The sequence below is a fragment of the Leeia aquatica genome (assembly GCF_012641365.1).
Classification (GTDB): Bacteria; Pseudomonadota; Gammaproteobacteria; order Burkholderiales; family Leeiaceae; genus Leeia; species Leeia aquatica.
The window spans coordinates 111299-167635 of record NZ_JABAIM010000003.1 but is presented as its reverse complement, the minus strand read 5'-3'; the positions used below and the strand labels follow the sequence as shown (position 1 = coordinate 167635).

Sequence of the window (56337 nt, the reverse complement as noted above, 5' to 3'; positions counted from 1 at the left end):
CGGCAATGCGCTCCTGCTGTTGCTGGCGCTGCACGATTTGCTGCTGCAAGCGGATTTGCTCGCCCAGCTGTTGCTGGTTCGACAGCGCATCATCCACTTCCTGGAAAGCGGTATACCACCGCTTGCGTAGCAGAATGATGGCTTCTTCGTACTCGGCTTCGCTGGCTTGCTGTTGCAACTGCAGGGTGGGCCATTGCAGGAAGGGCAGCACCAGCCCGGCCCCCAGTGTTGCCAGCGGGTTACGCAGTACATGGCGCAGCTCCGGACTGCTGCCATTGAGGTCGCCGGTCAGCGTCAGCACCGGGTAAAACGCACGCTTGCGTTCATCGACATTCGCTAGCAGCGCCCGTACCCGTTGTTCGGCGGCCAGCAGATCCGGCCTGCGGTTCAGCAGACTGCTGGGCAAACCAGCCTGCACCGTTGGCAGGGCGGATTGCAGGGGGAGCGGTGCGATGTCCGGATGAAAGGAACCCGGGGGCTGATTGGCCAGCAGTGCCAATGCATTATAGTGGCTGGCCAGATCCTGCTCTTGGCCCAGGCGTTCCTGTTGGTATTTCAGCAGCAGCTGCTCGGCTTGCAGACGATCTTGCGGAGCGATGGCGCCCCAGCGCTGTTGTTGCTCCAGCAGCTGGACTACCCGTTGCTGGTATTGGCGGCTTTGCTCCAGATACGCCAGCTTGGTGCGAGCCGCCGCGATGTCCCAATAGCGCTCCGCCACCTGTCGGTCCAGTGTCAGTTGCAGTGCCCGATGATCTGCTTCGGTGGCCTGCCACTCTAGTGAGCCTGCGCGTTGGGCGGCATCCAGCTTGCCCCAGAGGTCCACCACATACGACACCCCGATCGAGGATTGGTACTGGCGCTGCCATTGCTTGTCCTCTTCACCCAGGGTGCGGCTGGCATTACGGTTGAGGCTGGCCGTGAAGCTGGGGTAAGCGTCACGAGCGCTGACGCCTGCTTCGAGCATGGCCTTGCGGATGCGCTGAGCGGAAGCCGCCAGGTCCGGGTTGTCGCGGCGTACCGTTTGCAGCAGCTGCAGCAGGGTGGGGTCGCCAAAGCCCTGCCACCAGTCGGTGCTTGTCAACGGGGGCTGGCTGGAAGTCTCGGTTTGCCATTGCTTGGGGAGCGTCGCGTCGGGCCGCTGCCATGGCGTGGGCGCGCAGGCGGTCAGCAAGTAGCTCAAGGTCAGTAACAGGGCAGGGCGGAACATGGTCATTCTCGAGCCAGCGCGTCTATCGGGTTAAGGCGGGCGGCACGGCGGGCCGGCAGGTAGCCAAAAATCAGGCCGATCAGGCTGGCACAGACCACCGCCAGCAGCACGGCACGCCCCGGCAGGCCGATCTGCCAGCTGGGCAGCAGCAGCCCCGCGACCGTTGCCAGCCCCCAGGACAGCACCACGCCGATGGCACCACCGACCAGGCAGACCAGCACCGATTCGGTGATGAACTGCTGCATCACATCCTGCTGCCGCGCGCCAACGGCCATGCGGATACCGATCTCACGGGTACGCTCGGTCACCGATACCAGCATGATGTTCATCACACCGATGCCGCCCACCAGCAGGGAAATGACCGCAACCAGCGTCAGCAGCAGGCTGAGGGTATTGCTGACGGTGGTGACCTGTCGGATCGCGACGTCGATATTCTCCGTGAAGAAATCCTTGCTGCCGTGGCGCTGGGTCAGCAAACGGGTCAGCGCCTGCTCGGCCAGTACCGGGGGTTGACCGTCCCGCACCCGGATGGTCAGATAGTCAAAGTGAGAGCGTCCCAGCAGGTGGCTTCCTGCCGTGGTGTAAGGGATCAACACACGCAAGCTTTGGCCATCGCTGAACATGGACTTTCGGCTGGCCATCACCCCCACCACCCGGACCGGCACGTGCCCAAGCAGGATGACCTCTCCGATCGGGTCCCGGTTAGGGAAAAGTTTCTTGCGGGTGCGCTCATCAATGACAGCAACCTGGGCCTGACGAGCCACATCATCCGCATTAAAAGCCAAGCCGCTAGCGATGGTCTTTCCTTTGACCCGGAAGTACTGCGCGCTGACCCCACTGACTTCGATGCTGGCATCCAGATTCCCTACCCTCCCGCGTACTCCAGTGCCGGTAATAGGCGTCACACTGTCCACGTAAGGTTCATTGGCGAGGGCGGTCAGATCGCCCGCCTGCAGGCTGCGGATGCTGTTAGCCTTGTCGTCTCCCCAGTCACTGCCACGGCCGACGTCGATGGTGTTGGTGCCGTAGGAGCGCAGGTCAGTCAGGATGTAATTCTGGGCGGCATCGCCGATGGTGATGATGGACACCACTGAGGTGATGCCGATGATGATGCCCAGCATGGTCAGCAAGGTACGCAGGCGGTTGGCCAGCATGGCGTGCAGCGCCATCTTGAAGGCTTCGGCCAATTGTCCCAGCATGGCCAGCGGGTTACGCTGCTTGGGCTGATGCGGGATGGTTGCTGGTGGGGTGGCATCCTGATGCTGGTCACGCAGAATACGGCCATCATGAATTTCAATGATGCGGCGCGCACGGGCTGCCACCTGCGGGTCATGGGTGACCAGGATCACGGTATGGCCTGCGGCATTCAGCTCCTGCAGGATGCGCATCACCTCCTCGCCGCTGCGGCTGTCCAGCGCGCCGGTCGGCTCATCGGCGAGGATGATGTCGCCGCCATTCATCAGCGCACGGGCAATGGAGACACGCTGCTGCTGACCGCCAGACAACTGGCTGGGCCGGTTGTGCAGCTTGTCGCCCAAGCCCAGCCGCTGCAGCAGTTGGGTGGCGCGCTCGCGGCGGGCCTCCAGTGGCAGGCCCGCGTAGACGGCAGGCATCGCCACATTGTCGAGCGCGCTCAAGTGGGGTAACAGGTGGTAGCGCTGGAAAATGAAGCCGAAGTGTTCCCGCCGCAAGCGGGCCAGAGCATCCGGTTCGAAGCGGGCGGTATCCTCGCCATTGATCTGATAGTTGCCGCTGCTGGCCTGATCCAGACAGCCGAGGATGTTCATCAGCGTGGATTTGCCGGAGCCTGAGCTGCCGATGATGGCGACCATTTCGCCAGCATGGATGTCCAGTGAGACGCGGTCCAGTACGGTGACATCCTGTTCGCCAGCAGGGAACCGGCGGCTGACCTCGCGCAGCGAGAGCAGTGGCTGACTCATGGTGCCGCGCTCGCGGCCCCTTCACCGCCGCCTGTAATCACCAGTTCGCCCGCTTTCAGGCCAGATAATACTTGCGCCCGGGTATTGGTCTGCATGCCGAGGCGGACCCAGCGGGTTTGCACCTGATGCTGGGCACTCAGCACTTTGACGGCATGCAGCCCCTTGGCATTACGGGCCCCCAGTGCGGACAGCGGGATGTTCAGCACTTGCTTGGCAGATGCGAGCAGCAGGTTGACTTCGGCCGTCATGTCTACTTTGAGCTTGCCTTCCGGATTGGGCACTTCAAACAGGGCGCGATAAAACACCGCGTTATTGATCCGCTCCGGCATCGGCAGTACGGTACGCAGCTTGCCCCAGTAGCGTTGCTGCGGCGCACCCAGCACCGTGAAGTAGACCGGCATGCCGGGCGTCAGCCGCATCACGTCGGCCTCGGAAACCTGCGCCTTCACCGTCATCTCACGCAAGTCTGCCAGTCGCAGGATCACCGGTGCTTGCTGGCTGGCAATCACGGTCTGGCCCTGCTGGGTGACGATTTCCACCACCTCGCCGCTGATGGGGGCGGTGATGCGGGTATAGCCCAGTGTCGTGCGGTTTCGGTCGATATTGATCTGGGCGTTACGAATCTGCGCTTTCAGCGCCTCGGTATCGGCCTCACCCTGGCGGACCTGGGCTTCGGCGGCTTCCAGCTCCTTGCGTGCCGTCGCTTCGGTTTGCCACAGGCCCTGTTGCCGTAGCAACTCTTTGCGGGCCAGCTGCAGCCCGATTTGCCGGCTGTTCAGCTGGGCTTGCAGCACATCACGCTGTGCCAGTGCCGATTTGAGGTCACTCTCGACCAGCTGGGGATCAATCTCCGCCAGCACTTGCCCCTGCTGTACTTTGCTGCCGGCATCGACCCACAGTTTGCGCAACTGACCGGAAGCCTGTGCACCTACATCCACCTGGTAACGCGCCTGCAACGTGCCCGTGGCCAGTACCGCCTGCTCCAGATCGCCGCGTACCACTGATGCCGTCAGGTATTCCTGTGGTGGCTCATAGGTCCATTGCCGATAGCCGTATACGCCCCCGAGCAAGATGATCGTGACGATCAGCTTGCGTTGCCAATGCCGGGTAAACAGGTTGCGGAGTCTGGACATGGGTGAATCAAAACCGGGTTAGCACCAGCCTAGGCTGGATCAAGTGTGTGCAGTATGCCAAAAGTGCCCTTAGGCTGCCCTAAAAAAATACGCCTGCCATGCTGTAGATCGGCTCATGAGCGTGACAGCGTGTCTGAGATAAGCTTTTATTGGGCGGGTGGATGTACACAGAGGGGCTGGTGTTTCCACCAGCCCCTCTGTGTGGACTGCCCACTTACGGTGAGCAGTCGGGTCGATCCGGTAACAGGATCGGCAGATTACATCATGCCGTCCATGCCACCCATACCGCCCATGCCACCCGGCATGCCGCCAGCCGGCTTGTCTTCCGGCAGTTCGGCCACCATGGCGTCGGTGGTCAGCATCAGGCCAGCCACAGAGGCAGCGAACTGCAGTGCGGAGCGGGTGACCTTGGTCGGATCCAGCACGCCCATTTCCACCATGTCGCCGTATTCGCTGGAACCGGCGTTGTAACCGAAGTTACCCTTGCCTTCCAGCACCTTGGCGATCACCACGCTCGGCTCGTCGCCGGCGTTGGAAACGATCTGGCGCAGCGGGGCTTCGATCGCCTTCAGCACGATCTTCACGCCGGCTTCCTGGTCACCGTTAATGGTTTCCACCTTGCCCAGGTTGGCGCGGGCACGCAGCAGGGCCACACCACCGCCCGGCACGATGCCTTCTTCAACTGCAGCGCGGGTGGCGTGCAGCGCGTCTTCCACGCGAGCCTTCTTTTCCTTCATTTCAACTTCGGTGGCTGCGCCAACCTTGATCACAGCCACGCCGCCGGCCAGCTTGGCCTTGCGTTCCTGCAGCTTTTCGCGGTCGTAGTCGCTGGTGGCTTCTTCGATCTGGCGATCGATTTGACCCACGCGAGCCTGGATAGCGTCGGCCTGGCCAATGCCGTCGATCACGGTGGTCAGTTCCTTGCCCACTTCCACGCGCTTGGCTTGACCCAGTTCAGCCAGGGTTGCCTTTTCCAGCGACAGGCCCACTTCTTCAGCGATCACGGTGCCGCCGGTCAGGATGGCGATGTCTTCCAGCATGGCCTTGCGGCGGTCGCCGAAGCCCGGAGCCTTGACAGCCACCACCTTCAGGATGCCGCGCATGGTGTTCACCACCAGCGTGGCCAAGGCTTCGCCTTCCACGTCTTCAGCGATGATCAGCAGCGGACGGCCGGACTTGGCCACTTGCTCCAGCAGCGGCAGCAGGTCACGGATGTTGCTGATCTTCTTGTCGAACAGCAGGATGAACGGGTTGTCCAGCGCTGCGATCTGCTTTTCCGGGTTGTTGATGAAGTACGGGGACAGGTAGCCGCGGTCGAACTGCATGCCTTCCACCACGTCCAGCTCGTTGTCCAGGCTCTTGCCGTCTTCAACGGTAATCACGCCTTCCTTGCCCACTTTGTCCATTGCGTCGGCGATGATCTTGCCGATCGACTCGTCGCTGTTGGCGGAAATGGAACCCACCTGGGCGATTTCCTTGGAGGTGGTGGTCGGCTTGCTGATGCCCTTCAGTTGTTCAACCAGGGCAGCCACAGCCTTGTCGATACCGCGCTTCAGGTCCATCGGGTTCATGCCGGCGGCCACGTACTTCATGCCTTCCTGCACGATGGCTTGTGCCAGCACCGTCGCGGTGGTGGTACCGTCACCGGCCACGTCGGAGGTCTTGGAAGCCACTTCCTTGACCATCTGGGCGCCCATGTTTTCGAACTTGTCCTTCAGTTCGATTTCCTTGGCCACCGACACACCGTCCTTGGTGATGGTCGGGGCGCCGAAGGAGCGGTCCAGCACCACATTGCGGCCCTTCGGGCCCAGGGTCACCTTGACGGCGTCGGCCAGAACGTTGACACCCACCACCATCTTGGCACGGGCTTCGTCGTGGAACTTAACTTGTTTTGCAGCCATGTTCGTTTCTCTCCGGATTGGAATGAGTTATGAGACGTTGCGGTTGCGGGAGGCTTAGCCTTCCACCACGCCCATCACGTCTTCTTCGCGCATCACCAGCAGTTCTTCGCCGTCCACTTTCACGGACTGGCCGCTGTACTTGCCGAAGATCACCTTGTCGCCTACCTTCAGGCTCATCGGACGCACGGAACCGTTGTCCTGGATCTTGCCTGCGCCAACGGCTTCCACCAGACCCATGTCTGGCTTTTCGGCAGCATTGCCCGGCAGAACGATGCCGGAAGCGGTTTTTTCTTCGGCTTCCAGACGCTTGACGATCACACGGTCGTGCAACGGACGAATTTTCATAATCCAACTCTCCTGATTCACAAAAAACGAGACGGTCTACCGCTCGTTACAGAAAGATGCGGGTTCTGAGTGCCTGATACGCAAACACGTTTTGGCACTCCCCCGTGGCGAGTGCTAATGGTATGGGCGGCTTTTACCCTTTTCAAGAGGGTGGCTGTGAGATTTTTATCACAGGCGAGCCGCCACCCCATGCCCCGACATTGGCTGAATCCACACTGAATGCCGCAGGGCATCCCGACAGGGGGGGCAGAGGGGCATGCTACAATCCAGCCCCATGATGAACAGGTGTGCAGGGCAGGGTGTAATGAACAATCAGGCATGGCTGCAGCGCAGCCTGCAGGCGGTGTGGCACCCCTGCACCCAGATGAAGCGGCATGAAACCTTCCCGCTGGTGCCGGTGGCGCGGGCGCAGGGTGCGTGGTTGTATGACTTTGACGGCAAGCGCTATCTGGATGGCGTATCCAGCTGGTGGGTCAACCTGTTCGGGCATGGTCATCCGGTGATCAATGCCGCGCTGAAAGACCAGCTGGACCAGCTGGAGCATGTGATGTTGGCCGGGTTTACCCATGCCCCGGTGATCGAGCTCTCCGAGCGCCTGTCTGCCTTGACCGGTGGCGTGCTGGGCCACGCCTTCTATGGCTCGGATGGTGCCTCGGCGACCGAGATGGCGTTGAAGATGAGCTTTCATTACTGGCGCAATGTCGGTCAGCCGGAGAAAACCCGCTTCCTGCATCTGGCGGACAGCTACCATGGTGAAACGCTGGGTGCGCTGGCGGTCACCGACGTGGCGCTGTTTCGCGATACCTATGCCCCGTTGCTGCGTGCCGGTGTCGCCATGCCGTCACCGGACCGGCGGCTGGCAGCACCGGGAGAGGCCCCTGAGGCGGTTGCCGCGCGGGCCATCCGGGTGATGGCGGACTATCTGGCAGCGCACCACGGCCAGGTGGCGGCTGTGATCATTGAGCCGTTGGTGCAGGGGGCGGCCGGCATGGCGATGTACGGGCCGTGGTACTTGCAGCAGTTGCGCCGCTTGTGCGATCAGTATCAGGTCCATCTGATTGCCGATGAAATCGCGGTAGGCTGTGGCCGCACTGGTACCTTCTTTGCGTGTGAGCAGGCGGGTATCTGGCCGGACCTGCTGTTACTGTCCAAAGGCATTACCGGGGGCTATTTGCCGCTGTCGGTGGTGCTGAGTCGGGACGCCCTCTATCAGGCGTTTTACCATGACGATGTCAGTCGGGGCTTCCTGCATTCGCACTCCTACACCGGCAATCCGCTGGCGTGCCGGGCCGCACTGGCGACGCTGTCCCTGTTTGAGCAGCAGGATGTGTTTGCGCAAAATCGCCTGCTGGCGGCCCGCATTAATCATTTGGCGGAGCCGATTCGTGCCTTGCCCTTTGTGCGGCAATTCCGTCAGGCGGGGGAGACGGGGGGCGGCATGATCTGGGCCTTTGAGGTGGAGGACGCGCCGGCCGGTTTTGCCCAGCAGCTGTTTGCGGCGGCACTCAAGCGTGAACTTTTGCTGCGCCCAATGGGACCAACGGTTTACTGGATGCCCCCCTATGTGCTGACGGATGAGGAGGCCGAGCACCTGGTGGTGGCGACCCATGATGCACTGCTGGAGGTGATGGGGGCCCCATGCGGCGTGCGCATGAAAACGGTATAATCGTCCAGCGTGCGGACTGTCCGCGCTAACCGGCCAACTGGAGGATCAATGAGCCGAGACCACAAGAATACCCCGCGTGCTCGTCCGTCCGGCAGCAATCGCCAAGGGGGCAGCAGCCTGTTTTCCGGGATTGTCATTGGCTTGTTCCTGGGGATTGGCATTTCCCTGGCCGGGGTTTATCTGGTCAACCGCAAGTTGCTGGGCAGTCAAGGTTCCAGCCTGCAGGTAGGGGCGTCTGCCGTACCGGATGGCTTGCCCAAGCCGGAAGCCAATGGTGTGGCTGTGGCCGACCCGAATGCGCCCAAGCCGGCCAGCAAGCCGGACTTTGAATTCTTTGAAATTTTACCTGGGACCGAACAAGGTGCCTCCACGCCTGCTGGCAAGCCGGCGGACACTAAACCGGCAGACAACAAGCCCGCTGACAGCAAACCGGTAGATGCGAAACCCGCGGATGCCAAGCCTGCTGAGGCTGGCGATGCCAAACCGGCTGAAGAGAAACCGGCTGACGCCAAGCCCGCGCGCGCCTTGTTGCAAGCGGGCTCGTTCCAGGATGAGTCTGACGCGGAGAACCTGCGCGCCCGCCTGGCGCTGCTGGGGCTGGATGCCTCGGTCCGCAGCAAGGATATTCCCGGCAAGGGGGTATGGCATCGCGTGATGGTGGGGCCGCTGAACAAGCAGGAAGACATCGACCGGGTCAAGGCTACCTTGCAGCAAAACGGGATTACCCCAACGGTCTTGCCGTTGAAGTAAGGGTACCTGGCCGGTGGGACAAGGTCCGGATCGGCTGAGCGGGACGTGAACTGAAACCAAGAGGATGAGTGTGATGAAAGCAGGATGGAAATGGTTGCTGGCTACCGTGGCACTGGCAGGAAGTCTGGTGGCCCAGGCGGCGCAGCCGTGGATCAATATGCCGAACCCGATGCCGGTGCAGGCTCCCAAGGGCAAGGTGGAAGTGATTGAATTCTTCTGGCTGGGTTGCCCGCACTGCTACCATTTAGAGCCGAAACTCAATGCCTGGCTGAAGACGCTGCCGGCCGATGTACAGTTCCGCCGGGTACATGCGGCCTGGAATGCGGGCATGCAGAAGCACGCCCAGCTGTATGCGACCATCGAAACCCTGAAGATGCCGCAACTGATCGGTCCTGCGTTTGACGCCATTCATAAGCAAGAGCTTGAGCTGCGCGATGCGGATGTGGTAAAGGACTGGGCCGGTAAGCAAAAGGTAAATGGCAAGCCGCTCAATGCCGCCACCTTCATGGGGGTGTACAACTCCTTTGGCGTTCAGACCTACGCCAACCGTGCACCCAAAGTCACCCAGGATTATGGTATCTCGGGCGTGCCGACCTTTGTGGTACAAGGCAAGTTCATGACTTCGGTCAGCGATGCCGGTGGTGAAGACCAGCTGTTTGCTGTGCTGAACCAGCTGATTGCGCAGTCGCGCAAGGCACCCTGATGCTGAATGGGGGCCGGCATTGCCGGTTCCCTTCGTTTTGCCTGCGTAAAGGTGAATGAGCAGAGCCTTTCTGCTGGGGGTCGGCTTTATCCCGTCACTTGGGGCACGTGTGCCTACGCGATGCCGCGAGTGATTCCCTATCCCTCCATGCCCCCTGATGCGGCAAGCTCCACCATGACACGGTTACGCCCCAATTCCTTGGCGTGATACATGGCCTTGTCGGCGCGGGAAAGCAGGCTGTCCAGACTGTCCCCTTCCTGTATCCGGGCAACGCCGAAACTGGCGGTGAGGCGCAAGGCTTTGCCATCCGGTAACGGGCAGGGGTGTTGGTGCAGGTGTTGCCGTAGCCGCTCGGCCAGTTGCTGAGCCTGCTCGACATCGGTGTGCTCCAGCAGCAGGACAAACTCCTCACCGCCCAGCCGGGCCAGCAAGTCGGGCATGCGCAAACCCTCCCGCAGCAGACTGGCTGCATGCTGCAGGGCCAGATCGCCCGCGGCATGGCCATGGCGGTCGTTGATCCGCTTGAAATGATCCAGATCGAGCATGAGCACGCACAGTGGATGGCGCTGACGCTGGGCTTGCTGCAGGCGCAGGGCACCTTGCTCAAAAAAGTGGCGACGGGTCAGCAGGCCGGTCAGGGCATCCGTAGTGGCTTGCTGACGAAGCTCCTCTTCCAGCCTGCGCTGCTCGCTGACATCCAGATACACATGCACATGGCGGTCGCCAATGGCGCGATAGTGAAACTGGATGTCCCGGTACTCGCCATTCTTGCAGCGTACCCGCCATTCCTGCGGCGCCATGTCGATATTGTACAGGCGCGCTTCCGCGATGGCGGTTTCCCAGGCGGCACGAGCGGTATTGCGGTACGCCACGTCCGGATAGCAATGTAGCCACCACTCATCCAGCGTGGGCAAGTCGGCATCGGTATAGCCGAACAACTCCACAAACTTGCGGTTGAGCAGCAGGGTCTGAAAATTTTCCCGATCCACTTCCAGTCCCACCGGGAGCCAGTTGAGGATTTCCAGCCAATGCGCATCGGCCAGATCGGATGGCGGGGATTGCAAATCGCTGATGTCACTGAGCAAGGCGAGGCCGCAGCCACCGGCTTGCGGGCTGAGGCTGAGCTGCAGCCAGCGCTGGCGGGCGGTGAAAAAGCGCAAAGCATCCAGTGCGACACCCTGGCTCAGGGCCTGCGACAGGATCACCAGATGGCGGGGGCTCAATTGCTGGGAGAGGGGTTCTGTCGTAGCAAATTCGGGCAGCAGTTGTTGCGCCGCCGTATTCAGCTGAGTGCATCGCAATTCACCCAGCGTATTGACACACAGCCAGAGCGCCGGGGTCGGTAAAGGGGCTACTGCGCGCCACAGCGGTGATGGCATCGACAGTTCCCCTCCTTGAATAGCGGCAGCGGGTCAGCGATTGGCCCAGACCCATTTCTGCCAGGTTTCAAACAGGCCTGGATCCAGTGCAGCAACCGCAGAACGGGTCCAGACCACATCTTGCCAGAACTGTGGTGATTGCAGGGTGGACATGCAGCCGCCTGCTTCTTGCAGGATCAATGCGCCTGCCGCGTAGTCCCACAGCTTCTGACCGCCATGTAAATATAGATCAAAGCGGCCTGCTGCGACATAACACCAGTCCAGGGTAGAAGCCCCCAGATTGCGCTGGCTGCCATAGGGGGCCACGCTCATCAGGCGGGCTGGCAGCTTGCCGGAGAGCCACTTGATCTCTACACCTGCGATGGCATCACACATGCGCGGTACATGGCGTTTCAGGGGCAGCGGCTGGCCGTTGAGCCAGGCCCCTTTGCCGGCCACCGCGCTGAATAGTTCATTGCTGACCGGATTGTAAATCACCCCCAGCACGCTGCGACCATGCTGCATCAAGGCGACCGAGGTGGCGAAGTAGGGCAGGCCGTGGATGAAGTTGGTGGTGCCGTCGATCGGGTCCAGACACCACAGGCCAGAGTCGCCGGCCTGCCACAAGCGTTGCTGCTCTTCCTTGCTCATCTCCTCGCCCATCACCGGGAAAGGGATGATGCGGGTCAGCCCTTCAACCAGCGCAGACTGGGTCGCCAGATCAGCTTCTGTGAGCAAGCTGCCATCGACCTTGCGGGCATATTGTCCGCTGAGGAAGCGCGGCATGATCTCTCGGTGCGCAACGGTGCGAACCAGGTCACACACCGCAGGAAGATAGCGTTCCGGGTCAAGCATGGCAGGCTTTCTGTGCGGTAACGGCCCTGGAGCGGAAGGACGGCGGCGGAAGGGTGGACAACAGCATGGTTCAGGCCAGACTCAGTATTGGCTTATACTGCCAGTCTTCCTGTCTTTACGCAATTTCAGCGATGCCTCGATTCTATTGCCCTCAACCGCTGCAGCCGGGTCAGCTGCTGCGTTTGCCGGAGACGGTGCACCGGCATGTTCAGGTGCTGCGCCTGCAGCCCCAGGACAGTTTGACCTTGTTCAACGGTGAGGGTGGCGAGTACCACGCCACCTTGACGCAGATGACGAACAAGTGGAGCGAGGTGCTGCTGGGTGCGCATGACCCGGTGGAACGGGAGTCACCGCTGCAGCTGAAACTGGTGCAAGGGGTATCCAGTGGCGACCGCATGGATTACACCCTGCAGAAAGCCGTTGAGCTGGGAGTGACTGAGATTCAGCCGGTGCTGACCCGTCGCGGCATCGTCAAACTGCCGCCCGAGCGCTGGGCGAAAAAGCAGGCGCATTGGCAGGGGGTGGTGGAGGCGGCCTGCGAACAATGCGGGCGCAATCAAGTGCCGGTGGTGCATGAGGCGCAAGCCTTGTCCGCCTGGTTGGCTCAGCAGCATCAGGCGGGGCAGCGTGGGCTGGTGCTGCTGCCGGGTTCGACGCAGCGCCTGCGAGAGCAGACCGCGCCAACCAGCCAGTGGTTGCTGGCCGGGCCGGAAGGGGGGCTGAGTGAGGAAGAGGTGGCCCTCGCGTTACAATACGGCTGGCAAGCGCTGACCCTGGGGCCTCGGGTATTGCGTACGGAAACCGCAGCGCTGGCGGCGCTGGCGGCTATTTCTGCCCTGTGGGGCGATTTCTGAACAAGGAGTGGGAAGAGTCCATGAGCCGCATGCTGCCACATACCCCGATGGTGACCTGGTTTCGTGAAGCAGCACCCTATATCCGTGCTTTCCGAGGCCGAACCTTTGTGGTGGCCATCGGCGGTGATGTGGTGGCAGGCGGGCAGCTGGCTTCACTGACCCATGATTTCAATCTGCTGGTTAGCCTGGGGGTGCGGCTGGTGCTGGTGCATGGTGTCCGCCCCCAGGTCAATCAGCGGGTGCAGGCCAAGGGCCTGCCTTTGAACTACCATCGCGGGGTGCGCATAACCGATGCCGACGTGCTGGAGTGCGTCAAAGAGGCGGTGGGCGTGGTGCGTGCCGATATTGAGGCCACCCTGTCCATGGGACTCCCCTCCACTCCTATGTCGAATGCCGGTATCCGTGTGGCGGGTGGCAACTTCCTGATTGCGCAGCCGCTGGGGGTGCGCGATGGGGTGGACATGATGTACAGCGGCGAGGTGCGCCGAGTGCATGTTGAAACCATCCAGCAGCGGCTGGGGGAAGGCGAGATTGTGGTCATTTCACCACTGGGTTATTCGCCTACCGGAGAGGCGTTCAACCTGACGGTGGAGGATACGGCCACCGCTGTGGCGACTGAACTGAACGCGGACAAGCTGATTTTCTTCATGGACGATCCTGGGCTGACCGACGCCCATGGCAGCGTGCGCCTGGAAGTCACCACCCGTGAAGCCCGAGAGGTGCTGAAGAAGCGCTCGGAACAGTACGATGACATCGGCTGTTATCTGCCTGCAGCCATTCGCGCCTGCGAGCTGGGGATAGAACGGGTGCATCTGCTGTCCCGCTTTGAAGATGGTGCCTTGTTGCTGGAACTGTTTACCCATGAAGGGGTCGGAACCCTGATTACCCGGCAGCGGCTGGAACGGCTGCGCCATGCCACCATTGATGACGTCGGCAGCATCCTGCAACTGATCGAGCCGCTGGAGTCTGAAGGCGTGCTGGTCAAGCGCGGGCGCGAATTGCTGGAGATGGAGATCGAACGCTTCGCCATACTGGAGCACGATAACCGGACCGTCGGCTGTGTGGCTTTGTACCCTTATGCCGAGTCCGGTATGGGCGAACTGGCCTGTCTGGTGGTGGACCCGCAGTTTCGGGCGGCGGGCTATGGTGACTTGCTGTTGCAGGCGGTCGAACAGCGCGCGCTGGAGCTGGGGCTGCAGCAATTGTTTGTGTTGACCACCCGTACCGCACACTGGTTTTGCGAGCGGGGGTTTGCGGCGGCACCCGTATCGGATCTGCCGGCCAAGAAGCAGCAGCTGTACAACTTCCAGCGCCGCTCCAAGGTATTTATCAAGCCGCTCAAACCCAGTGACCGGCCATTGGTACAGATTGTCAAAAAAATGTAATAAACCAGCAGTAAAGTGAAAGGAAACATCATGAGCAGAATGGTACAGTGCATCAAACTGGGGCGTGAGGCCGAAGGGCTGGACTTCCCCCCGCTGCCGGGAGAGCTGGGCAAGCGGGTGTTCGAGAATGTGTCTAAGGAAGCCTGGCAAGCCTGGGTTCGCCACCAGACCATGCTGATCAATGAAAACCGTCTTAACCTGGCAGACAGCCGGGCCCGGCAGTACCTGACGGCGCAACTGGAAGCCTATTTCTTTGGCGGAGGTGCGGATGCTGTCGCAGGGTACGTGCCGCCCGCCCCGTAAGGGGTCTGTCCGGGTGACCCGACTCACCCCTGACTGACATCGGTATGACCCTCAAACTACGCCCGGATCACCTGCTCAACCGTGAGCTTTGTCTGATTGAATTCAACCGCCGAGTGCTGGCGCAAGCGGAAGATGACAGTAATCCGCTGCTGGAACGGTTGAAATTCCTGTGTATCGTCAGCAGTAATCTGGACGAATTGTTTGAGGTCCGCATCGCCTCGCTGCAAGAGCACCTGCGCAGCCGGGGTGATGCGACCGAGGTGGATGGCTACACGCCCGCCGCCTTGCTGCAAGAAATCAGCGAACGTCTGCACGGTCTGGTGTCGCACCAGTACCGGGTATTGCGCGAAACGGTGTTGCCTGCGCTGGCTGCGGAAGGGGTCTGCTTCCTGCGACGCCCCAGCTGGAACGAGGCACAGCAAGCCTGGGTACGAGACTATTTTTTCCGTGAAGTGATGCCGGTGCTGACCCCGATTGGGCTGGACCCGGCGCATCCCTTCCCGCGGGTGCTCAACAAGAGCCTGAACTTTGCCGTCGAGCTCGATGGCCGTGATGCGTTCGGGCGCAATTCCGGGGTCGCCATCGTGCAGGCCCCGCGCATCCTGCCGCGAGTGATCCCCTTGCCGCCAGAGATCTCTGGTGTCTCGCATGGCTTCGTGTTCCTGTCCTCCATTCTGCATGCGCATGTCGGTGAGCTGTTCTCCGGCATGGACGTGCTGGGCTGCTACCAGTTCCGGGTGACCCGCAACGCCGACCTCTCGGTGGACGAGGGCGACATGACCGATCTGCGCGAGGCGTTGCAGGATGAACTGAGCCACCGCCAGTTTGGCGAGGCGGTTCGTCTGGAAGTGGCGGATAATTGCCCACAGCACATGGTGGACTTCCTGCTGTCGCAATTCAAGCTGGAAGAAGGAGGCCTGTTCAAGGTGGACGGCCCTGTGAATCTGGTGCGATTGATGCAGGTGCCAGATCTGGTGAACCGGGCCGACTTGAAATACCCGCCCTTCCGCCCGGCCCTGCCTTCGGTGCTGCAAAAGCATCACGACATGTTTGAAGTCATGCAGCGTGGCGATGTGCTGCTGCACCATCCTTTCCAGTCCTTTGGCCCGGTGGTCGAGTTGTTGCGCCAGGCAGCGCACGATGAGCGGGTGGTGGCCATCAAGATGACGGTCTACCGCACCGGCAATGATTCTGTGCTGATGGATGCCTTGATTCAGGCCGCGCAGCGTGGCAAGGAAGTCACCGTGGTGCTGGAACTGATGGCCCGCTTTGATGAAGAGGCCAATATTGGCTGGGCCGACCGGCTGGAAGAAGTGGGCGCTCACGTGGTGTATGGGGTGGTCGGCTACAAGACCCACGCCAAAATGCTGATGGTGGTGCGGCGTGAGGCGAAAGGACTGCGCCGGTACGTGCATCTGGGGACGGGTAACTATCACCCGCGTACCACCAAGTTCTATACCGACTTTGGCCTGATGACCTGCAATGAGCAGATCGGTGAAGACGTTAGCGACATCTTCACCCAGCTCACCGGGCTGGGCAAGGCCGGGCAACTGCATGCCTTGTGGCAGGCTCCCTTCACCCTGCACAGTGAAATCCTGCGGGCCATTGAAGCCGAGGTTCGCCACGCCAAGGCGGGCCGCAAGGCACGGGTCATCGCCAAGATGAATGCGCTGGTCGAGCCGCAGGTGATCCGGGCGCTGTATGCGGCATCACAGGCGGGTGTGCAGGTGGATCTGATCATCCGCGGCGTATGCGCGTTACGCCCGGGCGTGCCGGGTTTGTCGGAGAACATCCGGGTGCGCTCGGTGGTGGGGCGCTTCCTGGAGCACACCCGGGTGTTTTACTTCCATGCCGACAAGGAAGAGAAGGTGTACCTGTCTTCTGCAGACTGGATGCACCGCAATCTGTTCCGGCGCATCGAGGTGGCGTTCCCGGTGCTGGAACCCAAGCTCAAGCGCCGGGTGATCCGCGAAGGCTTGCTGCCGTATCTGAGCGATAACCGGCAAGCTTGGGAAATGCTGCCAGACGGCAGTTATCGACAAAAAACGTCACGCCGGGGTGTGGCGCGTGTTGCCCAGCAGCACCTGTTGCTGGAGCTGGGTGAGTCCGGCGCAGCTTAAGGGCTTGTTGCGGAGGGGGTTTCAGGCTGCATTCGGGTCTCCAGTGTACGATGGGGCAGGCTGGCATCATTTATGCTGGTTGATTGAAGATGTTCTGCCAAGACCTCATCCAGACTTGTGGTAGCGGGTTGGGCTTGCGGGTCTGATGCAGTCATCCTATAACCCAATCAAGCGGCATGCCGTTGTCAAGATCGACATGCCAGCTGGACAACCCGACGGTCTTGAAACACGCCCATGAATGCGACGCTAGAATCCTTGTATGTACCTGAGCCGGTGGCCTCGCAGTTGTCATCGCACTTGGCAGATGCCAAGTCGTTGCACGACTGGTTGATCGGCCTGCCGCAGGTGCAGCCGCTGGATCTGGGGCGTACCTTATATGATGCCTTGTTCACCCTCAACCGCAGCAAGCTGGACCGGGATTTTCGCCTGCAGGCGCTGGAGCAGTTCCAGACCAAGATCGACATTCACCTGCCCGCACTGGAGCGTTTGTACCACGGTGTGGCCGTGCCGCAGCGCGAGCGGGCGGAGCAGGCCTGGCATCTGGCGCGCGACCTGCTGCTGGAGCTGATTTGTGCCTGCAAGCTGGTACTGCGAGAAGAGAGCAGTCGGCGCTTTGTGTTCGGGCAGCGCAATGCCGCGGGCTTGTTGCTGCGCCTGCTGCAGCTGAGCCAGCGGGTCTTGATGCTGTGCTATGGCAATTATTACCCGGTTCCGGAGCGGGTCTGGCTGGAAGTGCACCTGCTGTTCCGCCATGCCTGGGAGCAGAAAATGCTGGACGAGGTCCCGGAGGGGGCCAGTGTCAGCATTCAGCAGCTGTACAAGCAGATCCTGCTGCTGGGACTGTCAGATCCGCACAGCCTGTTGCCGGGCGAGATCCAGAAGGTGCAGGAGTGGCTGCACAAGCTGGCCAATTACGCCACCCTGCAGGCGGTCTCCCAGCTGGCAGACCCCGCCGGGTTCTTCCTGATTCAGCTCGACCGTGATGTGCCGCCCCAGTTCATGGGGCACCGCCCGATGCAGCTGGACGGGCGGCATGCCATTCTGCTGAATACCTTTGAGGTGGTCCGCCGACTGCACAAGGAGCTGGTCCCGCTGGAAAAAGTAGCGGCATCTTCCAGCCATTTCCAGAAAGCCACCCACCATATTGATCTGCTGCGTCGTTTGATCCGCGCCTGGGGTATTACCCCGCAGCGTTTGTTTAATCGCATGCGCAATAACGCCAGCGTACTGTTAGTCTGTGGATTGTGGTCAGCCCACCAGTTGTTGCAACGTGAGCGTCTGCAAGCGGAAGATGTGGGCGCCCTGGAGCTCGAACCCGCCCAGCTTGAAACAGATGTGCCTACCGCTGAAGCGGGTGACGAGGTGGTGCGGGTGGTACCGCCGGTGAGTCCGGAGGTACATTTGTCGCGCTGGCAGGTAATCAATGTCAGTCCGGGGGGCTACGCCTTGCAGCTGGAAACGGCGCAGCCGGAAAGCATCACCGTGGGAAGCGTGGTGCTGATTCGCTCTGAGCATGTCGACCGCTGGAATGTGGCGGTGGTGCGCTGGGTGCGGCAGGGGCGCCTGCTGGACATTGGCTTGCAGCTGCTGGCACCGTTTGCCGAAGCCGTGCGGGTGCGCCGCAAGGAAAACGATCAGGTCGAGCACTACGAGCCGGCACTGCTGTTGCCGTCGGTGCCGGAAATGAAGCAGCCTGCCAGTCTGATTGCACCTGCCGGGCAGTTTGCGCCATTGCGGGAATTTGATGTGATGCGGATGACGGATGAGGTCAGCATTCGCGCCATCCGGCGCATGGACCATGGCATGAATGTGGACCAGTTCGAATTCATCACACCGGCCCAGCTGGAAGCCTTGCTGGAGATGCCAGCGGCGCAGGCCAGCAGCTTTTAGCACCATGGCGGCTTGAGCCGCCATGGTCAGCATGCTTCAGCCCTTGCTGATGTCGTACTTGAAGTAGCGATCGCTCAGCTTCTTGAATGCACCGCTGGCCTGCACTTTCTTGATGGCATCATTGAAGCGTGCGGTCAGGTCTTGGTCTTCCTTGCGGAAAGCCATGCCAATGCCTTCACCGATGTACTTGGTGTCGGAAACCGGCGTGCCAATCAGGGAAAACTTGGCACTGTTCTTGGCCAGGAAGCCTTGCTGGATTTCCATCTTGTCGGCAAACACCGCATCCAGACGGCCAGAAGTCAGATCCATATAGGCTTCCGGGGTCTTGGAGTACTGGCGAACGTTCACACCCTGGCTTTGCCAGGTGGCCAGTGCATAGTCGGCTGAGACCGAGCCGCGCTGCACGCCAATGGTCTTGCCTTTCAGCGCCGCTGCGGTGGGCAGCAATGGGCTGCCTTGCTTGGCAACCAGCTGCGACGGGGTGATGTAGTAGCGGTCGGAGAAGTTCACCTTCTGCTTGCGCTCGGCGTTGATCGACATGGAAGACATGATCACGTCGAACTTCTTGGCCAGCAGGCCGGGGATCAGACCATCAAACTCACTGCTGACCAGCGTGCACTTCAGCTTCATTTCTGCGCAGTACAGCGCCAGCAGTTCCGGCTCGAAACCTTCGATCTTGCCGCTGGGGCTCAGCTTGGAAAACGGCGGATAGGATGGTTCCATGCCAATGCGGACTTCGGTCCAGTCTTTGGCCAGAACACTGCCGCTGACCAGCAGACCGGCCAGCAGGGCGGGGAGCAACTTCTTCATGGGATACACCTGTCAAACACGGCTGCATGCGGGATCGCCACATGCGCTTTGATCAATGGGACACGACAGCCTGCATGGCAAGCTGCCGCGTTTACGCTGCACTGCAGCGAAGGCGCATTGTGCCACAATGCGGGGCAGGCGGCCTAGGGCGCTTCCCGACGGAATAGCCAGCGATCCTCGCTCGACGCCTCGGGGGCAAAGCGATAACCCGCTTCATCAAAGCCTTGCAGCGCTTCGGCGTGCTGCAGGCGGTGGCGGATGGCAAAACGGGCCATCATGCCGCGTGCGCGCTTGGCGTGAAAGCTGATGATCTTGTACACCCCGTTCTTGCGGTCCTGGAACACCGGCTGGATCACCGGCGTGCGCAGGGCAGCGACGGGGACGGCCTTGAAATACTCATCCGAGGCCAGATTGATGATCGGACCCTGTGCCCCTGCTTGTGCCAGCTGGTCTAGCGCTTGGGCGAGCTGTTGGCCCCAGAACGCATACAGGTCGCGCCCGGCTGCGGTGTCCAGCCGGGTTCCCATTTCCAGCCGATAGGGCTGGATCAGGTCCAGCGGGCGCAGCAGGCCGTACAGACCGGAGAGGATGCGCAGGTGCTGCTGCGCATAGTCCAGGTCGGCATCGTCAAACTGGCTGGCCTGTAGCCCCTCGTATACATCACCCATGAAGGCCAACACCGCCGGACGGGCATTGTCTGGGGTAAACGGGGTGTACCAGTCGGCGTAGCGACCCACATTCAGTTGCGCCAGCTTGTCCGACAGTGACATCAATTCGGCCAGTGCAGCCGGGCTGAAGTGGCGCAAACGCTCGATCAGCTGCTGTGACTGGGGCAGGTAATCCGGTTGGCTAAAGCGGCGGGTGGTGAGTGGTGAATCGTAGTCTAGCGTCTTGGCGGGCGACAGCAGTAACAGCATGGGGTAACCTGCAGAAATTCAAGGCAGCAGTTTAGCAAGGAGCGGGCAGGATGGGCAGAGTCTGGTGGCTGGTATTACTGCTGTGGCATGGCAGCGCGGGGGCCTGGATGTCCCCCTATGTGCTGCGTGCCCCCTTGCAGCCTGATCATGGCAAGGCTTGCGTAGCCACACCAGCGGTTCAGCGTGATGTCATCGGCGTCAGCTTCTATACCGATGCCCAGCACTCCGAAGCGGACCCTGCTTTGGTGGCGGCCAACAAGGCTGCGGCCAAGCCGCTGGATGACTATCTGCGACAGGTGCAGTCCTGGAGCAACCGCTATGTGCGCCTCGGGGATGCCGCGGGCGCCCGCTGCGCTGGACAATGGCTACAGGACTGGGCACAAGGGCAGGCGCTGCTCGGCAAGGTCAACCCACAGGGCGAGTATGAGCGTAAATGGCGCACCGCAGGGCTGGCGCTGGCTTATCTGCAGGTCAAGCCACGACTGCCGCTTGCACAGCGGCAGCAGATTGAGGGCTGGCTGCTGCAACTGGCAACGGCCGTACAGCAGCGCTATGCCGCCCGCAAGCGCGAGTCGGACTTCAACAACCACGCCTACTGGGCGGGCTGGAGCGTGATGACCGTGGCAGTCGCCACCGAGCAGCAAGCGCTGTTTGACTGGGCTTGTGACCAATACCGGCTGGGATTGGCCGAGCTACAAGATGATGGCACCTTGCCGCGCGAAATGGCGCGGGGCAAGAAAGCGCTGGCCTATCACCAGTTTGCGCTGTTGCCGCTGGTGTGGATGGCCGAGCTGGCGTCGCGGCAAGGGGTAAACCTGTATGAGGAGCGGGAGCGTCGCCTGTCGCGATTGGTATCGCGGGTGCTGGATAGTCTGGCGGACCCCGGCTGGATGGCGCAGCAGGCGGGGCGACCACAAGAGCCCGTCAGCGTCAAAGGACTGAATGCATCCTGGATGTGGCTGTGGCAGCAACATGATCCGGATGCGCGGTTGCAGCGCTGGCTGAAGGGGCTCACGTCCCTGCAGGCGTGGCAGGTGGGCGGCGATGTGCTGCTGTGGCAAGTGGCGGAGTAGCCCGGTTCGTAGAGAAGTCTAGTGTGTCCAGGACGGCAATACGGGCGCACCACACAGCAGTAGGCCAAGCTGGCTGAGCACGTGCCAAGGGTCGTGCGGGCTGACGCCTTTGCTGGCGCGATCAGCCTCGGCACACAATGACAAGGCGCGGCGCAGGGTGGGGCCATCCAGCCGCCGTGCGGCGGGGCCAACCCATTGCTGCTTGTCGCCCCATACCCGGTTTTCCCGCAGTAAGGCCGGTAACGCTTGTCCTTGAGCCAGACCGTGCGCCACCCGGTACAGCAGGTGGGCATCTTCATTGAGTGACCACAGCACCAGAGTGGGGGCCTCGCCCTCGGCCTTCAGACCATCCAGCATGCGCAGAAAACGGGCCGTATCCCCTTGCAGCACGGCTTCGGAGAGCTGAAACACATCAAAGCGGGCCACATTCAGTACCGCCTCTCGCACCTGCGCTTCGCTCAGCGCGCCTTCGGGGTAGAGCAGGGCCAGCTTCTGCACTTCCTGATGCGCAGCCAGCAAATTGCCTTCCACCCGTTCTGCCAGAAAGGTCAGCCCTGCAGGGTCCAGCTGCTGCTTCTGCTTTTGCAGCCTGCCATTCAGCCAGGCGGGTAGCGCCTGACGCTCCACCGGCGGGGTGGCGATGGTGACCCCGGCCTGTTGCAAGGCCTGAAACCATTTGCTGGATTGGGTGGCTTTGTCCAGACGGGGCAAGGTGATCAGCAGCAGGTTGTCGGGGTTGAGTGACTGGCTCAGCTGCTGCAAGGCTTCGCTGCCCTGGGTGCCTGGTTTGCCGGAAGGAATGGCGAGCTCAATGAACTTGCGGTCGGCAAACAGCGACATCGCATCATTGGCAAACAGCAGGGTGGACCACTGAAAGCCACTTTCCACCACATGGCTTTCCCGCGCCAAGAACCCGGCGCGCTGCGCGACTTCACGCAGCGCGTCACGGGCCTCGATCTGTAGCAGGGCTTCATCGCCATGCAGCACATACAAGGGGGCCAGCGGCCCCTGCAGGTGACGCGACAACTGCTCGAGTTTCAACTCCACGGCGGCATCAATCCCACTCAGTGAGCAGCTGGCGTGCTGCCAACCGGCGCGTGGGCCAGGCGGCGCAGCATCTGCTGCAGCGCGTCCTGCCGCATGTCCAGATACAGGCGGTTTTCTTCCTGCTCCTTGGCCAGCAAGGCATCGTCGCTATAGCTCATGCGGCGCACCAGCGAGATCTGGTTCTGCAGCAAGGTTTCGCCCGCGGCGCTGCGCAGGCGGAAGGAGAAGGTGTATTGCAGTTCGTATTCCTTCACCTTGCCGTCGATGTTGACCGAGCGCAGGTTGCGGTTGCGTGACTCCTGCAGGCTGTCCAGCACGGGCGCATCGCTGCTGCTCTGCGCCAGGACCTCCACCCCGCCGCGCTCACTCAGGGTACGCTGCGCGTCGAGGTCCAGTTGAAACACGCCGGACTTGGCCAGAAACACTTGCTTGAACGGCAGCTCCACCGGCTGGGCACCACGCAAGTGGAAGCCACAACCGGCCAGCAAGCCGAGCAGGCCGAGCAAGCACAGACGAGAGAGTAAGGTACGCATCAGCCGACCACCAGATTGACCAGACGCCCCGGCACCACCACCACCTTCTTGATGGTCTGGCCTTCGACGTGCTTCATCACATGCGGGTCTGCCAGTGCGGCGGCTTCGATGGCGGCGCGATCTGCCGCCTTCGGCACGCTGATCTGGCCCCGCAGCTTGCCATTCACCTGCACCACCAGCTCAATCTGGTCGCTGTCCATCGCCGCGGCTTCCGGTTCGGGCCAACCGGCGTTGACCAGCTCACCGGCAGTGGCCGCGTAGCCCAGCTCGGTCCACAAGGCGTGGGTGAGGTGCGGGCTGACCGGCGACAGCACGCGCAGCAGGATGCTGGCGCCTTCACGCAGTACCGAGGGTGCCACGGCCGCTGCACCTTCCAGCGTGTTCAGCAGCTTCATCGCACCGGATACCACCGTGTTGTACTGGAAGCGCTCGTAATCGTGGTTGATCTGCTTGAGCGTCAGGTGTACCTCACGGCGCAGTGCCTTGCTGGCGGCGTCCAGGCTGGCGGCGTCAACCGTCCCAGCGTCCTTCAGCGCGTCATGCTGCTTGTAGCACCAGGCCCAGACCCGGCGCAGATAGCGATAGGCGCCTTCCACACCGCTGTCCGACCACGCTGCGCTTTGCTCCGGCGGCCCGGCAAACATGGTGAACAGACGCGCGGTATCGGCCCCGAAGCGGCTGATGATGTCTTTCGGTTCCACCACATTGTTCTTGGACTTGGACATCTTCTCGATGCCGCCCATCTGCACCGGCTGACCATCTTCCTTGGCGACAGCGCTGACCGGACGGCCCTTGTCGTCGTGCTGGACCTCGACCTCGCTCGGGTAGAACCAGCGCTTCTTGCCATCAGCCTGTTCGCGGTAGTAGCTGTCGTTCAGCAGCATGCCCTGGGTAAACAGGCGGGTAAACGGCTCATCGATCTTTACCAGACCGATGTCGCGCATCGCCTTGGTCCAGAAGCGGGCGTACAGCAGGTGCAGCACAGCGTGCTCAATGCCGCCGATGTACTGGTCCATCGCCATCCAGTAATCGTTGCGCGCGTCCACCATGGTAGTGGCGTCCGGGCAGGCATAGCGCATGAAATACCAGCTGGAATCGACAAAGGTATCCATGGTGTCGGTTTCCCGCTGCGCCGGTTTGCCGCACTGCGGGCAATCGACGTGGAGGAAATCCGCACGGTGTTTCAGCGGGTTGCCCGAGCCATCCGGAATGCAGTCCGTCGGCAGTTTGACCGGTAGCTGATCATACGGCACCGGCACATCGCCACAGCTGGCGCAGTGGATGATGGGAATCGGCGTGCCCCAGTAGCGCTGGCGCGAGATGCCCCAGTCGCGCAGGCGGTAGGTGGTTTTCTTTTCGCCGTTGTTTTGCGCAGCCAGGTCGGCCACCACGGCGTCGACGGCGGCTTCGTAGTCCAGGCCGTCATACTTGCCGGAGTGGACGCAATGGGTCAGTTGCTTGTCGCCATACCAGCCCTGCCACTCCTTGGCATCAAACGGTTGGGTATCGACATGGGTCGTGGCAATCACTTGCTTGATCGGCAAGCCGTACTTGTTGGCAAAGGCAAAATCACGCTCGTCGTGCCCCGGCACGCCCATTACCGCGCCATCGCCATAACTCATCAGCACATAGTTACCGATCCACAGCGGTACTGCTTCGCCGGTCAACGGGTGAGTCACGGTCAAGCCGGTGTCCATGCCCTTTTTGTCCTGGGTGGCCAGCTCGGCTTCCGTGGTGCCGCCCTTCTTGCATTCCTCGATGAAAGCCGCCAGTGCTGGCTTCAGCTCTGCCGCACGGGTGGCCAGCGGATGCTCGGCTGCCACCGCGCAGAAGGTGACCCCCATGATGGTGTCTGCACGGGTGGTGAAGACAAACAGCTTGCCATCCTGAATCAGCGCGCCGGAGGCATCTCGCACGTCGTGCTTGAAGGCAAAGCGTACGCCGGTCGACTTGCCGATCCAGTTGCGCTGCATGGCGCGTACCTGGTCCGGCCAGCCTTCCAGCTGGTCGATGCTGGAGAGCAGTTCTTCGGCGTAACGGGTGATGGCAAAGTAGTAACCCGGAATCTCGCGCTTTTCCACAATGGCCCCGGAGCGCCAGCCGCGGCCGTCCACCACCTGTTCATTGGCCAGCACGGTCTGGTCCACCGGATCCCAGTTCACCACCTGGGTTTTCTTGTAGACAATGCCTTGCTCCAGCATCTTCAGGAAGAACCACTGGTTCCATTTGTAGTAGTCCGGGTCGCAGGTGGCGACTTCGCGCGACCAGTCAAAACCCAGCCCCAGCGGCTGCATCTGCGACTTCATGTCTTCGATGTTGGCGTAGGTCCACTCCGCCGGTGAGCGCTGATAGGCAATGGCTGCGTTCTCGGCGGGCAGGCCGAAGGCGTCCCAGCCCATCGGCATCAGCACGTTGAAGCCCTTCATGCGCAGGTGGCGGGCCAGCATGTCGTTGATGGTGTAGTTGCGCACATGGCCCATGTGCAGCTTGCCGGACGGGTAGGGCAGCATGGAGCAGGCGTAGTACTTCGGGCGGTTCGGGTCTTCCACCACCTTGAAGGTCTGTGCGGCTTGCCAATGGGCCTGAGCGGCCGGTTCAATCTCCGCCGGGCGGTATTGCTCTTGCATGGTGCGGTCTGTCCTTGCGTGCTGGGGGTCGCATCCGCGTGCATGCTTTCAGCATGGTTGGACTGGCGGTTTTGGCGCGACACCGTCATGATGTAAAGTGTTGATTATACCCACAGCACTGCCAACTCTGGCAGTCTGCTAACGCGAATGACAGGAGACCTGCATGAATGCCTTGCAACGATTGGGTTTGCTCGCCGCTTTAGCCATGCCCATGGCCGTTTTCGCTGTGCCTGCCGTGCAGGTCGCCAGGCTGCAGATGCCCGCCTGGGTGCAGCATGCCAATGGCAGCCGCCAGGCGCTGACCCCGGCAACGGTGCTGAAAGCGGGCGACCTGCTGCAGACCGGTACCGGCGGGCGGGTGGAGTTGTTGCTGAGTGAAGGCAGTACCGTCAAGCTGGGCGAGCAAGCGCAGTTCAAGGTGAGCAGCGTGGTCGCAGCCGAGGAAAACCAGGGCCTGTTTGCCGCTTCGCTGGATGTGCTCAAGGGGGCGTTCCGCTTTACCACCAGCAGCTCGCAGAAGCTGGCGCGCCGTGATGTGAGCATCCGGGTGGCTACGGTGACGGCGGGCATTCGCGGCACCGACCTGTGGGGCAAGTCTGATGAAGGTCGCGATCTGGTGTGTCTGATTGAAGGCAAGATCGGGGTTAGCCACACAGGCGGCGCGTCTGCCACGCTGGACCAGCCCTTGCAGTTCTATGTGGCCAACCGGGGTAGCCAGCCCGAGCCGGTGAGTTATGTTGACCGTAATAAGCTGGAAACCGATTGGGCACCGCAAACCGAAACCCAGTCTGGCCGGGGCGTAGCCGTGGTGCGGGGCGACTGGTCGCTGTATCTGGCAGCCTATCCGAAAAAGGCCGTCGCGCAGGCGTTGGTGAGTACGCTGGATGAGGCGGGTATTCCGGCTGTGGTGCAGCAGCGCAAGTTCAAGGGCCGCGCGGTGTATCTGGTCAGCGTGCCTGACTTTGACAGCGAAAGTGATGCCAACGCTGCGGCCTCGCTGGTGCTGGGGGTGGTGCCGGAGTTGCAGCCCAAGGCTGGGCTGCGCTGAGAGCCGGTTCATAGTCTGCTGCGTGGCGCCGATACGGCGTTGAAAATGGCTTCGGAATGCTCATTGACACCGAGTAAACTCCGCTTCCTCAGCCGTTTTCGCCTTGTCTCGGCCCCGCTGGCAAGACCATAAACCTGGCTCTGAGCGGCATTATTAAATAGAACGAGCGTTCTTGCCGGGTTTGCCCTTACAATACGCGCATTGTCCTGATCGGGGGTGGTAGCACCCCCTGCTTGTCATGCGTGATGATTTTCTGTCCGGACTGAATCCGGAGCAACTGGCCGCGGTAACCCTGCCGCATGAGTCGGCCCTGATCCTCGCCGGGGCGGGCAGCGGCAAGACCCGGGTACTGACCACCCGCATTGCCTGGCTGGTGGACAGTGGACTGGCCAGCCCTTTTGGCCTGATGGCGGTGACCTTTACCAACAAGGCAGCGCGGGAGATGCTGACCCGGTTGACCGCCATGCTGCCCATCAATACCCGGGGCATGTGGGTAGGTACCTTCCATGGGCTGTGCAACCGGCTGTTGCGCGCGCACCATCGTGAGTGTGGTTTACCTGCGGCGTTTCAGATTCTGGACATGCAGGATCAGCTGGCGCTGATCAAGCGGGTGATGCGTGCCTTGAATGTGGATGAGGAGCGTACGCCACCGCGGCAGGTACAGCAGTTCATCAACAGTCAAAAAGAAAGCGGCATCCGTGCCAGCGCCTGCGAGAGCTATGATCCGCAGACCCGCCGCTATATTGACGTTTATGGCGAGTATGAGCAGCAATGCCAGCGCGAAGGCGTGGTGGATTTTGCAGAGCTGCTGCTGCGGGCGTACGAATTGCTGTCACGCAATGCCATGCTGCGGGAGCACTACCAGCAGCGCTTCCGCCACATTCTGGTCGATGAGTTCCAGGATACCAACCGCCTGCAGTACCAGTGGCTGAAACTGCTGGGCGGGCCGGACACCGCCATGTTTGTGGTGGGCGACGATGACCAGTCCATCTATGCTTTCCGTGGTGCCAATGTCGGCAATATGCGTGATTTCGAGCGTGAATTCCGCATCGGAAAGGTGATCCGGCTGGAGCAAAATTACCGATCCTTCGGCAATATTCTGGACGCTGCCAACGCGCTGATCGAAAACAATGAAGGCCGTCTGGGCAAGCAATTGTGGACGGCTGCCGGACCCGGCGAGCCGGTGCGGGTATTCGAGGCGCTGACGGACCAGGACGAAGCGCACTTCATCGTAGAGGAAGTGCGGCAGCTGCACCGTGAGGGTACGGCGCTGGCCGACATGGCGGTGCTGTATCGCTCCAATGCGCAGTCCCGCCTGTTGGAGCATCAATTGTTTGCGGCCGGGGTGCCGTACCGGGTGTACGGCGGACTGCGCTTCTTCGAGCGGCAGGAAATCAAGCACGCACTGGCCTACCTGCGGTTGACTGCCAACCGGGATGACGACGGTGCCTGGCTGCGGGTGGTCAATTTCCCGGCGCGCGGCATCGGTGCGCGTACGCTGGAAGCGGTGCAGGTGGCGGCGCGGGAGGGGGGATTGTCCCTGTGGGCCAGTTGCTGCAGTCGCCCGCCGGGTGGCGCGGCGGCCAACAAGCTGGCGGTGTTCGTGCGCCTGATTGACGAATTGTCTGCCGAGATTGCCGAGTTGCCGCTGCCGGAAAAGATCGACGCCTTGCTGGACCGCAGCGGCCTGCGCGATTACTACCGCGCCGAGAAGGATGGCGAAGAGCGGCTGGAGAACCTGGAAGAATTGGTCAACGCGGCGCAGAACTTCCAGTACGAAGTGGAAGGCGGCACGGTTGAGGATTTTCTGGCGCATGCCTCTCTGGAATCCGGAGAGTTGCAGGCCGAAGTGGCGCAGGATGCTCTGCAACTGATGACGGTGCACTCCGCCAAGGGGCTGGAGTTTGACGCGGTCTGGGTCTGCGGTCTGGAAGAGGGGCTGTTTCCGCATGAGAACAGCCTCTCCGCCCATGATGGCATCGGTGAAGAGCGCCGCCTGATGTATGTGGCGATTACCCGCGCCCGCAAACGGCTATACCTGACGCTGGCGACGCAGCGTCAGCTGTACGGCCAGACCCGCTACAATCTGGCAAGCCGCTTCCTGCGCGAGATACCCGAGCCGCTGACGCAGTGGTTGAACCGTCGCCCGCCCAGCAGTGCAAACCATGGGGGCTATGCAGCTCCCCGCGTGCAAACCGGCGCTGCCGTGTATGCCGGTACGCAAGATCTGCAAGGTTTCCGCATTGGTCAGAGTGTGAAGCATGGCCGTTTTGGCCAAGGGGTGATCGTGGCAGCTGAAGGCTCGGGTGACGACGCACGTGTTCAGGTCAACTTCCCGGAGGCGGGCGTGAAATGGCTGTTGCTCAGCTATGCTCGGCTGGAAGCCTGCTGAGCGTGTTCAGGTGATGCAGCCCATAAAAAAACGCCCCGATGGGGCGTTTTTTTATGGGCGAAGCTGGATGGCTTAGTCCACCAGCGCGATCAGCTGCTGTCGCATTTTCTGCAGGGCTTTTTGCTCGATCTGGCGAATCCGCTCGGCGGAAACGCCATATTCGGCGGCCAGCTCGTGCAGGGTGGCGCCGCTGTCATCGCTCAGCCAGCGTGATTCCACAATGTGGCGGCTGCGTGCGTCCAGCGTGTCCAGCGCCGCGATCAGGCCTTCACCGTGCAGATGGGCGATGGCTTGCTGTTCCAGCCGGGCGGTGGGTTCATTGCGGGTGTCGGCCAGGTAGGCAATCGGAGCCTGCTGGGCGTTGTCGTCATCCGCTTCGGTGGGTTCCAGCGAAATATCCTGCCCGGACAGACGGGTGTCCATCTCCATCACGTCGGACGCCTTCACCCCCAGCTGCTCGGCAATATCCTGCGCTTCACGCTCGTTCAGGGCGCTGAAGCCGGATTTCATGCTGCGCAGGTTGAAGAACAGCTTGCGCTGGGATTTGGTGGTCGCTACCCGCACCAGACGCCAGTTCTTCAGGATGAACTCGTGAATCTCGGCCTTGATCCAGTGCACGGCAAAGGAGAACAGACGCACGCCCCGGCTGGGGTCAAAGCGCTTGACCGCCTTCATCAGGCCGATATTGCCTTCCTGGATCAGGTCGGCCTGCTGCAAGCCGTAACCGGCATAGCTGCGGGCGATGGACACCACCACCCGCAGGTGCGACAGCACCAGCTGGCGGGCAGCCTCCACATCGTTGTGGCGGTGCAGACGCTCAGCCAGCGCCTGTTCCTCTTCCTGCGTCAGCAGGGGGAACTGGTTGACGCTGTGAATGTAGCTCTCCAGATTCCCCGTCGAAACGGTTAGCGGGATGACCGCAGTGGACGTCATGGATGTCTGCCTTTCTGCTTTCGGGTCTGACAAAATATTAGCACTCGGGCAATGAGAGTGCCAATCCTGTCAAAAGTTCAACCTTCATGGGGGAACTAGAGACGGGATGGCGACTGCAACAACAACGGTTTTGAATCAGGCGGCAAGGCTCAGGCGGCTTGCAGCTTCTCGTATTTGACCAGCAGCACTTCCCGGGTCTCGACATTGTCCGGGTCGTGCGGAATACAGTCTACCGGGCAGACTTCCTGGCACTGCGGCGTATCGTAGTGCCCCACGCACTCGGTGCAGCGGTTCGGGTCGATCTCATAGATTTCCGGGCCCTGCGAAATGGCCTGATTCGGGCACTCCGGCTCACAGACATCGCAGTTGATGCATTCATCCGTGATCATTAAAGACATAGTAATTTCCTCAACTATTCAGTTCGATTCTGGCACGGCCTGCCGCGTCAATCAAGCGGGCTGGTCGGACCGTTGCAGCAAGGCATAGCTGACCCGTCCTGCCTTGCCTTGCCGCTGTATGGTCCATTCGGCAGGCAGCTCGGGCAAATGTTCACCTTCGATATACAGCCGCCCACCCGGCTTCAGCCGCGCCGCCACCAGGGGCAGCACGGCGGGCAGCAGGTTGGCGGCAAACGGCGGGTCCGCAAAAATCACATCAAACTGCTCGCTGGACTGGCGCAACCATTGCAGAGCATCACCCGGCACAATGTCGATCTGCTGTGCCTGCAGCAACTGGCGATTCTGCTTCAGTTGCCGTACCACGCTGTGGCTCAATTCCAGCGCCACCACCCGTGCAGCATGGCGGGATGCCGCCTCAAAAGACAGCGCACCGCTGCCGGCAAACAAGTCCAGGCAACTTTGTCCGTGCAGGTCTTGTCCCAGCCAGTTGAAAACGGTTTCCCGCACCCGGTCCGAGGTTGGGCGCAGGCCGTCACCGTCCGGAAAGCTGAGCAGGCGGCGGCGCCATTGCCCGCCGATGATGCGTACCTGATTGCGTAACATGCTGATGTGCAGTCCGGGCGCGATGAAGTAGCGCGCCGGGGCCGGGCTCCCGTACAATACGTCATTTGCATGCCCGAACGGTCGGGCGGCAAATTGACCTAATAAAACAGGATATTATACCCCGATTGCGGGTCAGGCGTTAAGCAGGATCAAACCGACGCCGGTCGCCACGTATCGGGACAGAAAGCCACGATGTTCAGTTTCTTCAAAAAAGACAAGTCCGCAGCCGATCCCGCCGTCAGCCAGCCTGAGGCCCCCGCGACCGAAGAGGCCCCTAAACTGGGTTGGGCGGCCCGGCTGAAGCAGGGGCTGACCAAAACCCGTCAGCAATTCACCAAGCAACTGGCGGGCCTGTTTGGTGGCGGCCAGATTGACGAAGACCTGTATGAAGAGCTGGAAACCGTCTTGCTGACCGCCGACATGGGCGTGGATGCCACGCAGACCCTGCTCAAGACCGTGCGTGACCGGGCGACCCTGCGTGAGTTGAAAGACCCGCGCGCGTTGAAGCAGGAGCTGCAGGAGGCGTTGACCGAGCTGGTGCTGCCGCTGGAGCGCCCGCTGGACATTTCAACCCACCATCCTTACGTGATCATGATGGTGGGGGTGAATGGTGCCGGCAAGACCACCTCGATCGGCAAGTTGACCCATTATTTCCAGTCCCAGGGCAAGTCGGTGCTGCTGGCCGCGGGTGATACCTTCCGCGCTGCAGCCCGCGAGCAGTTGATGGCCTGGGGCGAGCGCAATGGCGTCACGGTGATCGCGCAGGACGGTGGCGACCCGGCTGCAGTGGCGTTTGACGCCATCAACGCGGCCAAGGCGCGCAATATTGACGTGGTGCTGGTGGATACCGCCGGGCGCTTGCCGACCCAGCTGCACCTGATGGAAGAGATCAAGAAGGTGAAGCGGGTGGTTACCAAGGCCGAAGGCAGCGCGCCGCATGAAGTGCTGCTGGTGCTGGATGCCAATACCGGGCAGAACGCGGTGGCGCAGGTCAAGGCGTTTGACGATGCGCTGGGGGTAACCGGCCTGATCCTGACCAAGCTGGATGGTACCGCCAAGGGCGGCGTGATTGCCGCGATTGCCCGTAGCCGCCCGGTGCCGTTGCGCTTTATCGGGGTTGGCGAGCAGCGCGACGACCTGCGCCCCTTTGTGGCCGCCGACTTTATCAACGCCCTGTTCGACGACGAGTAAGCCCATGTCGTTCATCAAGCTGAGCCAGGTCAACAAGCGTTATCCGGATGGTCACCAGGTGCTGAGCAATGTCAGCTGCGAGGTGGCGGCAGGCGAAATGGTGTTCCTGACCGGCCATTCCGGCGCGGGCAAGAGCACCCTGCTCAAGCTGCTGGCCGCCATTGAGCGGCCCACTTCGGGCAGCGTGCTGGTGGGCGGGCAGAATCTGGCCGCGCTCAAGCCGTTCGCCATCCCCATTCTGCGGCGCAATCTGGGCCTGGTGTTTCAGGACCACAAGCTGTTGTTTGACCGTAGCGTGTTTGATAACGCCATGCTGCCCTTGTCCATCATTGGCTACCCGCCGAAAGAAGCCGCCAAGCGGGTGCGGGCCGCGCTGGACAAGGTGGGCCTGCTGAGCAAGGAAAAAGCGTTGCCCATTACCTTATCCGGCGGCGAGCAGCAGCGGCTGTGTATTGCGCGGGCGGTGGTCAACCGTCCCAGCATCCTGCTGGCCGATGAGCCGACCGGCAATCTGGATGCCCAGTACGCCGAAGACATCATGCAGCTGTTTACTACCTTCAATCAGGTCGGCACCACCGTGTTGATCTCTACCCATGATGAAGCGGTGTTGTCCCGCTATGCCAATCGACGCCTGCACCTGGAGCAGGGGAGGCTGGTGGCATGAAGGCATGGTGGTGGGCGCATCGCAAGGCGCTGTTCAGTGGCCTGCGCAATCTGCTGCGGCAACCGTTTGCCCTGCTGCTGACGTTGAGCATGATCGGGGTGGCGCTGGCCCTGCCGACGTTGCTGTGGGTGATGCTCAGCAATGGCGAGCGGGTGGTGGCCCGCTTGCCGGTGCAACCGCAGCTGACGCTGTTTCTCAAGCCGGAAGTCAGTGCGGATACAGCCAGACAGCTGCAGAAGCAGATTGAGGCCAGCAGCGGTGTCAAGGTGCAATGGATCGGACGCGAGGCCGCGTTCAAGGATCTGATCGGCCGCGCCAACCTGGCTGAGCTGGGCGATGCCTTGCCGGACAATCCCTTGCCGGACGCACTGGTGTTGCAGTTTGCCGATCCAGCGGCACCGGCTCAGCAGCAGGCGCAGTGGGCGGCACGCCCGGAGGTGGCCGAGGTGGTGCATGATGCCGCCTGGGTGGAACGGCTGGTGGCGATTACCCAGCTGGGGCGCAGCCTGATCGGCTGGTTGAGTGCGCTGCTGGCGATCGGCCTGCTGGTGGTGATGGGCAATACCGTGCGGCTGCAGATCCTGTTACGGCGGGACGAGATTGAAGTCAGTCGCCTGATCGGTGCCACCCGCGCCTTTATCCGGCGGCCTTTCCTGTACTTTGCCGGGCTGCAAGGCATGCTGGGCGGTGCCACCGCCTGGGGCATTACCGCGCTGGCCACCTGGCAGCTGTCAGCGCCGGTGCTGCATCTGGCGCGCCTGTACGGCACCGAGCTGACCCTGGCCTACCTGCCGTGGTGGCAAGGGCTATTGCTGATGGCTGCAGCCGGGGTACTGGCCTGGCTGGGGGCCTGGGTGGCGGTGACCCGCCACCTGCTGCAACTGGACCACCGCTGAACCGAGGCGCCGCAACGTCGGCGCTTACTCGATGTTCTGCACCTGCTCGCGCATCTGTTCGACCAGCACTTTCATGTCCACCGAGGTCTGGGTCAGCTCCAGCGAAGCCGCCTTGGAGCCGAGGGTATTCGCCTCGCGCTGCAACTCCTGCATCATGAAATCCAGTCGCTTGCCGACCACGCCACCTTGCTTGAGGATGCGGCGCACTTCGCTGCAATGCGCGCCAAGCCGTGACAACTCTTCGTCCACGTCGATTTTCTGCGCGAACAGCGCCAGCTCCTGCTGGATGCGCTGATCATCGGCTTGGCCGAAGACTTCCTGCAGGCGCTCCACCAGCTTCTGTTGATAAGCTTGGACCAGCTGCGGCATCTTCGGGCGGGTGGCTTGTGCCAGCGCTTCGATGCCTTCCAGCCGCTCTCGCAGCACGTCCGCCAGCTTGGCACCTTCCCGCTTGCGGGAAGCGACAAAGTCCTGCAGGGCCTGCTGCATGGCTTGCTGCAAGGTACGGCTCAGCCGCTCGTTATCGACCTCGGTAGCGGCCATGACGCCGGGCCAGCGCAGGATATCGGAGACCGACAGGCCGCGCGCGCCCCCAGCCTGTGCCAGCACGCGTTGCTCGGCGGCCAGCAGGGCGCTCACCATGCGGTCGTTGACCTCCAGCGCGGCTTGGGCATCAGGTCGGGCGGTGAGGTTGATGCGACACTCCACCTTGCCCCGGCTGATGGCGCCGGACAGGGCTTCACGCAACAGCGGCTCGAAGGCACGCAGCTCTTCCGGCATGCGGAACACGGCATCGAGGAATCGGTTATTGACCGCCCGCAATTCCAGCGTCATCATGCCCAGATCGGTCTCTGCGGTCACGGACGCGTAACCCGTCATGCTGGCGATCATCATGCTTCCTTTCTGCTATACCGGAGTGTGTGGCTCCGGCTTTACAAGGGGTTGGCGAACTAAGACAATGCGACAGTCATGCCGGGAGTGGCGGAGCCCTCCTGTTTGCAGCTGCCATACCGTCCGGTAACCGGACCGGTCACCGAATACGAATCTGGTTAGAGGGCATGGGGCAACAAACCAATCAACCGCTGCCGCGCGGTTATCAGCTGCTGAATTATACCATCGTGAAGCCCCTCAGCTCGGGCGGCTTCAGTATTGTCTATCTGGCGCACGATGAGAGTGACCAGCCGGTCGCCATCAAGGAGTACCTGCCCAGCTCGCTGGTGCTGCGCACTTCGGGTGATGTGGTGGAACCCTCCAATGCCGACTACCTGCCCACCTTCCGCTATGGCCTGAAGTGCTTCTTTGAGGAAGGCAAGGCGCTGGCAGGCATCCAGCATCCGAATGTGGTGCGCGTGCTCAATTTCTTCCGCGCCAACGAAACCGTCTACATGGTGATGAACTATGAGCGCGGCCGCACCCTACAACGGGAAATCCAGCTGCGGCCCGGTCCGGTCAAGGAAAGCATGATCCGGCTGGTGTTTGGCCAGCTACTCAACGGGCTGCGCGACGTGCATTTGCACAAGCTGCTGCACCTCGATATCAAGCCCGCCAATATCTATATCCGGCAGGATGGTACGCCAGTACTACTGGATTTTGGCTCCGCCCGCCAGACGCTGACGGACAACAATCCACGGCTGTCGCCCATGTTCACCCCGGGTTTTGCGCCACCGGAGCAATACCGCGACCGAGATAACCTTGGGCCGTGGAGCGATGTCTATGCGGTGGGTGCCAGCATTTTTGCCTGCATGGCCAAGCACGCGCCTCAACCCGGTGACGCGCGGGTGATCGAGGATAAATACCGCCCGGTCAGCCAGAACAAGGTCTGGCGGGAAATGTACTCACCGCAGCTGCTGGAGCTGGTGGACTGGTGTTTGCAGCGGGATTTCATGGACCGGCCGCAGTCGGTCCTGCAATTACAAAAAGAATTGTTGCGCACGGATTATCAGGTGCCTCAGGTCAGCATGTTCAAGCGGGTCAAGGAATTCCTGCAGCGTGACTTGATCAGCCGCAAGGACTGAACAGGATGAAATTCTCGATTTATCAGGAAAGCCGCCGCGGCGGCCGCAAATACAATCAGGACCGCATGGGCTATAGCTACAGCCGCGACTCGCTGCTGCTGGTGGTGGCTGATGGCATGGGGGGGCACCTGCAGGGCGAAATCGCGGCACAGATTGCGGTGGAGCTGATGGTCAACCGCTTCGAGGAGCAGGCCAAGCCGGTGGTGCGTGAGCCCGCCGCCTTTCTGTACGAGACCATCCACCAGGCGCACGACGCCATTCTGGGCTATGCCAGCAAGAACCAGCTGCTGGAAACGCCGCGCACCACGGTGGTGGCCTGTATCGTGCAGGACAATATGGCCTACTGGGCGCACGTGGGTGACTCACGGCTGTATTTTTTCCACAATAGCGAGCTGGTGGCGCTGACGCAGGACCACTCCCGGGTCAAGCAACTGGTGCAGATGGGCAAGATTACCGAGCGTGAGGCGGAAACCCATCCGGACAAGAACAAGATCTACAACTGCCTGGGCAGCATGCTGCCGCCTGAGGTGGAGCTGGCGCCGCGTCGCCCTGTCGCCAATGGCGACACCATCTTGCTGTGTACCGATGGCGTGTGGGGCGCGCTGGATTCCCATGACATGGTGCAATACCTGACCCATTATCCGGTGCTGTACGCGCTGCCACAGTTGATGGACCGGGCTGAATTCAACGGCGGCAAGCACGCCGATAACCTGACCGCGCTGGGTATTACCTGGCTGGAGGAAGAGGATGGCACCATTGCCACCGCCACCTCCACCCTGAAGATGAACCCCGATGTGGTGACCACCCAGATGGACACCCTGCGGGTTTCGGATGATGTGAAGGCCAGCGGTGAGGTCAGCGATGACGACATCGAGCGCGCCATTGCCGAAATCCAGAACGCCATCCGCAAATTTTCCAAACCCTGATTGTTGAAAGCTGCCATGCGCCCATCGCAACGTGAACCGGGGCAGCTGCGCCCGGTACGTCTGACCCGTCATTACACCCGCCACGCCGAAGGCAGTGTGCTGGTGGAGTTTGGCGATACCCAGGTGATCTGCACCGCCAGTGTTGAGTCCGGTGTGCCCGGTTTCCTCAAGGGCAAAGGGCAGGGCTGGCTGACGGCAGAATACGGCATGCTGCCGCGCTCGACGGGTAGTCGCATGAAGCGCGAAGCCGCGCAAGGAAAGCAAAGCGGCCGTACCCAGGAGATCCAGCGCCTGATTGGCCGTAGCCTGCGCGCGGTGGTGGATCTGGGTGCGCTGGGTGAGCGGCAGGTGCTGGTCGATTGCGATGTGATCCAGGCCGACGGCGGCACGCGGACCGCTAGCATTACCGGTGCTTTTGTGGCGGTGCACGACGCCTTGTCCCTACTGGTGCAGCGAGGTGAGCTGACCGCCTTGCCGATCCGCGACCATGTGGCCGCGGTTTCAGTCGGTATCTGGCAGGGTTTGCCGGTGCTGGATCTGGATTACCCGGAAGATTCCGACTGCGAAACCGACATGAATGTGGTGATGACCGGCGCAGGGCGTTTCATTGAAGTGCAGGGTACCGCCGAAGGTGTGGCATTTGACCGTACGGAGATGAATCAGATGCTGGACTTGGCCAGCGCAGGCATTGCCCGCCTGATCGAGCTGCAGAAAGCCGCGCTGGCAGGCTGAGCCCACCAAGCGCTGCGTCTTGCTTAGCTGCGGGCCGGGGCCAGCACCACGGCCTCACCTTCCAGCACCACCGTGTCGCCCACGCGGCAAGTGGTGCTCAGCGTCACTTTCTTCTTGGCCGGGTCCAGCGAGGTGACTTCCACTCGTGCCACCACGGTATCGCCCGGGCGTACCGGTGCGCGGAATTTCAGCGACTGACTCAGGTAAATGGTGCCCGGACCTGGCAGGCGGGTACCCAATACCGCAGACACCAGACCGGCTGACAGCATGCCGTGAGCAATGCGGCCTTTGAACAGCGTGCCCTCTGCGTACTGCTGGTTCAGGTGCGCCGGATTGGTATCACCGGTGACACCGGCAAACAGCACAATGTCTGCTTCGGTGACCGTACGGCCGATCTCGGCGGCGAGGCCCATACTCAAATCTTCAAACGCATACGATTGCTGCATGACCGATCCTTGCGATTCAGCGGGAAGCTGCATTTTGCGTTGCAGCATGCTGGCTTGGCAAGAGGGTGTCTTGCGGGAATGGCAATGTTACGTTAACGTAAACGTAAATTTGCGATGCTGTAAATTATTCAAGCGCTTGCTTTGTTAATTAAAATGCGCTAAAACAGCAAACTATGACGGCTGCTCAAACGTTTGTTTAAAACGGCAGGGCGGAATGCTTACCGGCAGGCGGCAAGCCTGCTAGACTTGATGGATTAACGTCGTCATGCCGCAGTGCGGCATGACAGTGCGCAGCGGCGGGGTGAGAGCCCTGTCGCCCATGAACGGGGCAGTAGACTGCCCAGCTGATACATCTCTGGAGGCGTATGAAGGTCCTGGTCGCAGTCAAGCGCGTTGTGGATTACAACGTCAAGGTGCGGGTCAAGGCAGATGGCAGCGGCGTAGATATCGCCAACGTCAAGATGTCGATGAACCCCTTTGATGAAATCGCGGTGGAAGAGGCTGTACGCCTGAAAGAAGCCGGCAAGGTCACGGAAATCATTGCCGTCTCGCTGGGCGTGAGCCAGTGCCAGGAAACCCTGCGCACCGCGCTGGCCATGGGGGCAGACCGTGCGGTGCTGGTGGAAACGGCAGCTGAACTGCAACCGCTGGCCGTGGCCAAGCTGCTGAAAGCCATTGTCGACAAGGAACAACCGCAACTGGTGATCCTCGGCAAGCAAGCGATTGATGACGATGCCAACCAGACCGGCCAGATGCTGGCAGCACTGAGTGGCATGCCGCAAGGTACGTTTGCCTCCAAAGTGGATCTGCAGGCGGGTACCGTAGCGGTGACTCGTGAAGTGGATGGCGGTCTGGAAACCGTGGACCTCAAGCTGCCTGCGGTGGTGACCACCGACCTGCGCTTGAACGAGCCGCGCTACGTCAAGTTGCCGAACATCATGGCCGCCAAGAAGAAGCCGCTGGAAACCCTGAGCCCGGAAGCGCTGGGTGTGGATGTCACCCCGCGCCTGACCACCGTGAAGGTGGCCGAGCCGGCTGCGCGCAGCGCAGGCAAGAAGGTGGCCAGCGTGGCTGAGCTGGTGGAAAAACTGCGTAACGAAGCGAAGGTGCTGTGATGAGCGTCCTGGTTATTGCTGAACACGACAACACGCAGCTGAAGGCTGCCACCCTGAATACCCTGAGCGCAGCCCAGAAGCTGGGTGGCGACATCCATCTGCTGGTCGCAGGCCACCAATGTGGCGCTGTGGCGGAAGCCGCTGCCAAAGTGGCTGGCGTCGCCAAGGTGCGGGTGGCCGATGCGGCCCATCTGGGGCATCAACTGGCCGAAAACATCGGTAGCTTGGTGGCGGAACTGGCCAAGGGCTATGGTGCCGTGCTGGCTCCGGCGACCACCAGTGGCAAGAACTATCTGCCGCGCGCGGCCGCCCTGCTGGATGTGGCGATGATTTCCGAAGTGGTGGGCGTGGAGTCGGCGGATACCTTCGTGCGCCCGATCTATGCCGGTAATGTGCTGGCTACGGTCAAATCGTCCGACAGCATCAAGGTCATGACGGTGCGGACCACTGCGTTTGATCCGGTCGCCGCCAGCGGCGGTACCGCTGCGGTGGAAAGTGTGGCGACGGGTGCGGACAGCAGCCTGTCCCGTTTTGTGAGCGCGGAAATGACCAAGTCCGAGCGTCCGGAGCTGACCTCGGCCAAGATCATTGTGTCCGGTGGCCGTGGTCTGGGCTCGGAAGAGAACTTCCAGAAGGTGCTGGTGCCGCTGGCGGACAAGCTGGGCGCGGCGGTGGGCGCATCGCGTGCTGCTGTGGACGCGGGCTATGCGCCGAACGACTATCAGGTGGGTCAGACCGGCAAGGTGGTGGCGCCGCAGCTGTACGTGGCGGTGGGCATCTCGGGTGCGATTCAGCATCTGGCCGGGATGAAGGACAGCAAGGTGATCGTCGCCATCAACAAGGACGAAGAAGCCCCGATCTTCCAGGTGGCGGATTACGGCCTGGTGGGCGACCTGTTCACGGTACTGCCGGAACTGCAAGCCGAGCTGGCCAAGTAAGGTTTGACTGGCCACCCACAGCTGGGTGGCCCGCGTGACATCGCCCCTGTCTGCAGCATGACTGCCGGGCAGGGGCGTGTTGTTTGCACATTGGCAAGTTCGCAATTTGCCGATTGATCCTCCATGATTCAAGCGGGTCAGCGCATTCAAATAAAGCAAGCGCTTGACCATTACTTACTGCGGAGCCACGCCATGACTGCCTTTGCCACGCCTGTGCGCGACATGCTGTTTGCCCTGAAATCCCTGACCGACTTTGATCAGGTCGCCCGCCTGCCCGGTTATGAAGAGGCTACGGCAGAGCTGGCAGACGCCGTGTTTGAAGAAGCGGGCAAATTTGCCAACGGCGTGCTCGCCCACTTGAACCAGCCGGGCGATGTACAAGGCGCGCAGTGGTCGGACTATCAAGTGAAAGCAGCAGACGGTTTTGCCGAAGCCTACCGGCAATTCGTCGAGGCGGGCTGGAACAGCCTGGGAGGGGATACGGCATTTGGTGGGCAGGGCCTGCCTGCCGCCATTTCGGTGGCCGTGAACGAGATGTGGTGCGCGGCCAATCTGTCCTACAGCCTGCTGCCGTTGCTGACGCAAGGGGCCATCGAGTCCCTGCACCATCATGCGTCGGATGCGCTGAAAGCGACCTACCTGCACAAGATGGTGGAGGGGGTCTGGACCGGCACCATGAACCTCACCGAGCCGCAGGCGGGTTCCGACCTGAGTCAGGTGCGCAGCAAGGCGGTGCCGGAAGGTGAGCACTACCGCATCAGCGGGCAGAAGATTTTCATCACTTGGGGTGAGCACGACTGCGCTGAAAACATCATTCACCTGGTGCTGGCGCGCTTGCCGGATGCGCCGGCCGGGGTGAAGGGTATTTCCCTGTTCGTGGTGCCCAAGTATCTGGTAGGTGCAGATGGTGCGCTGGGGGCGCGTAACGATGTGCGCTGTGTGTCGATTGAGCACAAGCTGGGCATCCACGCCAGCCCGACCTGCGTGATGCAGTTCGGCGAGCAGGGCGGAGCGATTGGCTATCTGGTCGGCGAGCCGAACCGTGGCCTCGAATATATGTTTACCATGATGAACCATGCCCGGCTTGGCGTGGGCGTGGAGGGGGTGGCAATTGCCGAGCGCGCCTATCAGCAGGCGGTCTGGTACGCGCGAGACCGCGTGCAGAGCCGCGAGCTGGGCGGCAGCAACCCGGCGCCGGTAGCGATCATCCGTCACCCGGATATTCGCCGCATGCTGATGTCGATGCGTTCGCAGATCGAAGCCATGCGCGCCTTGTCCTATGTGGCGGCGGTGGCACTGGACATGGCTGCCGTGCACCCGGATGCGGCGGCGCAGAAGCAACAACAGGCGCTGGTGGACTTCCTGATCCCGATTGTGAAGGCATGGAGTACCGAGCAGGCACAGGAAATCACCTATCTCGGCGTGCAGATCCATGGTGGCATGGGTTTCATTGAAGAGACCGGCGCGGCACAGTTCATGCGCGATGCGCGGATTACCACCATCTACGAAGGCACCACCGGCATCCAGGCGCTGGACCTGATTGGCCGCAAGCTGGCACGGGATGGTGGCGCGACCGCCAGGGCAGTATTGGCGATGGCCGCTGCCGATGCAGAAAAAGCCCGTGCCTGCGGGGAAACCGGTGCCCGGGTCGCCGACGCCTTGCAAGCGGCGCTCAAACTGGCACAGCAGAGCAGTGACTGGATGGTTGTCCAGTTCAGTGGCCAGCCGCGCGCGGCTGCCGCGGGTGCCGTGCCGTATCTGAAACTGATGGGGACGGTGCTGGGTGGCATGATGATGGCGCGCCAGGTGGTGGCGGCCACTCAGCAGCGCGACAGCGACCCAGCCTGGTTTGATGCCAAGCTGGCCACCGCCCGCTTCTACGCCGAGCACAGCCTGCCGCTGGTCAGCGGCTTGCATGTGCAAGTCACCGGCGGTGCTGAAAGTGTGCTGCTGATGGACGATGCCCAGTTCTGACAGGGCGCTGTGATCCCCCATGACAAAACGCCCGCAAGGGCGTTTTGTCATGGGGCGGGCGGTAATTGCTGCTGAAAGAACAGGGTGACGTCGTTGTTGATCCGGCGGTGGATGGCGGCGCGGTCAATGCCCGGCGCATCACTGCATATCTCCGCCAGTTCGGCGACCAGGTTTGAGGGGCAGGGGGCGATGAAAACGAAATGTCCCGCCTCGATGCGGTGGTCGCCACGAATATTGGGAAGCAGCTTGCGCAGGCGCTCCACACTGAACGGCTCGCGGATCAGGTGGTCCTGGCTGGCCTGATAGAGCAGGACCGGCTGCTGCAACTGGCGCAGACGCTCATCGCTCAGCATGAAGACCCCCGCCGGGGCCATCAGCACCAGGGCTTTCAGGCGCGGGTCCGCCACCACCGGCAACACTGGCTCCACCGGCTGGATAAATCCTCGCTCGCGGTAGGCCTTGCAGGTCAGCGGGTCATCGCGCTGGCTGCTGCAATAAGCGTCATAGCGGGCTTGCTGCACATCGCCTGCCGCACTGGCCAGCACGGTGTAACCGCCTGCCGAGAAGCCGATGGCGCCGATGCGCTGCGGATCAACTCGGCTGGACAAGGCCGGGTCCGCTAGCACATGGTCCAGAACCCGCTGCAATTCACGCGGGCGATCGTGTGATTGCAGGGTGGTGCCTAACGCTTGCTGGTTCTCGTGATTGTCAAACGGATGGGTGAAGGTCACCACCACAAACCCGGCGCGAGCCAAGTGGTCCGCCAGATCACGGTGTGCCAGGCTGTTGCCGCCATTGCCATGCGAGATCAACAGCAAAGGGTGGCGGCCCTCAAGTGGCCGACCGTTGACAGCAACCTGCAGGCTGAAGCTGCCCACCCGCAATGTTTGCTCTGGACTGTCGCTGGGATACCACATCTGGGCCGCAATCCGGCTTTGCCGTACCGGGTCCTGGACTTCAAAGCGTTGCAGGCCGATGGCCTGGCTCAATACGGGTAGCATCAGGCAAACACCAAGCAGGTGTAGAAATGATCGGGGCATGATGAGGCACTCACAGGTCAACGGGCAGCAGCATGTCCATCCGCAGCTGCTGGGGTTGAATGATCTGATCCGGAGGGTAGTATTCCAGCTCGGGCCGCGCCGCCAGCTGTTGCCCGGACTGCGGCAGCCACACCGCATGCAGGTAATTGACGCTGTGCTGGATGCTGGCGACACTGCCCTGGTGCTGGAAGCGGGCATAGCGGCCAGCCGGTATCCGGCGCGCCTGCCAGCCTTCCGGAACGGGGCTGCCCTCAGGCCATGCAATGGCAGCCAGATAGCGCAGCTGGCGCTGGTCCGGGCTGATATCCAGCACCCCCCAGGCGGCAGACTGCTGTACTTGCGGGTGGGTGCGGAGCTTGCGCCACAGATCGGGGATCAGCTGGGCTGACTCATGGCCATACAACTGCAAACCGAGTCCCGCGACGTGCCGTTCGGGAAGGGTTTGCCATTCCGGTGTCAGTGTGATGCCCTCAAAGCGGTGCAGCAGGTATTCCGGGGTGAGGCGGGGCCGCGGGAAGCTGGCGGGCAGCTGCTCGGCACGTCGATACTGGGTGGGCGAGCAATGAAACTCGCGGCGGAAAGCGCGGGTAAAAACCTCATGCGAGTCAAAGCCGCAGGCCAGGGCAATGTCCAGCACACTATGCTGACTGTACCGTAACTGTTCGCTCGCTTGCGCCAGACGGCGGCGACGGACATAGTCCATCAGCGATTCACCCACCACCGCCCGGAACAGCCGGTGTAGCTGCCAGACGGACAGCTGGGCGAATGCGGCCAGATCCTCCGCCTGCAAGGATTGGCCCAGTTCTGCTTCGATGTGGTCAACCACGCGGTTGACCTGCTGCAGGCTCAGCTCAAGGGATGTACGCATGCCCGGATTGTACCCATCGGTTTTGACGATGGGCTTGAGCTTTTGTGCGACAGCTTATTGCTGGCCAGCGTACTCGATATGCCCGTTGCCTACCGCTTTGGCGGCAAACAGGGCGCGATCGGCCCGCATCACCAGCGAGTGGCTTTTCTCGTTGCCCTGCATTTGTGCAATGCCTGCAGACAGGCTGACCTGGATCTTGTCGTTCTGCACAAACACCGGTGAGCGGTGCAGGATCAGCTGCAAGCGGTCCAATACAAAACGGGCTCCCTTGAGGTCGGTCTCCGGCAGGACCAGCAGAAATTCTTCTTGCCCATAGCGCACCATGCTGTCGCTGTCGCGCATGACCGAGCGGCCTACCGTGACCAGATGCTGCAGCAGCTTGTCCGAGCTGTCGATGCCGTGCCGCTTCTTGTGCTCCTCGAAGCTGTCGATGGCGATCAGGGATACCGTCAGCTTGGTACGTGTCGACTGCGCTTTGCTGACCTCTTTGGCCAGCGTCTTGTCCATGCCCAGCCGGTTCTGCACCCCGGTAATCAGGTCGTGTTCCATGTCGTGGTGGCTCATTTCCACTTCATGCTGCAGTTGCTGCAGGGTTTGGCGGGTTTCGTTCAATTCGGTGCGTGATGCTTCCACCGTTTGCTGCATGGAGCGGGTGGTACTGATCAGGCTGTTGAGCAGGTGCAGCACGCGGGTCTTGTCGTCTGCCTGGCTCAGGTCCTCTATGGAGGTTTCCAGCGTGGCATTCTGCCCGCCCAGGTATTGCACCAGCTGCAGGGTGGTCAGATTGGCGTCCTGTACCACCTGCTGTACCTGTGCAACCAGCTGCGCATCCTGCATCGCGGGCTGTGCGGTGCCGGTCACATCATAGTAAAAGCGGGCGTAATTTTCCGGGGTGGGGGGCAGACTTTGTTCAGCCAGACGAATCAGGGCAATGCGGGCAATATCAGCAGGAGAGGCAGCCATAGGGTTCCAGTGTGTCGCACTATTCTTGTAGGGATCAGCGGCATCGCCAAAAGCGGACTGCGCGAGTCGGGGCAAGGATAACCAGCGGGCTGCATGAACGCAAGCCTGCAGGCCATGACGAATGCGTGGCTGTGGCCTGATTCGCAGCAAAGCCTGTTAGAATCAGCGCTTTACGCACGCAACGGGAAAAGCGGCATGCATATCCATATCATTGGCATTTGCGGAACCTTCATGGGGGGGATTGCGGCCATTGCCAAAGCAGCGGGGCATCGGGTAACAGGCTGCGATGCGGGGGTGTACCCGCCGATGAGTACCCAGCTGGAGCAGTTGGGCATTGAGTTGATTGAAGGCTTTGCTGAGCAGCAACTGGACCTGCAGCCGGATCTGTTCGTGGTCGGCAATGTGGTGTCGCGCGGCAATCCGCTGATGGAGGCCATCATGGACCGTGGCCTGCCCTATACCTCGGGGCCGCAGTGGCTGGCGGAGCATGTGCTGCGCGACAAGTGGGTGCTGGCGGTGGCCGGTACGCACGGCAAGACCACCACCAGCTCGATGCTGGCGTGGATATTGGAGCATGCGGGTTTGAATCCAGGGTTCCTGATCGGCGGGGTGCCGATGAACTTTGGTATTTCGGCGCGGCTGACGGACAGCCGGTTCTTTGTGATTGAAGCCGATGAATACGATACTGCCTTCTTCGACAAGCGCTCCAAGTTTGTACATTACCACCCGCGTACCGCGATCCTGAACAATCTGGAGTTTGACCACGCTGATATTTTTGCCGATCTGGCGGCCATCGAAACCCAGTTCCACCACCTGCTGCGTACCGTGCCTCGCGAGGGACGGGTGATCAGCAATGGCCAGTCGCCCGCGCTGGAGCGGGTGTTGCAGCGCGGCTGCTGGAGCAGCCTGGAACGCTTTGCGGTGGATGCAGGCTGGCAAGCAGGCGCGCCGGATGCGAATAATGGGTGTAGCGTGCTGCTGGGAGGCCAGACGCAGGGTGATTTGCACTGGTCCATGCTGGGTGAGCATAACCGCCACAACGCTCTTGCTGCCATTGCGGCGGCACGCCATGCTGGTGTGACGGTGGCGCAGTCACTGGCGGGGCTGGCGGCTTTTCAGAATGTGCGGCGGCGGATGGAGGTACGCGGTACGGTGCGTGACATCACGGTATACGATGATTTTGCCCACCACCCTACGGCCATTGCCACCACCGTTGCCGGTCTACGTCGCAAGGTGGGGCAGGCACGCATTCTGGCCGTGCTGGAACCGCGCTCCAACACCATGAAGCTGGGTGCCATGAAGGATGAATTGGCCGCCAGCTTGCAAGAGGCGGACCACAGTTTCTGCTATGCACACAATCTGGGCTGGGATGCGGCTGTGGCACTGGCACCACTCGGTGCGCGAGGGCAGTCTTTCGAGCAACTGGACGCGCTGGTAGCGGCGGTGGTGCACATGGCGCAACCGGGTGACCAGATTCTGGTGATGAGCAATGGTGGTTTTGGTGGTGTCCACCAGTTGTTGCTTGACGCACTGGCCTGAACGGCATGGATACCAGCTGGTTCATCCGTAACCTGATCGTTGCCTTTGTATTACCGCCCTTCAGCCTGCTGTGGCTGCTGCTGCTGGCCTGGCTGGGGCGGCAGCGTTTTCCGCGTCTTGCCAAGGTGGGGTTCTGGGTTGGGCTGTTTCTGCTCTATCTGACCGCTACTCCGTGGTGTGCCAACCGTCTGGCGGCCGGGCTGGAGCGGGGCATGGCCTGGCAGCCTCATCCGGACGCTCAGGCGATTGTGGTATTGGGAGGGGGGCGTCAGGCGGCGCAGGCGGACTTCCATGAAAGTCGAACCCTGTCCAAAGCCAGCTTGCAGCGAGCGCGCTACGCGGCCTGGCTGCATCGCAAGACCGGTTTGCCGATACTGGTCAGCGGCGGTGCGCCTGATGGCGGTATTGCCGAGGCGGTTTTGCAGCAACGTGTATTGCAGGATGAATTGGGCGTGCGGGTTCAATGGCTGGAAGGCGCATCAAACACGACAGCCGAGAACGCGTCCTTCAGTGCGCGGTTGCTTCGCCAGCATGGCGTGGGGCGCGTGTACGTGGTGAGCGATGCCTGGCACTTGCGCCGCGCGCTGCCGCAGTTTCAACAGCAAGGGCTGCAAGTGTACCCAGCCGGTGTAGCGTTTCATGAAGATGCGCCCTTTTGGGTGCGTGACTGGCTGCCACATGCCGGCTCATGGCGTGAGAGTGGGCAAATGCTGCACGAGTGGCTGGGTATCGTGTGGTATGCCCTGCGGCACTGAACTCCCCCGCCAAGTCGGGATGTGGAGTCAAAAAGTGTTGTGTTGCCGCAACGGAAGAAACCTTCACATCTTGCGGAAATAGCGCCTGCCGTGCTGAAGGTGACGCGCGGGATAAAGCAGCGATGATTTCTTTCGGGCAAGCATTGGCGCGGTTTGACGGCCGGTTTTGTTGGGTCTTCTTATGTTAAGGGCATGCTTGTTGTGACCCCGCAACACTTGCTGTGCCAAACCGGGCGAAACGTGAAAATCAACTTGGCATGTCGGCGGTGGATGCGGTTAAATGCGCTGGTAGTTTCACAGAATTGGTGTCCGACAGAAGGCACTGATATTGTTGTTAACCATATGGAGTGATCTAAATGAAAAAGCTGATCGCAGTTGCTGTGCTGGGCGCCCTGGCTGCTCCGGCATTCGCTGATAGCGGCAACGTGACCATTTCTGGCTATGTGCGTGGTGGCCTGCAAATTCTGAATTCCGATGCAAACTATGCTCGCCAGTCTGAAATCAAGGGTGAGAGCAAAGTTGTGGCAGGGGATAAGACTCGTCAAACCCAGATTGATGGCCGTGGTCAAATCCAGTTCAATATGTCTGAAGATCTGGGCAATGGTTTGACCGCAGTAGGTCAAATCCGCTCACGCTTCTCGCTGGATGGCTCCAATTACGACGAAGGCGATACCAAGCGTGACGGCACCTTTGGCAACCACAATACTTGGGTTGGCCTGAAGGGTTCCTTTGGTCAAGTTCGTCTGGGTCGTGGCGAAGACAACTTTGGTGATGGCAAGTACGACGCTCTGGAACTGTACGGCGATGTGTTGCATGGCCGTAAGAGTGGCACTGGTAACATGGTTCGCTATGATTTGCCGGCAATGGGTGGCTTCACTGGCTCCCTGCAATGGTCTACCAAAGAAAATAAGAGCACCACTGAGCGTGCTGAAACAGGTACTTCCCTGCGCGTGGATTACGACGCAAGCAACTGGGGTGTGGGCTTCGCATACGACCGCCAAAACCACGCGTATGATGATACTGCTGCCAAGTATTACAACGTGAACACTTGGGAAATTACTGGTGGTGTGAAGTTCGGTGATTGGACCATCGGCGCTGAATATCAGCAATGGAAGAAGAGCACTGCAACCCCGAAGCAAAAGGCATTTACGCTGTACGCAGGTGCTTCTTTTGGCAAGGTGGACTTCCAAATTCAAGCTGGCCGCGAGCGTAACGTTGGCTTCAATTCTGATGTAAAAGCGACTACTTGGTCTGTTGGTATGAACTACAACCTCAGCAAGCGCAGCAAGTTCTTCGCTGAGGCTGTTTCGTACAAGCAACGTAGCAGCACTAGCACCACCAAGCCGAGCCGCTTCTTCGTTGGTATGAAGCACTCCTTCTAATCGTTGCCTGCAACGGTTTGAAGTCTGAAAAAGCCGCCTTCGGGCGGTTTTTTCTTTTGCGTCTGTTGGAAAACTGGCTAACAATGATCAAGAAACGTCGCCTTGCTGCGACGAATGGGCGTTTTTGCGGCAATTTCCTGAGCGTGGTGCTTAAGCTGAGGGCGGGATTGCGGTAGAATGCGCAGGTTTAGGTCTGGCAGGAATCGAGCGATGAGTGATCAAACGGTAGACAGTGGCAAGCGCCGCTTTCTGCTCGCCGCATCCGGCGTAGCAGGTGGCGTGGCAGTAGCTGGTATTGCGACACCCTTTGTGGCCAGTTGGTTCCCGAGTGCGCGCGCAAAAGCAGCAGGTGCACCGGTGGAAGTAGATGTATCCAAGCTGGAGCCGGGGCAATTGCTGACGGTAGAGTGGCGTGGCAAGCCGGTGTGGATTCTGAGCCGCACCCCGGACATGCTGAGCGTGTTGCCATCGCTGGATGGCAAGCTGGCAGACCCAAAGTCGGAAGATCCGCAGCAACCGGATTACGCCAAGAACACCAACCGTTCGGTCAAGCCTGAGCTGTTTGTGGCGTTGGGCGTCTGTACGCACTTGGGCTGTTCGCCCACCCTGCGCAAGGAAATTGCGCCAGCCGATCTGGGCGCGGACTGGAAGGGCGGCTTCCTTTGCCCCTGTCATGGCTCTCGTTTTGATTTGGCGGGCCGCGTGTATGCCGGTTCCCCTGCCCCGAAAAACCTGGAAATTCCGCCCTACAAGCTCAGCGGTACTACCCTGCTGGTGGGTGACGACGGAAAAGGAGCGTAAGCATGGCGAACAGCGTGCAACAGGACCGCAACGGCCTGCTCGGCTGGGTCAATGAGCGCTTCCCGCTCACCCGCATGTGGGAAGAGCAATGGGGCAAATATGCTGCTCCGAAGAACTTCAACTTCTGGTACTACTTCGGTTCACTGGCGGCTTTGGTGCTGGTGCTGCAGATTGTTACCGGCATTTTCCTGACCATGAACTATGTGCCGGATGCACAGAAGGCATTCTGGTCGGTGGAATACATCATGCGTGATGTGCCGGGTGGCTGGCTGATCCGTAACATGCACTCCACGGGTGCCTCCATGTTCTTTGTGGTGGTCTACCTGCACATGTTCCGTGGCCTGCTGTACGGCTCCTACAAAGCGCCGCGCGAGCTGATCTGGATCTTCGGCGTGATGATTTTCCTGGCTCTGATGGGCGAAGCCTTCTTTGGTTATCTGCTGCCTTGGGGGCAGATGTCCTTCTGGGGTGCACAGGTGATCGTTAACCTGTTCGGCTCGGTGCCGTACATCGGGCCGGATCTGGCCGTGTGGATTCGTGGTGACTATGTGGTGTCCGGTGTGACCCTGAATCGCTTCTTTGCGCTGCACGTGATTGCGCTGCCACTGGTGCTGATCGGTCTGGTGGCTGCTCACTTGATGGCACTGCACGAAGTGGGTTCCAACAACCCGGACGGCATTGAAGTGAAGAAGCAGCCGAAAGACCCGAAGACCGGCCTGTATCTGGATGCGATCTATAGCCACCCTTACTACACCATCAAGGATATTTATGGTGTGGTGGTATTCCTGATCGTGTTCACCGCCATTGTGTTCTTCATGCCGGAAATGGGTGGCTACTTCCTGGAGTACAACAACTTCATCCCGGCAGACCCGCTGAAGACGCCACCGCATATTGCGCCGGTATGGTACTTCACCCCGTTCTACGCCATCCTGCGCGCGGTTCCGCCGATTCTGGGTTCCCAGTTCCCCGGTGTGGCCGCCATGGGCGCCTCCGTGCTGGCCTTTGCCTTCCTGCCATGGCTGGACCGTAGCCCGGTGAAGTCGATCCGCTACCGTGGCGTGCTGTACAAGAGCGCACTGGCCCTGTTTGTGGTGGCCTTCCTGGGTCTGGGCTATCTGGGCACCAAGCCGCCAACTGACATGGGTACACTGATCGCCCGGATCCTGAGCGTGGTTTACTTCGCCTTCTTCATTCTGATGCCGGTGTTTACCAGCATCGACAAAGTGAAACCGGTGCCTAGCCGGGTAACCATGTGAGCAAGGGACGGATACGGTGATGAAATTGACCCGCATGATCAAGCAACTGCTGTTGCTGGCCTGTGTCGCCCCGGTGCTGGCTCTGGCTAATGAGTCGTCTGTGCAGCTCGACCACGTCGAGATCAACCCGCGCAATCAGGAATCCCTGCAGCGTGGCGCACAGGTGTTTGTCAACTACTGCTTGTCTTGTCACTCCGCCCAGGCCATGCGTTTCAATGGTCTGGCCGACATTGGCATTCCGGAAGAGCAGATCAAGGCCAATATGCTGTTCGCGGCCGACAAGGTAACCGACCCGATGACGGTGGCCATGAACGGCAAGGAAGCCAAGGAGTGGTTTGGCGCGGTTCCGCCGGACCTCTCCGTGATTGCCCGCACCAAGGACAACGGTGCCGACTGGCTGTACACCTACCTGCGCGGCTTCTACCGTGACAGCAGCCGCCCGACCGGCTGGAACAACAAAGTGTTCGACAAGGTGGGCATGCCGCACGTGCTGTGGGAGCTGCAAGGCGAGCAAGTGGCCGTCTACAAGACGGAGAAAGATCACGAAAACAAACCGCACCAAGTGCTGGAAAAGCTGGAGCTGGTGAAGCCGGGCCTGCTGACCTCGCTGAATGATGGCAAGGCCAACACCCTTGAGTATGACCGTAAGGTGACCGATCTGGTCAACTATCTGGTCTGGATGGGTGAACCGCACCAGGTGTTCCGCGAGCAGCTGGGCTACGGCGTGCTGTTCTTCCTGATCCTGATCCTGCTGCCGTTTGTCTATCTGCTGAAGCAGGACTACTGGAAAGAAGTGCATTAAGCACACGCCGGTTTGTCTGATGTGTAGAAACGGGGGCTTGGCCCCCGTTTTTTTATGCTGGGCGCAGCTATTAGTTGGCTGGTTTTTCTTGTTTTCCTCTTTGTTTTCATGGGCTTGTAATCTTTTTCTGGTCATGGGCATGTCCACTTTGCTAAAATGCCGCTTTCACGATTTGTTTGATGGAGCGACGTCCGCATCATGATGACCCTGTACTCCGGGACCACCTGTCCGTTCAGCCACCGTTGCCGCATTGTGCTGTTTGAAAAAGGCATGGATTTCCAGATTGTGGATGTGGACATTCACAACAAGCCAGAAGATCTGGCGGTGATGAATCCCTACAACCAGGTGCCGGTACTGGTCGAGCGGGACCTCATCCTGCATGAGTCCAACATCATCAATGAGTACATTGATGAGCGCTTCCCGCATCCGCAACTGATGCCGGCTGACCCGATCATGCGCGCGCGCGCGCGCCTCTTCCTGCATGGCTTTGAACGGGAGCTGTTTGTTCATGTCGAGGCATTGGAAGAGGGCAGCAAGGGCGTGGACAAGGCACGCGCCGCCATTCGTGATGGCCTGAGCAAGCTGGCCCCGATCTTCACCAAGCAGAAATACATGCTGGGCGAGGAGTTTTCCATGCTGGACGTGGCGGTCGCCCCGCTGCTGTGGCGCCTGGAACACTATGGCATTGAGCTGCCGAAGACGGCCGCGCCGGTGCTGAAGTACGCCGAGCGCCTGTTCAGCCGCCAAGCCTTTATTGATTCGCTGACCGCTTCCGAAAAGGCCATGCGCAAGTGAGTGTGATCACGACCACCCCTTACTTTATCCGCGCCATTCATGAATGGTGCTGTGATAACGGTATGACGCCGTATCTGGTGGTCGCGGTCTCCGCGCAGACCCGCGTTCCGGTAGAGTATGTGAAGGATGGTGAAATCACCCTCAACATCAGCCCGACGGCCACCCAAGGCTTGCAAATCGGGAATGAGGTGATTACCTTTTCCGCCCGCTTCAATGGGGCCTCCCGCCAGATTTATGTGCCGGTGAACCGGGTGCGTGCGGTGTTTGCCCGCGAGGATGGTACCGGCATGGCGTTTGAGGTGAACGACGATGGCCAGCCTGAGCCACCACCTACGGATGAAGGCCCGGGGGATGAGGTGCAGCCTGAGCCGGAGAAGGCCGAGCGCCCCAGGCTGAAAGTCGTCAAATAAGCATCACGCCCTGTACAGGGATGAGGCCTCGGTGTGGAATCCCCGTGCTGAGGCTTCCAATTTGCTGTTGCTTCTTTTAAACTAGCCGACCGCATCGGGTAACAGGCTGATGCGAATGCCGACGTAGCTCAGTAGGTAGAGCAGCGCACTTGTAATGCGAAGGTCACCAGTTCGATTCCGGTCGTCGGCACCACCCTGTTTCAGCAGCAAGGTTTCATTCTGCCTTCCCGGCCTGCCGCGAGTCGATCGGCCACAACGTGCCCGTAGCTCAACTGGATAGAGCACCAGCCTTCTAAGCTGGGGGTTACAGGTTCGATCCCTGTCGGGCACGCCATCTCACCCCATGCTGTTTAATGCTCCTCCAGCGGTACCCACACCACACCCTGCATCAGGCAGCGTGCCGTGCGTGTCATGTTCACCTGCCGCACCTGCCATTGGCCTGCCACCGACTCCACCGTCGCATCCACCTCGTTATAGCCCGATGGATGACCGAAGCGCACCAGACCGCCGTCAACCGGGCGGCTCAGGGCATGGGCCAGGGTGCCGGGGATCAAGGTGGCTACCGCCAGCGCCAGGCTGCCGGTACCGGTAAAGGCATGGTGCAGCTTGCCCATCGACAGGATGCGGGCCGTGAGATGCTGCTCCTCGTGCTGGACAGGTTCGCCCGTGGTGCTGGCATAATCCTGTGCGGTACTCAGTAGCGCCAGCTTGGGGGTGGCAGGCCGTAGTTGACTGGCTTCAGCCACGGTCCGGGCCAGACCCATGGCAACGGCACCGCTGGCGCGAATCGTCTCCAGTCGGGCCAACAAGCCCGCATCCGCGTTGATTTCTACCGGTAACTCGGTTCCGTTCAGGCCCAGGTCCACTGCGCGCACCAGAATCAACGGGTTGCTGCAATCCAGCAAGGTGGCTTCCAGGGTATTGCCATCGGGTAAATGCAGGATGTCTAGCGGCTGCCCCGTCGGGAACAGCCCGGCGGACTGCCCTGCCGGGTCCAGATAAGCCAGCTGGATGGCCGCCCCGGGAAAAGCCAGGCCATCCAGCTTGAAATCGCCCTCGCAGGCGGGCCAGCCCTGCTGCAGCGGGACGGTGGCGATAATGCGCTGGCCCAAGTTCTGCTGCCAGATACGGATGTCTATTTGCTCGCCTTGCGCGGGCAGCAGCCCCATCAGCAAGGCCGCCGGGCCTACCGCAGCACTCAGGTTGCCACAATTGCCGGATTCATCCAGCGTGCCGCGCTGAATATCGACATGACCAAACCAGTAGTCTACATCGCAATCCGGCTGGGTACTGCGCCGCAGGATGACCACCTTGCTGGTACTGGAAATGCCGGTACCCATGCCATCCATCTGTGCGCCGTAAGGGTCCGGGCTGCCCACCGCCCGGATCAGAAGGGCGTGGCGCAAAGCCGGGTCGTCAGGCAGATCGGCCTCATTGAAGAACAGCCCCTTGCTGGTGCCACCTCGCATATAGAGCGCGGGTAGTCGGTATAGGGTCATGATGACTCCTGCACATGATCATGAGGGCAATTATGCAACAAGCCTCGGCTGGATCGCGCGTTTCATGCAACGGTAACCCGCATGTAGGAATGGACCGGTATAACGGAGGCCGATGACGCAAGCGTCGTTGCGCCGCAGCAGAGAATGGGATGCGCCTGCTCTGCGGTGTGCTCCGGTACGTAGCCGGGGCACACCAAATTAAATCAATACTCAAGGGAATGATCATGCAAAAGAAACTGACGGTGGCCCTGATGGCTGCCATGCTGGCCCCGGCTGCCTTTGCCGACAGCGGTAATGTCACCATCTCTGGTTATGTACGTGCCGGTGTACAGTGGCGGAATTCGGCGGCTTCGATTGGCGGCGATGCATCCGAGGCCAGCGTGGATGGTCGTGGTGAAATGGCCTTTGCGGGTACCGAAGACTTGGGCAACGGCCTTTCTGCGGTCTGGATCGTGCGCCAGCGTTTTGGTCTGGATGGTAGCGGCTTCGACGAAAACGGTAAAACGCGTGATGGTACCTTCGGCAACGACCGTGCTTATGTGGGTCTGAAGGGCAGTTTTGGCCAGATTGTAGTGGGTCGTGGCTACGACAACTTTGGCGATGGAAAACACGATCAGTTTGTGGTGATGGGTGCAGGTGGCACCGTGGGTAACACCATTGCTTCAACCGGCAAAACCACGGGCTCTGGTGTGTTCGGCCGCCCAGGTAGCACCACGAACATGGTGCGCTATAACACACCGAACATGAGCGGCTTTACCGGTTCGCTGCAATGGTCCACTGATGAAAACAAGACGACCACCGCAAAGGCTAGCACTTATACCAGTCTGCGTTTGGATTACGATGCTGCCGATTGGGATATCGGCGGTGGCTTTGAACGCAAAGCCACCAGCACTGGCAATACCAGTACTTACAACCTGACTGGCGGTGCCAAGTTTGGCGATTTCAGCGCCTACGCTGAATATCAGCGTAAAAAGGAACCAGGCAACAAGACCACCAAGGCCTTCGGTGTGTACGCCTACTACACCATCGGCAAGGTGGATCTGGGCGCCTTTATCGCTCGTGAGAAGTACAGCTTCAACAGCGACCGTCGTAACATCCTGTCGCTGCGTGCTGCGTACAACCTGAGCAAGCGTACCTCGGCATACATCGAAACCATGCGTGACAAGGTTTCCAACAAAGACAGCCGTAACCGCTTCATGGTCGGCATGCGTCACGCATTCTGATCGTTTTAGCTCGGTCTCCTATGGTCACTGCAGCCCGTGGCTGCAGTCTTGAAACCTCCCTTCGGGGAGGTTTTTTTATGCGAAGGCAAAAGGTAAATCCGACCTTTCGTCGGCTGCCGCAGGCACAGGTTCAAAATGACTGACCGTTGATCGGCCAGTCATGGTTTCCTCCTCGGGGACGGGACTAGGATAAAAACCGGAAGACCGGTTCGCCACGAAAGGAGGTGAGCTGTGAAACCCTCTCGGTTGATCCTGTATATCACTTTGCTGCTCCCCTTGCCCGTTGCTGCCAGTCTGAGCATGGCGCCACCGCCGGATCCTGCAGCCCAGTCCGTGGAGTTTGTGTCGAGTACCCTGGCGTTGCCACCGGATGTGCTGCGTCGGGTGAGCATGGCGGCAGAGCAGGGCGATGCAGAAGCGGAATATGCCATGGGGCGCTTGCATGAGCAGGGCTATGGTCTGCCGCTCGATCAGCAACTGGCGAGGCAGTGGTTTCTGCGTGCGGCCGATCATGGCAGTGCGGATGCCCAGTTCAGCCTCGCGATGATGATGCTCAATGGGGTGGGCGGCGGCAAGGACGAGGCCGCAGCGCTGCATCGCTATCAGCAAGCCGCCCAGCAGGGCATGCCTGCCGCGTGGTACAACATGGGCGTGATGCTGGAAAATGGGGTGGCCGGGCCACGTGATGTGCCTGCAGCGATGCAGGCCTACCAGAAAGCTGCGGTACTGGGTTTGCCACAGGCGCAGTATAACCTGGCACAGCTGCTGGACAGTGGTGAAGAGGTGCAACGAGACGCAGGGGCGGCCTTCAACTGGTACCGGCTGGCCGCGGAGTCCGGCCTGCCTGCCGCCCAGAATAATCTGGCGACCTTCTATCTGGCGGGCGATGGGGTGGAGCGTGATCTGGTGGCTGCCCTGTACTGGTTCTATCAGGCTGCGCGGCAGAATTACCCTTTGGCCCGCGATAACCTGCAACGGCTGTGCGAGCATGGCTTGCAGCCCGCTTGTTCGCTGTATTGATGCCAGCGCTTTAGTAGAGAGGCTGAGCCCGGGTTGCGCCGGATCAAGCCTGTTGCGTCTGCTTGCCCGGGCGGGTGTGGATACCGTTACAATGAAGGTGTGGGGTGTTGTACCCTGCGCCTTTTGCCGGAGTCCACATGCTGTATCACACACTGGGCGACAGCCCGCTCAAGGTTTCTGCAATCTGTCTGGGCAGCATGACCTGGGGCGAGCAGAACCATGAAGCCGATGCCCATGCACAATTGTCGATGGCGGCGGAGCACGGCATCAATTTCATTGATACCGCCGAGATGTAC

General features: G+C 60.9%; 52 protein-coding genes and 2 tRNA genes (2 of these 54 only partly in view). 33 read left to right on the top strand and 21 right to left on the bottom strand.

Going from position 1 to position 56337, the window contains the following annotated elements; translation table 11 throughout:
- From HF682_RS13450 to HF682_RS13430, 5 genes are all read right to left on the bottom strand, one after another.
- A protein-coding gene (locus HF682_RS13450; RefSeq protein ID WP_168877835.1) for an efflux transporter outer membrane subunit crosses the window boundary here: on the bottom strand, positions 1-1207 show its 5' portion. The gene continues 152 nt to the left of window position 1, outside the view; only the first 1207 of its 1359 coding nucleotides appear in the window; the start codon lies at positions 1205-1207; its stop codon lies off the left edge, out of view.
- Positions 1208-1209: 2 nt separating this feature from the next.
- Entirely contained in the window at positions 1210-3147 is a 1938-nt protein-coding gene (locus HF682_RS13445) for a MacB family efflux pump subunit (protein ID WP_168877834.1), read from the bottom strand.
- Complete coding sequence (gene macA / locus HF682_RS13440) at positions 3144-4280, bottom strand: macrolide transporter subunit MacA (RefSeq protein WP_168877833.1); 1137 nt, start codon at positions 4278-4280, stop codon at positions 3144-3146. The genes HF682_RS13445 and macA overlap by 4 nt, the downstream gene beginning before the upstream one ends.
- 257 nt (positions 4281-4537) lie before the next feature.
- Positions 4538-6181, bottom strand: a complete 1644-nt coding sequence (groL, locus tag HF682_RS13435; protein WP_168877832.1) for a chaperonin GroEL — start codon at positions 6179-6181, stop codon at positions 4538-4540.
- Between the two features lie 54 nt (positions 6182-6235).
- Entirely contained in the window at positions 6236-6526 is a 291-nt protein-coding gene (locus HF682_RS13430) for a co-chaperone GroES (RefSeq protein WP_168877831.1), read from the bottom strand.
- Positions 6527-6830: 304 nt separating this feature from the next.
- Between HF682_RS13430 and HF682_RS13425 the strand changes: the two genes are divergently transcribed.
- The 3 genes from HF682_RS13425 (at position 6831) to HF682_RS13415 (ending at position 9645) form a co-directional block, all read left to right on the top strand.
- Positions 6831-8192, top strand: a complete 1362-nt coding sequence (locus HF682_RS13425; protein ID WP_168877830.1) for an adenosylmethionine--8-amino-7-oxononanoate transaminase — start codon at positions 6831-6833, stop codon at positions 8190-8192.
- A 48-nt stretch (positions 8193-8240) separates the two neighbouring features.
- Positions 8241-8942: an SPOR domain-containing protein gene (locus HF682_RS17970; RefSeq protein ID WP_168877829.1), complete on the top strand. Its 702-nt coding sequence runs from the start codon at positions 8241-8243 to the stop codon at positions 8940-8942.
- Between the two features lie 73 nt (positions 8943-9015).
- Positions 9016-9645, top strand: a complete 630-nt coding sequence (locus tag HF682_RS13415) for a thiol:disulfide interchange protein DsbA/DsbL (protein WP_168877828.1) — start codon at positions 9016-9018, stop codon at positions 9643-9645.
- A 137-nt stretch (positions 9646-9782) separates the two neighbouring features.
- On the opposite strand, the gene HF682_RS13410 is transcribed toward HF682_RS13415, so the two are convergent.
- Positions 9783-11024: a GGDEF domain-containing protein gene (locus tag HF682_RS13410; RefSeq protein WP_168877827.1), complete on the bottom strand. Its 1242-nt coding sequence runs from the start codon at positions 11022-11024 to the stop codon at positions 9783-9785.
- Between the two features lie 33 nt (positions 11025-11057).
- The gene (locus HF682_RS13405) at positions 11058-11858 is read right to left on the bottom strand and encodes an inositol monophosphatase family protein (protein ID WP_168877826.1); all 801 of its coding nucleotides are present in this window, start codon (positions 11856-11858) and stop codon (positions 11058-11060) included.
- A 131-nt stretch (positions 11859-11989) separates the two neighbouring features.
- On the opposite strand from HF682_RS13405, the gene HF682_RS13400 reads away from it, so the two are divergent.
- The 5 genes from HF682_RS13400 to HF682_RS13380 all read left to right on the top strand — a co-directional run bounded on the left by HF682_RS13400 (position 11990) and on the right by HF682_RS13380 (position 18410).
- A complete protein-coding gene (locus tag HF682_RS13400) occupies positions 11990-12712 on the top strand; it encodes a 16S rRNA (uracil(1498)-N(3))-methyltransferase (protein ID WP_168877825.1) in 723 nt (240 codons plus the stop codon).
- A 20-nt stretch (positions 12713-12732) separates the two neighbouring features.
- Positions 12733-14097, top strand: coding sequence for an amino-acid N-acetyltransferase (argA, locus tag HF682_RS13395; protein WP_240947276.1), 1365 nt, complete (start codon positions 12733-12735; stop codon positions 14095-14097).
- 30 nt (positions 14098-14127) lie between these two features.
- Positions 14128-14400 carry an oxidative damage protection protein gene (locus tag HF682_RS13390; protein WP_168877824.1) on the top strand — a complete coding sequence of 91 codons (273 nt, stop codon included), beginning with the start codon at positions 14128-14130 and terminating at the stop codon, positions 14398-14400.
- Positions 14401-14444: 44 nt separating this feature from the next.
- Positions 14445-16520: a polyphosphate kinase 1 gene (gene ppk1 / locus HF682_RS13385; RefSeq protein WP_168877823.1), complete on the top strand. Its 2076-nt coding sequence runs from the start codon at positions 14445-14447 to the stop codon at positions 16518-16520.
- Positions 16521-16754: 234 nt separating this feature from the next.
- Complete coding sequence (locus tag HF682_RS13380) at positions 16755-18410, top strand: cyclic-di-GMP receptor FimW-related protein (protein WP_168877822.1); 1656 nt, start codon at positions 16755-16757, stop codon at positions 18408-18410.
- Between the two features lie 36 nt (positions 18411-18446).
- On the opposite strand, the gene HF682_RS13375 is transcribed toward HF682_RS13380, so the two are convergent.
- On the bottom strand, positions 18447-19220 hold the full coding sequence (locus HF682_RS13375; RefSeq protein WP_168877821.1) for a transporter substrate-binding domain-containing protein: 774 nt from the start codon (positions 19218-19220) through the stop codon (positions 18447-18449).
- A 143-nt stretch (positions 19221-19363) separates the two neighbouring features.
- Positions 19364-20137 carry a peroxide stress protein YaaA gene (gene yaaA / locus HF682_RS13370; RefSeq protein ID WP_168877820.1) on the bottom strand — a complete coding sequence of 258 codons (774 nt, stop codon included), beginning with the start codon at positions 20135-20137 and terminating at the stop codon, positions 19364-19366.
- Between the two features lie 50 nt (positions 20138-20187).
- Here yaaA and HF682_RS13365 point away from each other — a divergent pair, with 50 nt between their 5' ends.
- Positions 20188-21210 carry an alginate lyase family protein gene (locus tag HF682_RS13365; RefSeq protein ID WP_168877819.1) on the top strand — a complete coding sequence of 341 codons (1023 nt, stop codon included), beginning with the start codon at positions 20188-20190 and terminating at the stop codon, positions 21208-21210.
- 18 nt (positions 21211-21228) lie between these two features.
- Here the strand turns inward: HF682_RS13365 and holA are convergent, their stop codons facing one another.
- The 3 genes from holA to leuS are packed head-to-tail and all read right to left on the bottom strand — an operon-like array spanning position 21229 to position 25417.
- Positions 21229-22257: a DNA polymerase III subunit delta gene (holA, locus tag HF682_RS13360; protein ID WP_168877818.1), complete on the bottom strand. Its 1029-nt coding sequence runs from the start codon at positions 22255-22257 to the stop codon at positions 21229-21231.
- Positions 22258-22274: 17 nt separating this feature from the next.
- Entirely contained in the window at positions 22275-22790 is a 516-nt protein-coding gene (locus tag HF682_RS13355) for an LPS-assembly lipoprotein LptE (RefSeq protein WP_168877817.1), read from the bottom strand.
- Positions 22790-25417 (bottom strand): leucine--tRNA ligase, encoded by a 2628-nt coding sequence (gene leuS / locus HF682_RS13350; protein WP_168877816.1) that lies wholly within the window; start codon positions 25415-25417, stop codon positions 22790-22792. Before leuS ends, HF682_RS13355 begins: the two co-directional genes overlap by 1 nt.
- Before the next feature lie 163 nt (positions 25418-25580).
- Between leuS and HF682_RS13345 the strand changes: the two genes are divergently transcribed.
- Together HF682_RS13345 and HF682_RS13340 are read left to right on the top strand one after the other, a co-directional pair.
- Positions 25581-26465 (top strand): FecR domain-containing protein, encoded by an 885-nt coding sequence (locus HF682_RS13345; protein ID WP_168877815.1) that lies wholly within the window; start codon positions 25581-25583, stop codon positions 26463-26465.
- A gap of 238 nt (positions 26466-26703) precedes the next feature.
- Positions 26704-28857 carry a UvrD-helicase domain-containing protein gene (locus HF682_RS13340; protein ID WP_168877814.1) on the top strand — a complete coding sequence of 718 codons (2154 nt, stop codon included), beginning with the start codon at positions 26704-26706 and terminating at the stop codon, positions 28855-28857.
- A 72-nt stretch (positions 28858-28929) separates the two neighbouring features.
- Here the strand turns inward: HF682_RS13340 and rpoH are convergent, their stop codons facing one another.
- The 3 genes from rpoH to rsmD all read right to left on the bottom strand — a co-directional run bounded on the left by rpoH (position 28930) and on the right by rsmD (position 30791).
- Positions 28930-29790, bottom strand: coding sequence for an RNA polymerase sigma factor RpoH (rpoH, locus tag HF682_RS13335; protein ID WP_168877813.1), 861 nt, complete (start codon positions 29788-29790; stop codon positions 28930-28932).
- Between the two features lie 149 nt (positions 29791-29939).
- Positions 29940-30188, bottom strand: a complete 249-nt coding sequence (locus HF682_RS13330; protein WP_168877812.1) for a YfhL family 4Fe-4S dicluster ferredoxin — start codon at positions 30186-30188, stop codon at positions 29940-29942.
- A gap of 51 nt (positions 30189-30239) precedes the next feature.
- Positions 30240-30791 carry a 16S rRNA (guanine(966)-N(2))-methyltransferase RsmD gene (gene rsmD / locus HF682_RS13325; RefSeq protein ID WP_168877811.1) on the bottom strand — a complete coding sequence of 184 codons (552 nt, stop codon included), beginning with the start codon at positions 30789-30791 and terminating at the stop codon, positions 30240-30242.
- A gap of 192 nt (positions 30792-30983) precedes the next feature.
- On the opposite strand from rsmD, the gene ftsY reads away from it, so the two are divergent.
- The 3 genes from ftsY to ftsX are packed head-to-tail and all read left to right on the top strand — an operon-like array spanning position 30984 to position 33542.
- Positions 30984-31982 (top strand): signal recognition particle-docking protein FtsY, encoded by a 999-nt coding sequence (gene ftsY / locus HF682_RS13320; RefSeq protein WP_168877810.1) that lies wholly within the window; start codon positions 30984-30986, stop codon positions 31980-31982.
- A 4-nt stretch (positions 31983-31986) separates the two neighbouring features.
- Positions 31987-32646, top strand: coding sequence for a cell division ATP-binding protein FtsE (ftsE, locus tag HF682_RS13315; RefSeq protein WP_168877809.1), 660 nt, complete (start codon positions 31987-31989; stop codon positions 32644-32646).
- Complete coding sequence (gene ftsX, locus HF682_RS13310; RefSeq protein WP_168877808.1) at positions 32643-33542, top strand: permease-like cell division protein FtsX; 900 nt, start codon at positions 32643-32645, stop codon at positions 33540-33542. The genes ftsE and ftsX overlap by 4 nt, the downstream gene beginning before the upstream one ends.
- A 24-nt stretch (positions 33543-33566) precedes the next feature.
- On the opposite strand, the gene HF682_RS13305 is transcribed toward ftsX, so the two are convergent.
- A complete protein-coding gene (locus tag HF682_RS13305) occupies positions 33567-34433 on the bottom strand; it encodes a YicC/YloC family endoribonuclease (RefSeq protein ID WP_168878083.1) in 867 nt (288 codons plus the stop codon).
- A 167-nt stretch (positions 34434-34600) separates the two neighbouring features.
- Here HF682_RS13305 and HF682_RS13300 point away from each other — a divergent pair, with 167 nt between their 5' ends.
- The 3 genes from HF682_RS13300 to rph are packed head-to-tail and all read left to right on the top strand — an operon-like array spanning position 34601 to position 37215.
- Positions 34601-35557 carry a serine/threonine protein kinase gene (locus HF682_RS13300; protein ID WP_168877807.1) on the top strand — a complete coding sequence of 319 codons (957 nt, stop codon included), beginning with the start codon at positions 34601-34603 and terminating at the stop codon, positions 35555-35557.
- Between the two features lie 5 nt (positions 35558-35562).
- Entirely contained in the window at positions 35563-36483 is a 921-nt protein-coding gene (locus HF682_RS13295) for a PP2C family protein-serine/threonine phosphatase (protein WP_168877806.1), read from the top strand.
- A 15-nt stretch (positions 36484-36498) separates the two neighbouring features.
- Positions 36499-37215 carry a ribonuclease PH gene (gene rph / locus HF682_RS13290; protein ID WP_168877805.1) on the top strand — a complete coding sequence of 239 codons (717 nt, stop codon included), beginning with the start codon at positions 36499-36501 and terminating at the stop codon, positions 37213-37215.
- A gap of 23 nt (positions 37216-37238) precedes the next feature.
- On the opposite strand, the gene HF682_RS13285 is transcribed toward rph, so the two are convergent.
- On the bottom strand, positions 37239-37661 hold the full coding sequence (locus HF682_RS13285; protein ID WP_168877804.1) for a MaoC family dehydratase: 423 nt from the start codon (positions 37659-37661) through the stop codon (positions 37239-37241).
- A 365-nt stretch (positions 37662-38026) separates the two neighbouring features.
- Here HF682_RS13285 and HF682_RS13280 point away from each other — a divergent pair, with 365 nt between their 5' ends.
- The 3 genes from HF682_RS13280 (at position 38027) to HF682_RS13270 (ending at position 41688) form a co-directional block, all read left to right on the top strand.
- Positions 38027-38776, top strand: coding sequence for an electron transfer flavoprotein subunit beta/FixA family protein (locus HF682_RS13280; RefSeq protein WP_168877803.1), 750 nt, complete (start codon positions 38027-38029; stop codon positions 38774-38776).
- Positions 38776-39714, top strand: a complete 939-nt coding sequence (locus HF682_RS13275) for an electron transfer flavoprotein subunit alpha/FixB family protein (RefSeq protein ID WP_168877802.1) — start codon at positions 38776-38778, stop codon at positions 39712-39714. The genes HF682_RS13280 and HF682_RS13275 overlap by 1 nt, the downstream gene beginning before the upstream one ends.
- A gap of 192 nt (positions 39715-39906) precedes the next feature.
- On the top strand, positions 39907-41688 hold the full coding sequence (locus tag HF682_RS13270; protein ID WP_168877801.1) for an acyl-CoA dehydrogenase: 1782 nt from the start codon (positions 39907-39909) through the stop codon (positions 41686-41688).
- A 47-nt stretch (positions 41689-41735) separates the two neighbouring features.
- On the opposite strand, the gene HF682_RS13265 is transcribed toward HF682_RS13270, so the two are convergent.
- From HF682_RS13265 to HF682_RS13255, 3 genes are read right to left on the bottom strand one after another with little or no spacing between them, the layout of a single operon-like run.
- On the bottom strand, positions 41736-42689 hold the full coding sequence (locus tag HF682_RS13265; RefSeq protein ID WP_168877800.1) for an alpha/beta hydrolase family protein: 954 nt from the start codon (positions 42687-42689) through the stop codon (positions 41736-41738).
- Between the two features lie 49 nt (positions 42690-42738).
- The gene (locus HF682_RS13260) at positions 42739-43596 is read right to left on the bottom strand and encodes an AraC family transcriptional regulator (protein WP_168877799.1); all 858 of its coding nucleotides are present in this window, start codon (positions 43594-43596) and stop codon (positions 42739-42741) included.
- 54 nt (positions 43597-43650) lie between these two features.
- Positions 43651-44559: a GGDEF domain-containing protein gene (locus tag HF682_RS13255; RefSeq protein WP_168877798.1), complete on the bottom strand. Its 909-nt coding sequence runs from the start codon at positions 44557-44559 to the stop codon at positions 43651-43653.
- 195 nt (positions 44560-44754) lie between these two features.
- On the opposite strand from HF682_RS13255, the gene mpl reads away from it, so the two are divergent.
- From mpl to HF682_RS13205, 10 genes are all read left to right on the top strand, one after another.
- The gene (gene mpl, locus HF682_RS13250; protein ID WP_168877797.1) at positions 44755-46098 is read left to right on the top strand and encodes a UDP-N-acetylmuramate:L-alanyl-gamma-D-glutamyl-meso-diaminopimelate ligase; all 1344 of its coding nucleotides are present in this window, start codon (positions 44755-44757) and stop codon (positions 46096-46098) included.
- A 5-nt stretch (positions 46099-46103) separates the two neighbouring features.
- Positions 46104-46853 (top strand): YdcF family protein, encoded by a 750-nt coding sequence (locus HF682_RS13245; RefSeq protein ID WP_168877796.1) that lies wholly within the window; start codon positions 46104-46106, stop codon positions 46851-46853.
- Positions 46854-47209: 356 nt separating this feature from the next.
- On the top strand, positions 47210-48235 hold the full coding sequence (locus tag HF682_RS13240; RefSeq protein WP_168877795.1) for a porin: 1026 nt from the start codon (positions 47210-47212) through the stop codon (positions 48233-48235).
- A gap of 210 nt (positions 48236-48445) precedes the next feature.
- Positions 48446-49036: a ubiquinol-cytochrome c reductase iron-sulfur subunit gene (gene petA / locus HF682_RS13235; RefSeq protein ID WP_168877794.1), complete on the top strand. Its 591-nt coding sequence runs from the start codon at positions 48446-48448 to the stop codon at positions 49034-49036.
- Between the two features lie 2 nt (positions 49037-49038).
- Positions 49039-50292 carry a cytochrome b gene (locus HF682_RS13230; protein ID WP_168877793.1) on the top strand — a complete coding sequence of 418 codons (1254 nt, stop codon included), beginning with the start codon at positions 49039-49041 and terminating at the stop codon, positions 50290-50292.
- A 19-nt stretch (positions 50293-50311) separates the two neighbouring features.
- Positions 50312-51094, top strand: coding sequence for a cytochrome c1 (locus tag HF682_RS13225; RefSeq protein ID WP_168877792.1), 783 nt, complete (start codon positions 50312-50314; stop codon positions 51092-51094).
- A gap of 198 nt (positions 51095-51292) precedes the next feature.
- Positions 51293-51889, top strand: coding sequence for a glutathione S-transferase N-terminal domain-containing protein (locus HF682_RS13220; RefSeq protein ID WP_168877791.1), 597 nt, complete (start codon positions 51293-51295; stop codon positions 51887-51889).
- Positions 51886-52299, top strand: coding sequence for a ClpXP protease specificity-enhancing factor (locus HF682_RS13215; RefSeq protein WP_168877790.1), 414 nt, complete (start codon positions 51886-51888; stop codon positions 52297-52299). The genes HF682_RS13220 and HF682_RS13215 overlap by 4 nt, the downstream gene beginning before the upstream one ends.
- 117 nt (positions 52300-52416) lie before the next feature.
- A tRNA-Thr gene (locus tag HF682_RS13210) sits at positions 52417-52492 on the top strand.
- Between the two features lie 64 nt (positions 52493-52556).
- Positions 52557-52633, top strand: a tRNA-Arg gene (locus HF682_RS13205).
- A gap of 16 nt (positions 52634-52649) precedes the next feature.
- On the opposite strand, the gene HF682_RS13200 is transcribed toward HF682_RS13205, so the two are convergent.
- Positions 52650-53798, bottom strand: a complete 1149-nt coding sequence (locus HF682_RS13200) for a 2-methylaconitate cis-trans isomerase PrpF family protein (RefSeq protein ID WP_205882084.1) — start codon at positions 53796-53798, stop codon at positions 52650-52652.
- Between the two features lie 224 nt (positions 53799-54022).
- On the opposite strand from HF682_RS13200, the gene HF682_RS13195 reads away from it, so the two are divergent.
- The 3 genes from HF682_RS13195 to HF682_RS13185 form a co-directional block, all read left to right on the top strand.
- Positions 54023-55021, top strand: a complete 999-nt coding sequence (locus HF682_RS13195; protein WP_168877789.1) for a porin — start codon at positions 54023-54025, stop codon at positions 55019-55021.
- 231 nt (positions 55022-55252) lie between these two features.
- Positions 55253-56041 (top strand): tetratricopeptide repeat protein, encoded by a 789-nt coding sequence (locus tag HF682_RS13190; protein ID WP_168877788.1) that lies wholly within the window; start codon positions 55253-55255, stop codon positions 56039-56041.
- Positions 56042-56178: 137 nt separating this feature from the next.
- On the top strand, positions 56179-56337 hold the 5' end (the start) of the coding sequence (locus tag HF682_RS13185) for an NADP(H)-dependent aldo-keto reductase (RefSeq protein WP_168877787.1). It continues 885 nt past the right edge of the window; 159 of the gene's 1044 nt are visible here — the first part of the coding sequence; it begins with the start codon at positions 56179-56181; its stop codon lies off the right edge, out of view.

What these genes read in the sequence shown, in the direction of transcription:
- HF682_RS13445 (WP_168877834.1), bottom strand. Translation starts at nt 3,147, where the DNA reads ATGAGTCAGCCACTGCTCTCGCTGCGCGAGGTCAGCCGCCGGTTCCCT.
- macA (WP_168877833.1), bottom strand. Translation starts at nt 4,280, where the DNA reads ATGTCCAGACTCCGCAACCTGTTTACCCGGCATTGGCAACGCAAGCTG.
- groL (WP_168877832.1), bottom strand. Translation starts at nt 6,181, where the DNA reads ATGGCTGCAAAACAAGTTAAGTTCCACGACGAAGCCCGTGCCAAGATG.
- HF682_RS13430 (WP_168877831.1), bottom strand. Translation starts at nt 6,526, where the DNA reads ATGAAAATTCGTCCGTTGCACGACCGTGTGATCGTCAAGCGTCTGGAA.
- HF682_RS13425 (WP_168877830.1), top strand. Translation starts at nt 6,831, where the DNA reads ATGAACAATCAGGCATGGCTGCAGCGCAGCCTGCAGGCGGTGTGGCAC.
- HF682_RS17970 (WP_168877829.1), top strand. Translation starts at nt 8,241, where the DNA reads ATGAGCCGAGACCACAAGAATACCCCGCGTGCTCGTCCGTCCGGCAGC.
- HF682_RS13415 (WP_168877828.1), top strand. Translation starts at nt 9,016, where the DNA reads ATGAAAGCAGGATGGAAATGGTTGCTGGCTACCGTGGCACTGGCAGGA.
- HF682_RS13410 (WP_168877827.1), bottom strand. Translation starts at nt 11,024, where the DNA reads ATGCCATCACCGCTGTGGCGCGCAGTAGCCCCTTTACCGACCCCGGCG.
- HF682_RS13405 (WP_168877826.1), bottom strand. Translation starts at nt 11,858, where the DNA reads ATGCTTGACCCGGAACGCTATCTTCCTGCGGTGTGTGACCTGGTTCGC.
- HF682_RS13400 (WP_168877825.1), top strand. Translation starts at nt 11,990, where the DNA reads ATGCCTCGATTCTATTGCCCTCAACCGCTGCAGCCGGGTCAGCTGCTG.
- argA (WP_240947276.1), top strand. Translation starts at nt 12,733, where the DNA reads ATGAGCCGCATGCTGCCACATACCCCGATGGTGACCTGGTTTCGTGAA.
- HF682_RS13390 (WP_168877824.1), top strand. Translation starts at nt 14,128, where the DNA reads ATGAGCAGAATGGTACAGTGCATCAAACTGGGGCGTGAGGCCGAAGGG.
- ppk1 (WP_168877823.1), top strand. Translation starts at nt 14,445, where the DNA reads ATGACCCTCAAACTACGCCCGGATCACCTGCTCAACCGTGAGCTTTGT.
- HF682_RS13380 (WP_168877822.1), top strand. Translation starts at nt 16,755, where the DNA reads ATGAATGCGACGCTAGAATCCTTGTATGTACCTGAGCCGGTGGCCTCG.
- HF682_RS13375 (WP_168877821.1), bottom strand. Translation starts at nt 19,220, where the DNA reads ATGAAGAAGTTGCTCCCCGCCCTGCTGGCCGGTCTGCTGGTCAGCGGC.
- yaaA (WP_168877820.1), bottom strand. Translation starts at nt 20,137, where the DNA reads ATGCTGTTACTGCTGTCGCCCGCCAAGACGCTAGACTACGATTCACCA.
- HF682_RS13365 (WP_168877819.1), top strand. Translation starts at nt 20,188, where the DNA reads ATGGGCAGAGTCTGGTGGCTGGTATTACTGCTGTGGCATGGCAGCGCG.
- HF682_RS13355 (WP_168877817.1), bottom strand. Translation starts at nt 22,790, where the DNA reads ATGCGTACCTTACTCTCTCGTCTGTGCTTGCTCGGCCTGCTCGGCTTG.
- leuS (WP_168877816.1), bottom strand. Translation starts at nt 25,417, where the DNA reads ATGCAAGAGCAATACCGCCCGGCGGAGATTGAACCGGCCGCTCAGGCC.
- HF682_RS13345 (WP_168877815.1), top strand. Translation starts at nt 25,581, where the DNA reads ATGAATGCCTTGCAACGATTGGGTTTGCTCGCCGCTTTAGCCATGCCC.
- HF682_RS13340 (WP_168877814.1), top strand. Translation starts at nt 26,704, where the DNA reads ATGCGTGATGATTTTCTGTCCGGACTGAATCCGGAGCAACTGGCCGCG.
- rpoH (WP_168877813.1), bottom strand. Translation starts at nt 29,790, where the DNA reads ATGACGTCCACTGCGGTCATCCCGCTAACCGTTTCGACGGGGAATCTG.
- HF682_RS13330 (WP_168877812.1), bottom strand. Translation starts at nt 30,188, where the DNA reads ATGTCTTTAATGATCACGGATGAATGCATCAACTGCGATGTCTGTGAG.
- rsmD (WP_168877811.1), bottom strand. Translation starts at nt 30,791, where the DNA reads ATGTTACGCAATCAGGTACGCATCATCGGCGGGCAATGGCGCCGCCGC.
- ftsY (WP_168877810.1), top strand. Translation starts at nt 30,984, where the DNA reads ATGTTCAGTTTCTTCAAAAAAGACAAGTCCGCAGCCGATCCCGCCGTC.
- ftsE (WP_168877809.1), top strand. Translation starts at nt 31,987, where the DNA reads ATGTCGTTCATCAAGCTGAGCCAGGTCAACAAGCGTTATCCGGATGGT.
- ftsX (WP_168877808.1), top strand. Translation starts at nt 32,643, where the DNA reads ATGAAGGCATGGTGGTGGGCGCATCGCAAGGCGCTGTTCAGTGGCCTG.
- HF682_RS13305 (WP_168878083.1), bottom strand. Translation starts at nt 34,433, where the DNA reads ATGATCGCCAGCATGACGGGTTACGCGTCCGTGACCGCAGAGACCGAT.
- HF682_RS13300 (WP_168877807.1), top strand. Translation starts at nt 34,601, where the DNA reads ATGGGGCAACAAACCAATCAACCGCTGCCGCGCGGTTATCAGCTGCTG.
- HF682_RS13295 (WP_168877806.1), top strand. Translation starts at nt 35,563, where the DNA reads ATGAAATTCTCGATTTATCAGGAAAGCCGCCGCGGCGGCCGCAAATAC.
- rph (WP_168877805.1), top strand. Translation starts at nt 36,499, where the DNA reads ATGCGCCCATCGCAACGTGAACCGGGGCAGCTGCGCCCGGTACGTCTG.
- HF682_RS13285 (WP_168877804.1), bottom strand. Translation starts at nt 37,661, where the DNA reads ATGCAGCAATCGTATGCGTTTGAAGATTTGAGTATGGGCCTCGCCGCC.
- HF682_RS13280 (WP_168877803.1), top strand. Translation starts at nt 38,027, where the DNA reads ATGAAGGTCCTGGTCGCAGTCAAGCGCGTTGTGGATTACAACGTCAAG.
- HF682_RS13275 (WP_168877802.1), top strand. Translation starts at nt 38,776, where the DNA reads ATGAGCGTCCTGGTTATTGCTGAACACGACAACACGCAGCTGAAGGCT.
- HF682_RS13270 (WP_168877801.1), top strand. Translation starts at nt 39,907, where the DNA reads ATGACTGCCTTTGCCACGCCTGTGCGCGACATGCTGTTTGCCCTGAAA.
- HF682_RS13265 (WP_168877800.1), bottom strand. Translation starts at nt 42,689, where the DNA reads ATGCTACCCGTATTGAGCCAGGCCATCGGCCTGCAACGCTTTGAAGTC.
- HF682_RS13260 (WP_168877799.1), bottom strand. Translation starts at nt 43,596, where the DNA reads ATGCGTACATCCCTTGAGCTGAGCCTGCAGCAGGTCAACCGCGTGGTT.
- HF682_RS13255 (WP_168877798.1), bottom strand. Translation starts at nt 44,559, where the DNA reads ATGGCTGCCTCTCCTGCTGATATTGCCCGCATTGCCCTGATTCGTCTG.
- mpl (WP_168877797.1), top strand. Translation starts at nt 44,755, where the DNA reads ATGCATATCCATATCATTGGCATTTGCGGAACCTTCATGGGGGGGATT.
- HF682_RS13245 (WP_168877796.1), top strand. Translation starts at nt 46,104, where the DNA reads ATGGATACCAGCTGGTTCATCCGTAACCTGATCGTTGCCTTTGTATTA.
- HF682_RS13240 (WP_168877795.1), top strand. Translation starts at nt 47,210, where the DNA reads ATGAAAAAGCTGATCGCAGTTGCTGTGCTGGGCGCCCTGGCTGCTCCG.
- petA (WP_168877794.1), top strand. Translation starts at nt 48,446, where the DNA reads ATGAGTGATCAAACGGTAGACAGTGGCAAGCGCCGCTTTCTGCTCGCC.
- HF682_RS13230 (WP_168877793.1), top strand. Translation starts at nt 49,039, where the DNA reads ATGGCGAACAGCGTGCAACAGGACCGCAACGGCCTGCTCGGCTGGGTC.
- HF682_RS13225 (WP_168877792.1), top strand. Translation starts at nt 50,312, where the DNA reads ATGAAATTGACCCGCATGATCAAGCAACTGCTGTTGCTGGCCTGTGTC.
- HF682_RS13220 (WP_168877791.1), top strand. Translation starts at nt 51,293, where the DNA reads ATGATGACCCTGTACTCCGGGACCACCTGTCCGTTCAGCCACCGTTGC.
- HF682_RS13200 (WP_205882084.1), bottom strand. Translation starts at nt 53,798, where the DNA reads ATGACCCTATACCGACTACCCGCGCTCTATATGCGAGGTGGCACCAGC.
- HF682_RS13195 (WP_168877789.1), top strand. Translation starts at nt 54,023, where the DNA reads ATGCAAAAGAAACTGACGGTGGCCCTGATGGCTGCCATGCTGGCCCCG.